The sequence below is a fragment of the Escherichia sp. MOD1-EC6098 genome (assembly GCF_002965865.1).
GTDB classification, from domain to species: domain Bacteria; phylum Pseudomonadota; class Gammaproteobacteria; order Enterobacterales; family Enterobacteriaceae; genus Escherichia; species Escherichia marmotae.
Map to the genome: position 1 here is coordinate 229667 of NZ_PTSN01000003.1, position 53891 is coordinate 283557.

Sequence of the window (53891 nt, forward strand, 5' to 3'; positions counted from 1 at the left end):
ACATCCAGCGAATGCAGGCTGGCAGGGGCGTTTTCCATTGCTTCCGGCGGAACCACTTTTGCGCGAATAGCGGAGTGTGGGCAGGCGGCGACACAGTGGTTACATTGGGTACAGAGTTCCTCTTTCCAGATGGGGATCTCTTCGGCAATATTGCGTTTTTCCCAACGCGTTGTGCCCATTGGCCATGTGCCGTCTGGTGGTAGCGCCGAAACGGGGAGGGCATCGCCAAGTCCGGCGAGCATTGCAGCGGTGACGGTTTTAACGAAATCAGGCGCTGCATCGGAAACCACCGGTGGCCGATTCGCACTGTGCGGATTTACCGGTTGCAACGGGACTTCTTCCACGGATTCACGCGCCAGCGCCAGTGCCTGCCAGTTGCGTTCCACCAGATCCTGACCTTTGCTGCTGTAGCTTTTGGCAATTGCGCCCTGCAATTCAGCCAGGGCACTGTCGCCAGGCAGAATTTGCGTCAGGTGGAAAAAGGCCATCTGCATTACGGTGTTAATGCGCGCTGCCAGTCCACATTCACGGGCAATTTTCGCTGCATTAATCACATAAAAGCGAGCTTTCTTCTGATTCAACACCGCCTGAACTTCTTGCGGCAGCCGCGACCAGACTTCTTCTGCACTGTACGGAGTATTAAGCAGGAAAATACCGCCAGGTTTCAGGCGTTCTGCCATCTGATATTTGTCGATAAACTGCAACTGGTGGCAGCCAACAAAGTCAGCTTGTGAAATCAGATACGCGGATCGAATTGGATGCTCGCTCACACGCAGGTGAGAAACTGTCAGACCACCGGCCTTTTTGGAATCGTATACAAAATACCCCTGTGCATACCACGGGGTGGAATTACCGATAATCTTGATATTGTTTTTGGTCGCGGAAACGCTGCCGTCACTGCCCAGACCGTAAAACAGGGCTTCCAGCTTCGCGGAGTTTGGCAGGGTATTTTCTGGCAATGGCAGTGACAGATTGGTCACATCATCATAAATACCCACGGTAAATCGTGGTTTTGGTTTGGCTGTGTTAAGTTCGGCAAATACTGCCAGCACACAGTCCGGGCCAAACTCTTTGGAAGACAGACCATAGCGCCCACCAATGACGCGAGGCAATGCCTCACGCTCGCCATTATTAAAGGCTTCTGCCAGCGCGGTCATCACATCCAAATAGAGTGGTTCTGCCTGGGCACCCGGCTCTTTGGTGCGATCCAACACCGCTACGCTGCGTACGGACTCCGGTAGTGCTTGTAGTAAGTGTTTGGCGGAAAACGGACGATATAGTCGAACTTTCAGCACCCCAACTTTTTCGCCACGGGTCAGCAATTCGTCTACCACTTCTTCACAGGTGCCAATAGCAGAACCCATCAGGATTATCACCCGTTCTGCCTGTGGATGACCGTAATACTCAAAAGGCTGATACTGACGACCCGTAGCGGCGGCGAAATCATTCATTGCCTGTTCAACATGGTCGTAAACTGCGTTGTACCATGGGTTAGTTGCTTCACGAGACTGGAAGTAAGTGTCAGGATTGGCGGATGTACCGCGGATCACCGGATGTTCCGGATTCAGCGCACGGGCGCGATGAGCATCAATTTCTGCCTGCGGTATCAGTTCAAGAATAGTGTCGTCGGCCAGTGGAACGATTTTGTTGATCTCGTGGGAAGTACGGAAACCATCAAAGAAATGAATAAATGGCACACGGCTTTTTAGTGTCGCGATTTGCGAAATGAGGGCGAAATCTTGCGCTTCCTGAACGTTTGCCGCACACAACATGGCGCAACCGGTCTGGCGCACCGCCATCACATCTGAATGATCACCAAAAATAGAGAGCGCATGAGTAGCGACGGTTCGCGCCGCCACATGCAGTACAAACGGTGTCAGTTCGCCCGCCAGTTTGTACAATGTCGGAATCATCAGCAACAAACCCTGCGATGATGTAAACGATGTAGAGAGTGCGCCCGTTTGCAAAGCGCCATGCACAGTCGCGATAGCGCCAGCTTCGGACTGCATTTCAACTACGCGAGGTGTATCTCCCCACACGTTTTTCAAGCCGTTTCCGGCCCAGGCATCAGCCTGTTCTGCCATCGTGGAACTCGGGGTAATAGGGTAGATGGCGATAACTTCACTGGTGCGAAATGCCACCGAAGCTACCGCGCCATTACCGTCAATTGTGATCATACGACACCCTTACATTGCGCAAATGAGGGGCACACGAAAAAGCTGCGTGCCCAGTAGTTATCTCTCAATTTTAGCAAATGGCTTTCTGTTGCATTTTCGCTTTTGTGTCCCCCATATCCGCATAATGAATGTTTCGATCAAGCACCGGGCAAAAAATAGCGATAAAAAAGTAACAATGCGTTGCAACACACATAGTAGTTCTCGACGTAACCGCCTGGGCTGCCTATTATTTAGGGCGGTGTCGTTTGGCTTAAAGATTAGAGGAAGTAAAGATGCGAGCAGCGTTGTGGGTAGGGTGTGCCGCTTTATTGTTGTCTGCGTGTAGTAGTGAACCTGTTCAGCAGGCAACCGCGGCGCATGTGGCGCCTGGTTTAAAAGCGTCCATGTCCAGTAGCGGTGAAGCAAATTGCGCAATGATTGGTGGTTCGCTATCCGTTGCCCGTCAACTTGACGGAACGGCTATTGGGATGTGTGCATTACCTAACGGCAAACGCTGCAGCGAACAGTCGCTTGCCGCCGGAAGCTGTGGCAGCTACTAATTGACCAAATCTGCCAGTTTATAAGTTAATGTCTGTTTCGCGGTTGCCAGCGTCAACTGGTTGGCGGTCAGATCTACCTGCGCACCTTCTTTCAGCATTTCGCTGATGGTGTGATCGAGTTCGTTAAGCTGTGGGTTGGCACACATCATGCGTGTCATTGCCAGTCCTTTAACTTTCAGTTCTCCGCCCGAAAGTTTACCCTCTCCGCTAAAGCGGTTACACATGTTGCCGGAAATCATCATCTTTTCCCCAAAGCTGATTTCTGGCGGGTTTTTATCGCTGGCAACAGGTTGACCGTTAACACTTTCCAGTACAAACCGGTGATGCTGTAACTGTTCTGGCGTTACAGCAATTTTGTCATTACTTACACATCCCGCCATCAGCAGGCTTAGTGCGACTAGCGCGGCAACTTTCTTCATTTTAGTTCTCAATTTAAGGTATAAATCAGGTGCTGATTGCCGGATGCAACGCTGGGGCATCTTATCCGTTCAACAAAACTTATTGTAAGAATAGTGGATGAAAGATCTTTGGGGATTATCTGAATAAGCTCCCCTGATTTGCAGGGGAGCTGCATGTTTAAACCAGTTCGTTCGGGCAGGATTCGCCTTTTTCCAGATTGCTCAAGTTTTGCAGCGTAGTCTGGGAAATACTGGTCAGAGCTTCTGCCGTCAGGAAAGCCTGGTGCCCGGTAAACAGTACGTTATGGCAGGCAGACAGACGACGGAACACGTCATCCTGAATCACATCGTTGGATTTATCTTCAAAGAACAGATCGCGTTCGTTCTCATACACGTCCATCCCCAGCGAGCCAATTTTCTGGTTTTTCAGCGCTTCAATTGCCGCCTGGGAATCAATCAATGCGCCACGACTGGTGTTGACGATCATTACGCCGTTTTTCATCTGATCAAACGCCGCCTCATTCAGCAGGTGGTAGTTCTCCGGCGTCAGCGGGCAGTGCAGGGAGATAACGTCTGATTCAGAGAACAGGGTCGGCAGATCGACATATTCCACGCCGAGCTCCAGCGCCGCCGCACTTGGGTATGGATCGAACGCCAGCAGACGCATACCGAAACCTTTCAGAATACGCAGCATCGCTACGCCGATTTTACCGGTGCCGATAACACCTGCCGTTTTGCCATACATGGTAAAGCCAGTCAGGCCTTCCAGAGAGAAGTTGGCGTCACGGGTACGCTGATACGCGCGGTGAATACGGCGGTTCAACGTCATCATCATACCGATAGCGTGTTCAGCGACGGCTTCCGGATCGTAGGCTGGAACACGGACTACTTTCAGCCCCAGCTCTTTTGCCGCGTCGAGGTCAACGTTGTTGAAACCGGCACAGCGCAGGGCGATATATTTAACGCCGTGCTTTTTCAGTTCTTCCAGCACCGGGCGGCTGCCGTCATCATTTACGAAAATACATACCGCTTCGCAGCCATTGGCGGTTTTGGCGGTTTTTTCTGTCAGCAGAAAGTCAAAAAATTCCAGCTCAAAGCCAAAGGACTCGTTCACCTGTTGCAGGTACTTCTTGTCGTACTGTTTTGTGCTATATACGGCGAGTTTCATAAGACTTTCTCCAGTGATGTTGAATCACGTTTAAGCTACTAAAAATATTTTACAAAAATTAAAATATAATTGAAAGCTGTGGTGATATTGAAAAATCCATCAACAACTATGCTTAGTGTAGGCGCAACCTTCAACTGAACGGTTAAACATGCCACAATACCGGTATTGAATGCTTAATTTTTCGCTAAATCAGGATATTAACTACCCATGTTGGGTAAATATAAAGCCGTTCTCGCGCTGTTATTACTGATTATTCTTGTGCCCTTAACGCTGCTGATGACGCTCGGGCTGTGGGTTCCTACGCTGGCGGGTATCTGGCTGCCGCTCGGTACACGCATTGCATTAGATGAAAGCCCGCGCATCACGCGTAAAGGTTTAATTATTCCCGATCTCCGTTATCTGGTGGCGGATTGCCAGTTGGCGCATATCACCAATGCCAGCCTTTCACATCCCAGCCGCTGGTTATTGAACGTTGGCACAGTGGAGCTTGACTCTGCTTGCCTGGCAAAATTGCCACAGGAAGAGCCCTCTCCGGCAGCGCCGAAAACCCTTGCGCAGTGGCAATCCATGCTGCCTAACACCTGGATCAATATTGATAAACTGATCCTTTCGCCCTGGCAGGAATGGCAGGGAAAACTCTCTCTCTCGTTGACCTCTGATATCCAGCAACTGCGTTATCAGGGCGAAAAAGTTAAATTTCAAGGCCAGCTTAAAGGGCAACAACTTACAGTCAGCGAACTGGATGTCGCCGCGTTTGAAAATCAGCCGCCGGTAAAACTGGTAGGGGAATTTACCATGCCGCTGGTGCCGGATGGGCTTCCTGTCAGTGGCCATGCTACCGCGACCTTGAACTTGCCACAGGAACCGTCACTGGTGGATGCTGAACTGGAGTGGCAGGAAAATAGCGGGCAATTGCTTGTGATGACACGGGATAACGGCGATCCATTGCTCGATTTGCCGTGGCAAATTACCCGTCAGCAATTGACGGTCAGCGATGGTCGCTGGAGCTGGCCGTATGAAGGTTTTCCCCTGAGTGGGCGATTGGGTGTTAAAGTCGAGAACTGGCAGGCCGGGCTTGAGAACGCGTTGGTCAGTGGACGCCTGAGTGTGCTGACCCAGGGGCAAGCAGGGAAAGGCAATGCGGTGCTTAATTTTGGCCCAGGAAAATTGAGCATGGATAACAGTCAGATGCCACTGCAACTGACCGGTGAAGCAAAACAGGCTGATCTCATTCTGTATGCCCGCTTACCGGCACAGCTAAGCGGAAGTCTGACTGACCCAACGCTGGCCTTTGAACCAGGCGCGTTATTACGTTCAAAGGGAAGAATCATCGATTCACTGGACATCGATGAAATTCGCTGGCCTTTAGCGGGGGTAAAAGTCACTCAGCGTGGTGTTGACGGTCGCTTGCAGGCCATTTTGCAGGCCCATGAAAATGAACTGGGCGACTTTGTGCTGCATATGGATGGTCAGGCGAATGATTTTCTCCCGGATGCAGGGCGTTGGCAGTGGCGTTACTGGGGCAAAGGCAGTTTTACCCCGATGAATGCCACCTGGGATGTCGCAGGAAAAGGTGAGTGGCATGACAGCACGATTACGCTTACCGACCTCTCGACCGGGTTCGATCAGTTGCAATATGGCACGATGACAGTAGAAACGCCGCGCTTAATTCTTGATAAACCCGTTATCTGGGTGCGCGACGCCCAGAATCCGTCTTTTAGTGGTGCGCTTTCGCTGGATGCAGGACAAACGCTTTTCACAGGCGGTAGTGTGTTACCGCCATCAACCTTAAAATTTAGTGTCGATGGACGCGATCCGACGTATTTCCTCTTCAAAGGGGATTTACATGCTGGTGAGATTGGCCCGGTACGGGTGAATGGCCGCTGGGACGGTATTCGCCTGCGCGGCAATGCCTGGTGGCCTAAACAATCGCTGACCGTATTCCAGCCGCTGATCCCGCCAGACTGGAAGATGAATCTACGCGATGGTGAACTGTATGCCCAGGTGGCGTTTTCTGCCGCGCCTGAGCAGGGCTTTCGTGCAGGGGGGCATGGCGTGTTGAAAGGTGGCAGCGCGTGGATGCCAGATAACCAGGTCAACGGTGTCGACTTTGTACTACCGTTCCGTTTTGCCGACGGTGCGTGGCACCTGGGAACGCGGCGACCTGTGTCATTACGTATTGCTGAAGTGGTTAACCTGGTGACGGCAAAAAATATTACTGCCGATCTTCAGGGGCGTTATCCGTGGACCGAAGACGAACCCTTGCTACTGACTGATGTGAGTGTTGATGTTTTAGGTGGTAACGTGCTGATGAAACAATTACGTATGCCGCAGCACGATCCGGCGCTGTTACGGCTGAATAATCTCTCTTCCAGTGAACTGGTTAGCGCCATCAATCCAAAGCAATTCGCTATGTCAGGGGCATTCAGTGGGGCATTGCCGCTATGGCTTAATAATGAAAAATGGATTGTGAAAGATGGCTGGCTGGCAAACGCAGGCCCCATGACCTTGCGCCTGGATAAAGACACGGCGGATGCAGTAGCAAAAGACAATATGACCGCAGGGACTGCAATCAACTGGTTGCGCTATATGGAAATTAGCCGTTCATCGACAAAAATTAATCTGGATAATCTCGGTGTGTTAACCATGCAGGCAACGATCAGCGGTAATAGCCGGGTTGATGGTAAAACGGGCACGGTGAATCTTAATTACAGCCACGAAGAGAATATTTTTACGTTATGGCGCAGCTTACGCTTTGGCGATAATCTCCAGGCGTGGCTGGAACAGAATGCCCGACTCCCGAAAACGGGTTGCCCATCAGGAAATGAGTGTGAGGAAAAATAATGAAAATAATGATAACCGCGTTCGCGTCCTCTTTTATGTTGCTTGGTTGCACGCCGCGCATTGAAGTGGCTGCGCCGAAAGAGCCAATCACCATTAATATGAACGTTAAAATTGAGCATGAGATCATCATAAAAGCAGATAAGGACGTTGAAGACTTGCTCAAAACCCGTAGCGATCTTTTTTGAGGTAATGATGAAAAGAACATTACTGATAATGGTGTGGACTGTTTGCCTGATGAGCAGCAGTGCGATGGCGTTAACCCTGAATGAAGCCAGAAGTCAGGGGCGGGTAGGCGAAACATTTAATGGTTATCTGATGGCACTGAAAACGGATGACGAAACGCAGGCATTGGTAAACGATATTAATAAAGCTCGTGCGCTGAGTTATCAGCAACTGGCCAGACAAAATAATGTCTCAACTGAGGAGATTGCAAAACTGGCAGGGCAGAAACTGGTCGTTCGCGCTAAACCGGGAGAATATGTGCAGGGGATTAATGGGAAATGGCTGCAAAAATAAAAAACGTAAAGCAGCGGTAATTAATTTCGTATTCAGAAAGATCAGTTACCGTTCAAAACGGTACAAATTATACCTACAGACCTCCGCCAGACTGATTGCGGCGCTGTTTTTGCTTGTTGGCGCTCGTTTTTACGCATCCGCATTCAATAGTCATTTATTCACTTTCCGTTCATTTCTATACTGATTTTTCTTAATCCGCTTTATTACAGGGCAGGGTGTTATGAGCAGCAACACATTTACTCTCGGTACAAAATCCGTTAACCGTCTCGGTTACGGCGCGATGCAACTGGCAGGACCTGGTGTATTCGGCCCACCGAAAGATCGCCATGTCGCGATTACCGTGCTGCGTGAGGCACTGGCATTGGGCGTCAATCACATTGATACCAGCGACTTTTATGGTCCACACGTTACCAATCAGATTATCCGCGAAGCGTTACATCCTTATTCCGATGACCTGACTATCGTCACCAAAATTGGCGCTCGCCGCGGTGAGGACGCCTCCTGGTTGCCGGCATTCTCTCCAGCAGAACTGAAAAAAGCGGTGCACGATAACCTGCGAAATCTGGGGGTGGACGTGCTGGATGTGGTGAACCTGCGGGTGATGCCTGACGATGGACATGGCCCGGCGGAAGGGTCGATTGAAGCCAGCCTGATTGTGCTGGCTGAGATGCAACAACAAGGGCTGGTAAAACATATTGGCCTGAGCAACGTAACACCAACGCAGGTTGCAGAGGCGCGCAAGATTACAGAAATTGTTTGCGTGCAAAACGAATACAACATTGCCCATCGTGCGGATGACGAATTAATTGATTCTTTGGCTCGCGATGGCATTGCATATGTGCCGTTCTTCCCGCTCGGGGGCTTTACGCCACTGCAATCCTCCACGCTCTCTGATGTCGCAGCAAGTCTTAATGCGACACCGATGCAGGTGGCGCTGGCGTGGCTGTTGCAACGTTCACCGAATATTTTGCTGATCCCGGGGACGTCTTCCGTTGCGCATTTACGGGAGAATATGGCAGTAGGGGAATTAGCGCTACCTGATGATGTGTTGGCAACGCTGGACAGTATTGCGAAAAAGGCGAGTTAAGTAAAAAAGCCTCCCGCACTCGCGGTAGGCTTCTTAAAACTTATGCTGCAACAATTGCGTCAATTGCCGCTTTAGCGTCTGCCTGCGCTTTTGCTGCCATTTCCGGCCCGTAAGCGATACCTTCAGCAAAGACAAAGTTCACGTCAGTAATGCCGATAAAGCCAAGGAACGTAGAAAGATACGGGGTCACCAGGTCTGTAGGCCCATCCTTATGGATACCGCCACGGCTGGTAATAACAATGGCTTTTTTACCGGTTACCAGACCTTCAGGACCGTTCTCGGTGTAGCGGAAAGTAACGCCTGCACGCGCAACCAGGTCAAAATAGTTTTTCAACTGAGTAGAGATGTTGAAGTTGTACATCGGTGCGGCAATCACGATAACGTCATGCGCTTTCAACTCGGCAATCAGTTCATCAGACAGTGCCAGGGCTTCCTGCTGGCGCGGAGTCAGCGGCGCGTCACTCGGACGCAGAGCACCAACCAGTTCGCCATCCAGCACCGGAACCGGATTTGCAGCCAGGTCGCGGACGGTGATTTCATCAGCAGTGTGCTTTTCACGCCACTGTTCAACAAAATAATCAGACAACTGACCAGACTGAGAGTACCCTGCCAGGATGCTGGATTTAAGAACTAATACCTTGCTCATGGTGTTTCCTTATAGATGTTTGAATGGGCGATGCCCTGTTGCTTGTTGACACTTTATTCACAATCCTGCCACAGAGATAGCGCAATATATCGAAGTCTATGTTCGAATTTATTGAACAACACATAAAAAGCCGCGATGTGGTACTCTATATCTATCATTTAAAAGAAAATTAATCAGGCACAACGCTGCCCTTTAACGTTATGACAGAACAACAAAAATTGACCTTTAACGCCTTACAGCAGCGGTTGGATTCGTTAATGCTGCGTGACAGACTGCGTTTTTCCCGCCGTCTGCATGGGGTGAAGAAGGTTAAAAATCCTGATGCACAACAGGCCATTTTCCAGGAGATGGCAAAAGAAATTGACCAGGCGGCAGGGAAAGTCCTGCTACGTGAAGCGGCGCGTCCCGAGATTACTTATCCGGACAATTTGCCGGTTAGCCAGAAAAAACAGGACATTCTCGAAGCGATCCGTGACCACCAGGTGGTGATTGTCGCCGGAGAAACAGGTTCCGGTAAAACGACGCAGTTGCCGAAAATCTGTATGGAACTGGGGCGCGGGATTAAAGGGCTGATTGGCCATACCCAGCCTCGTCGACTGGCAGCCCGTACCGTGGCGAACCGTATTGCGGAAGAGTTGCAGACCGAACCGGGTGGCTGCATCGGTTATAAAGTCCGTTTCAGCGATCACGTCAGTGATAACACGATGGTCAAGCTGATGACCGACGGTATTCTGCTGGCGGAAATCCAGCAGGATCGCCTGCTGATGCAGTACGACACCATCATCATTGACGAAGCGCACGAACGCAGCCTGAACATTGATTTCCTGCTCGGTTATTTGAAAGAGCTGTTGCCACGTCGCCCGGATCTGAAAGTCATCATCACCTCCGCGACCATCGATCCGGAACGCTTCTCTCGCCACTTTAACAATGCGCCGATTATCGAAGTCTCGGGTCGAACTTATCCGGTAGAAGTGCGTTATCGACCAATAGTTGAAGAAGCGGATGATACCGAGCGCGACCAGTTACAGGCGATTTTCGATGCCGTAGACGAATTGAGCCAGGAAAGCCCCGGCGACATTTTGATCTTTATGAGCGGCGAGCGGGAAATTCGCGATACCGCCGATGCGCTGAACAAGCTGAACTTACGCCATACGGAAATATTGCCGCTTTATGCGCGGCTTTCAAACAGCGAACAAAATCGCGTCTTCCAGTCACACAGCGGGCGGCGCATTGTGCTGGCGACTAACGTCGCGGAAACCTCGCTGACTGTGCCGGGTATTAAATACGTGATCGACCCAGGTACGGCGCGTATCAGCCGCTACAGCTATCGCACCAAAGTGCAGCGTCTACCGATTGAGCCAATTTCGCAGGCTTCAGCCAATCAGCGTAAAGGCCGTTGCGGACGCGTATCAGAAGGGATCTGTATTCGTCTTTATTCGGAAGACGATTTCCTTTCTCGTCCGGAGTTTACCGATCCGGAAATTCTGCGTACCAACCTGGCGTCGGTTATCTTACAGATGACCGCACTGGGGCTGGGCGATATCGCTGCGTTTCCGTTTGTTGAAGCGCCGGATAAACGCAATATTCAGGATGGTGTGCGCCTGCTGGAGGAGTTAGGTGCAATCACCACCGACGAACAGCGAACCGCATATAAACTGACACCACTTGGTCGTCAGTTATCACAGTTACCGGTTGACCCGCGTCTGGCACGCATGGTGCTGGAAGCGCAGAAACATGGCTGTGTAAGGGAAGCGATGATTATCACTTCCGCGCTCTCCATTCAGGACCCTCGTGAACGCCCGATGGACAAACAACAGGCATCGGATGAAAAACATCGTCGTTTCCACGATAAAGAGTCCGACTTCCTGGCGTTTGTGAATTTGTGGAATTATCTCGGTGAGCAGCAAAAGGCGCTCTCTTCAAACGCCTTCCGTCGCTTGTGCCGCACTGAATATCTCAACTATCTGCGCGTGCGCGAATGGCAGGACATCTACACTCAGTTGCGCCAGGTGGTGAAAGAACTCGGCATTCCGGTAAACAGTGAACCGGCGGAGCATCGCGAAATTCATATCGCATTACTGACCGGTTTGCTTTCACATATCGGCATGAAAGATGCGGATAAACAGGAATATACCGGCGCACGTAACGCGCGTTTCTCTATCTTCCCTGGTTCTGGTTTATTCAAAAAGCCGCCAAAGTGGGTGATGGTGGCGGAACTGGTAGAAACCAGCCGCCTGTGGGGGCGCATTGCGGCACGCATCGATCCGGAATGGGTAGAGCCGGTTGCCCAACATTTGATCAAACGCACCTACAGTGAACCGCACTGGGAACGGGCGCAGGGCGCAGTGATGGCGACGGAAAAAGTCACCGTTTATGGGTTGCCGATTGTCGCCGCGCGTAAGGTTAACTACAGCCAGATTGATCCTGCGTTGTGCCGTGAACTCTTTATCCGCCATGCACTTGTAGAAGGTGACTGGCAGACACGTCACGCTTTCTTCCGTGAAAACCTGAAACTGCGGGCAGAAGTGGAAGAGCTGGAACACAAATCACGTCGTCGCGATATTCTGGTAGATGACGAGACGCTGTTTGAATTTTACGACCAGCGCATTAGCCATGATGTGATCTCTTCGCGCCACTTCGACAACTGGTGGAAAAAGGTTAGCCGCGAAACGCCTGATTTGCTCAACTTTGAAAAGAGCATGTTGATCAAAGAAGGTGCGGAAAAAATCAGCAAGCTGGATTACCCGAACTTCTGGCATCAGGGCAATCTCAAGCTGCGTTTAAGTTATCAGTTTGAGCCAGGTGCGGACGCTGATGGCGTGACCGTGCATATTCCGCTGCCGTTGCTCAACCAGGTGGAAGAGCGCGGCTTTGAATGGCAAATTCCTGGATTACGTCGTGAACTGGTGATTGCGCTGATTAAATCGCTGCCAAAACCGGTACGTCGTAATTTTGTGCCTGCGCCAAACTACGCCGAAGCGTTTTTAGGCCGCGTGACGCCACTGGAACTACCGTTGCTCGACAGTCTTGAACGTGAATTGCGCCGCATGACCGGCGTTACCGTTGACCGCGAAGACTGGCACTGGGATCAGGTGCCCGATCACCTGAAAATTACTTTCCGCGTGGTGGACGACAAAAACAAGAAGTTGAAAGAAGGGCGCTCATTACAGGAACTGAAAGAGGCGCTGAAAGGCAAAGTGCAGGAAACACTGTCTGCGGTCGCTGATGACGGTATCGAGCAGAGCGGCCTGCATATCTGGAGCTTTGGTCAATTGCCGGAAAGCTACGAGCAGAAGCGCGGCAATTACAAAGTGAAAGCGTGGCCTGCGCTGGTGGATGAACGTGACAGCGTGGCGATCAAATTGTTTGATAATCCACTGGAGCAGAAGCAAGCAATGTGGAACGGTCTGCGCCGTCTACTGTTGCTGAATATTCCTTCACCGATCAAATATCTGCATGAGAAGTTGCCGAATAAAGCCAAGCTGGGGCTGTACTTTAACCCGTATGGCAAAGTGCTGGAGCTGATCGATGACTGTATCTCCTGCGGTGTGGATAAATTAATCGACGCCAACGGTGGCCCGGTCTGGACGGAAGAGGGTTTTACTGCGCTACATGAAAAAGTGCGTGCCGAACTGAACGATACCGTGGTGGATATTGCGAAGCAGGTCGAGCAAATCCTCACGGCAGTGTTCAACATCAACAAACGTCTGAAAGGGCGTGTTGATATGACGATGGCGCTGGGGCTTTCTGACATCAAAGCACAAATGGGCGGTCTGGTGTATCGCGGTTTTGTCACCGGTAACGGCTTCAAACGGCTGGGCGATACGCTGCGCTATTTGCAGGCGATTGAAAAACGCCTGGAAAAACTGGCGGTTGATCCGCATCGTGACCGTGCCCAAATGCTGAAAGTCGAAAACGTCCAGCAGGCATGGCAACAATGGTTCAACAAACTGCCGCCAGCGCGTCGTGAGGATGAAGACGTGAAAGAGATCCGTTGGATGATTGAAGAACTGCGCGTCAGTTACTTCGCCCAACAACTTGGTACGCCGTATCCGATATCGGATAAGCGTATTTTGCAGGCGATGGAGCAGATTAGCGGTTAACGGCTGTTATTTGGCTGATGAATCTAAAACCCGGTAAGCGTGTGCTGCCGGGTTTTTTCTTTATAAGATCTGAAGGATTCACTCTATCGCAACATTGAACGATTTTGCTGAATTTTTATCAACAGTCTTTCCTCAAATACAGTATGAGTAAAACAAATATCAGGCTTACGAAGGAGGATAGAGAAAATACAACGTCTTCCTTTCAGAGTGCTCCGCTTCTCATTATTATCTCACGCAGTATTCTTAAGGGAACGAGAAGGAGGGACCATGAACATTAACCCGTTTCCGACGCTTTCAGCGACAACTATAGATGCCATAAACGTTATTGGTCGATGGCTGGCGCAGGATGATTTCTCTGGTGAGATGCCGTATCAGGCTGATTGCGTGATCCTCGCAGGTAACGCTGTTATTCCCACTATCGACGCTGCATGCAAGATTGCCCGCGATCAGCAAATTCCATTACTGATCAGCGGTGGTATCGGTCACTCGACAACCTTTTTATATAGTGCTGTCGCACAGCATCCACATTACAACATCATTCGTACCACGGGCAGGGCAGAAGCCACCATCCTTGCAGATATTGCCCATCAGTTCTGGCATATTCCCCATGAAAAAATCTGGATTGAAGACCAGTCAACGAACTGCGGTGAAAACGCCCGCTTCAGCGTCGCGTTATTGAATCAGGCCACAGAGCGCATTCACACGACTATCGTTGTGCAGGATCCCACCATGCAGCGGCGCACGATGGCGACGTTCCGCCGTATTACTGCTGATAATCCCGATGCACCTCGCTGGTTAAGTTATCCAGGATTCGTACCACAAGTGGGGAATAACGCAGACAGTGTCGCATTTGTTAATCAACTGGAAGGATTATGGCCAGTTGAACGTTATTTATCGCTACTTACTGGTGAGCTACCACGTTTGCGTGATGATAGCGACGGTTATGGCCCCCGCGGACGTGATTTTATCGTTCACGTTGATTTTCCTGTAGAAGTCGCCCAGGCATGGCAGACGCTGAAACACGACGCTGTACTTATTGAAGCGATGGAAAGTCGTTCGCTACGTTAAAAATTGCCCGTTTGTGAAAAACCGTTGGCAAACGGGCATGATTCTTTACTTTTACTTCTGCCTTTTATTCCTTTCACACCTGTTTTTATGAAGCCCTTCACAGATTCGTCCTTCCACGATGCCGTTTCCGCAATGATTGATGTTTATTAACAATATGTTTACTAAATAAAAACACAATAATCACAGGAGTCGCCCATGTCAGTACCCGTTCAACATCCTATGTATATCGATGGACAGTTTGTTACCTGGCATGGAGATGCATGGATTGATGTTGTAAACCCTGCAACAGAGACGGTTATTTCCCGTATTCCTGATGGTCAGGCTGAGGATGCCCGTAAGGCAATCGATGCTGCAGAACGCGCCCAACCAGAATGGGAAGCATTGCCTGCCATTGAGCGCGCCAGTTGGTTACGCAAAATCGCTGCCGGGATCCGCGAACGCGCCAGTGAAATTAGTGCACTGATTGTCGAGGAAGGGGGCAAAGTCCAGCAACTGGCTGAAGTCGAAGTGGCTTTCACGGCGGACTATATTGATTATATGGCGGAGTGGGCGCGGCGCTACGAGGGTGAGATTATTCAAAGCGATCGCCCGGGAGAGAATATTCTTCTTTTTAAACGTGCGCTTGGCGTGACCACCGGTATTCTGCCGTGGAATTTCCCGTTCTTCCTGATTGCCCGCAAAATGGCACCCGCTCTGCTCACCGGCAATACCATCGTCATTAAACCGAGCGAATTTACACCAAATAACGCAATTGCTTTCGCCAAAATCGTCGATGAAATTGGCCTTCCACGCGGCGTGTTTAACCTTGTGCTGGGGCGCGGTGAAACAGTGGGTCAGGAACTGGCGGGTAACCCGAAGGTCGCAATGGTCAGTATGACGGGCAGCGTCGCCGCCGGGGAGAAAATCATGGCAACTGCGGCGAAAAATATCACCAAAGTGTGTCTGGAACTGGGCGGCAAAGCGCCCGCTATTGTGATGGATGACGCTGATATTGAACTGGCAGTCAAAGCCATCGTTGATTCACGAGTCATTAATAGTGGGCAAGTGTGCAACTGTGCTGAACGTGTTTATGTACAGAAAGGCATTTATGATCAGTTTGTTAACCGACTTGGTGAAGCGATGCAGGCGGTGCGGTTTGGCAATCCTTCTGAACGCAACGACATTGCAATGGGGCCATTGATTAACGCCGCGGCGTTGGAAAAGGTTGAGCAGAAAGTGGCTCGTGCTGTAGAAGAGGGCGCGAGAGTGGCGCTTGGTGGCAAAGCGGTAGCGGGGAAAGGGTACTATTATCCGCCGACAATATTGCTGGATGTTCGCCAGGAAATGTCAATTATGCACGAAGAAACCTTTGGCCCGGTGCTGCCTGTTGTCGCTTTCGATACGCTGGAACACGCTATCGCCATGGCTAACGACAGCGATTACGGCCTGACCTCGTCGATTTATACTCAAAATCTGAACGTCGCGATGAAAGCCATCAAAGGGTTGAAGTTCGGTGAAACCTACATCAATCGTGAAAACTTTGAAGCGATGCAAGGTTTCCACGCCGGATGGCGTAAGTCGGGTATTGGCGGTGCGGATGGTAAACATGGTTTGCATGAATACCTGCAAACCCAGGTCGTTTATTTACAGTCGTAATGTGTAAAACAGGCGGAGGCATTTCCCTCCGCCTGTATCTGTCAGAGTTTGGCGAATTTTTCCAGGGTGCGAATAAGCTGGGTGACAAAGCCATATTCGTTGTCGTACCAGGCGACTGTTTTTACCAGTTGCAAATCGCCCACGGCGGTAATTTCCGTTTGGGTGGCATCAAACACCGAACCAAAATGGCTACCAATGATATCGGAAGAGACTATTTCTTCATCGGTATAACCAAATGATTCGTTATTGTTTGTCGCCTTTTTAAGTGCATTGTTCACTTCTTCGGCAGTCACTTTTTTACCGAGAATAGACACCAACTCGGTGACAGAACCCGTTTTTACCGGTACACGCTGTGCATGGCCTTTCAGTTTACCGCTCAGTTCCGGGATCACCAGACCAATAGCTTTTGCTGCGCCCGTTGTATGGGGAATAATATTTTCTGCCGCCGCACGTGAAGCGCGTAGATCTTTACCACGCGGACCATCCACCAGTGACTGGGTGCCGGTATAGGCATGAATCGTCGTCATCGTGCCGACTTCTATTCCAAAATTGTCATGGAGTGCTTTGGCCATCGGCGCAAGACAGTTGGTGGTGCAGGACGCCACGGAAACAATGGTGTCGTTGCCATCCAGCGTGTTGTCATTGACGTTATAAACGATGGTTTTCATTTCACCGGCAGGGGCGGAAATTAACACCTTCTTCGCGCCAGCATCCAGATGTGCCTGCGATTTCTCTGCGGATGTATAAAAGCCGGTACATTCAACAATGATTTCTGCACCTTTCGCTTTCCACGGAATATTTTTCGCCTCTTTTTCGGCGTAAACCGCAATACTTTTGCCATCGACAATAAGTGAATCTTCAGTGAAATCAACGCTCCAGGGGAACGGGCCGTAGTTTGAATCGTGTTTTAGCAAGTAGGCGAGAATTTTCGGGGATGTGAGATCATTAATGGCGACAACATCTATATTGCTTTTGACCTCCAGTAATCGACGCAATACCAGTCGACCGATACGACCAAAACCGTTAATACCAACTTTACTCATGGTTTTCTCCTGTCAGGAACTCGTGGGTGAAAATTAATCCTTTCCAGGCTTAGACCAGGATGGTGGGATGAGCAATCTACATTCTCGCAGTGAAACGTAACCTACTGAAAATGGGTGAACAATATTTAATGAAATTTTGAGAAAAGCTGGTTATGTTAACAATAAATTGTTTTAAATCAGGAAATGTTATGGAAAATAAATACTCAAAGTTACAAATCGGTATTCACTGGCTGGTCTTTTTACTGGTTATCGCAGCTTACTGTGCGATGGAGTTTCGTGGATTTTTCCCGCGAGCCGATCGACCGGTTATCAACATGATCCATGTTTCCTGTGGCATTTCGATTTTCGTACTGATGGTGCTTCGTCTCGTGCTAAGACTGAAATATCCAACGCCACCAATTGTGCCTAAACCAAAGCCAATGATGACGGGGCTTGCGCATCTCGGGCATCTGGTCATTTACTTGCTGTTTATCGCACTGCCGATAATTGGCATGGTGATGATGTATAACCGTGGCAATCCGTGGTTTGCGTTTGGTGTGATGATGCCTCATGCATCAGAGGCCAATTTCGATCTGGTAGATACCTTAAAATCGTGGCATGAAACGCTGGCAAATCTGGGGTATTTCGTTATTGGGTTGCATGCCGCTGCTGCATTGGCGCACCACTATTTCTGGAAGGACAATACGCTTCTGCGCATGATGCCGCGTAAGCGTTCCTGACAACAGTAAAAGAAAACGCCTGTACTAAACCAGACCCGTGGTACAGGCGAAGAATACGGGTCTACATCGGAAGCACCTATTATATTTATTTGTATGACAAATAAAACCAGAATTCGTGTTTATATGTTTGCCTGGCCAATATTTAATCAAATTATCTTTCTATTAAGAGCGTTACTCAATTTCCCCCAATCCAATCTTTGATCTCCCTAAGTGAAATAAAAACTGTCCGGCGTATAACTTTTGTACCGAACATAAGATTCGGCAAACCATGGAGGTTATATGAAGAAGTTGTCATTTATTTTACTGATAGGATTACTGATGTCTTTTTATGCTGATGCAGGGCGAAAACCTTGTTCCGGTTCGAAAGGGGGGATCTCTCACTGCACTGCTGGCGGCAAATTTGTCTGTAACGATGGTTCTATCAGCGCATCGAAAAAAACGTGCACTAACTGAAAAGTAAAAAGGGGTGCCATGAGAAAATGAACCTGCCAGCCAGATACGCGGGGAAAACTCCCTGCGCTGCCCTTACCTGGACGTGCAGGCCATGAGGGCTGCCACCTCCTTTTCACCGTCCCGGAACCGCAGTTCATAGAGCGTTTGTCGGGTCAGGAGTGTGAATGCCAGTATTGTGAAACAAATAATGAGCAGACACGCCACCAGGGGGCGCTTCATAGCCTTTCTCTTTGCCGGATGGCGGGTAAGAGGCTAACATCCGAATTGTGTGGTTCATTCGTTGGCCTCGGTTGATAGCATTATCGATCGGGGCCTTCGTCCTTCTGATTCCCGGTTTCTTCATTCCGGCGGTAATAATCTCTCATCGCAATAATTGTTGTAAAAATGTGATATGAACAGGTTTTTGGCAGTAAGCAATTACCGTCAATTGCCGATGACCCTCTATCGGGAGTAAACCTGGAAGAGAGACCACGGTCATGAATACAACATCCTCACACCGCTCAGGCTTTTTACATCACATCAGATTGGTTCCGTTATTTGCCTGCATTCTTGGCGGCATATTATTTCTTTTTGCTTTGAGTTCAGCCCTGGCTGGATATTTTCTCTGGCAGGCTGACCGCGATCAGCGAGATGTCACCGCCGAGATCCAGATTCGTACGGGGTTAGCAAATAGCTCTGATTTTTTGCGTTCAGCCCGAATCAATATGATTCAGGCCGGGGCGGCGAGTCGGATCGCAGAAATGGAAGAGATGAAAAAAAATATTGCACAAGCAGAATTGCAGATTAAACAGTCGCAGCAAGGTTATCGCGCTTACCAGAATCGCCGTGTGAAAACACGTGATGATGAAGCTCTGGATGCTGAATTAAATCAACGTTTTCAGGCTTATATAACAGGTCTGCAACCCATGTTGAAATATGCCAAAAATGGCATGTTCGAAGCGATTATTAATCATGAAAGTGAGCAGATCCGATCGCTGGATAATGTTTATAGCCAGATTTTAAACAACGCTGTTGAAATACGTAGTGCCAGAGCAAATCACCTGACGGAGCAGGCGCATCAGCGCACTCGACTGGGGGTGATGTTTATGATTGGTGCGTTTGTGCTTGCCCTGGTCATGACGCTGATGACCTTTATGGTTTTGCGTCGGATAGTGATTCGACCTCTGCAGCATGCTGCGCAACGCATTGAACAAATTGCCAGCGGCAATCTGACAATGGCTGACGAACCTTCTGGGCGCAGTGAAATTGGCCGTTTAAGCCGTCATTTGCAGCAAATGCAGCATTCGCTGGTGATGACTGTCGGGACGGTACGTCAGGGGGCGGAGGAGATTTATCGCGGCACCAGCGAAATTTCCGCTGGCAATGCCGACCTTTCTTCGCGCACTGAAGAACAGGCCGCGGCGATTGAACAAACCGCTGCCAGCATGGAGCAACTCACTGTGACAGTGAAACAGAATGCGGATAATGCCCACTACGCAAGCCGTCTGGCGCAAGAGGCTTCCATTAAAGCCAGCGATGGTGGGCAGACGGTCTCCGGCGTGGTGAAAACGATGGGGGATATCTCCAGCAGTTCAAAGAAAATTTCCGAAATTACCGCCGTGATCAACAGTATTGCCTTCCAGACAAATATTCTGGCGCTCAATGCAGCCGTTGAAGCCGCGCGGGCCGGTGAGCAAGGGCGCGGATTTGCTGTCGTTGCCAGTGAAGTGCGTACACTCGCCAGCCGTAGCGCTCAGGCAGCGAAAGAAATTGAAGGCCTGATCAGTGAATCAGTCAGATTAATTGGGCAAGGAGCTAATGAGGTGACGACAGCAGGGAAAACCATGAGTGCCATAATGGACGCTGTGGCGAGCGTCACGCATATCATGCAGGAAATAGCTGCTGCGTCGGATGAGCAAAGCAGGGGCATAACGCAAGTCAGTCAGGCGATTTCTGAAATGGATAAAGTGACGCAACAGAATGCCTCACTGGTGGAAGAGGCTTCTGCGGCGGCGGTATCCCTTGAAGAGCAGGCGGCGCGATTAACTGAAGCGGTAGATGTATTCCGTCTGACGAAACAATCTGCGCCGGCAGCTCAACGAGTGGCGGGGGATTCAGTTAGTCTGGTAACGGCGTGAAAAGATTAAAGAAGGGATCTCAAGATCCCTTTACCTTTCAGAACGGCATTGATTTCCGAATGGCGTTAATCATTAGCTGACAGCCGGAAGAGAGCGTCGCATCTACGCGTGTTAGTATTCCAATAGGTTCGCCAGCACCCTGTCCCGAAACAGGCAGCGCCACCAGCGTGGCATGACGCAGATCGTCTTTTACTGCGCCAGAAGGGACAAACCATACATAGTCATATTCAACCGTAAGCTGACGTGAAAGAGAGGCTGAAAGCGTTTCGATACAACCCGAAGGAATTTTACAACCCTGGCTCTGTACTAGCGCATCTGAATGTTGGCGTGGTGCAGTGCCTTCCGGTGATACGACAACAGGCCATTCAAGTACCCGACTTAGCGTCACGTTTTCCTGCAGGAGTGGGTGATTAGGCCGGACAACCAGTTTCAGTGATTCGAGAAACAGCAATTCATAATTAAGCCCGGTCATCAGTTCAGGATCTGACATCCGGCCAACACCGATATCGATTTCTCCTGTTTTTAATCCGGCCAGAATCATGGTGTTACTCATGGTAGCGACTTGCAGAGTGGTCTCTTTTTGTTGTTGATGAAACTGACCGATAACGGAAGGCAAGATCCCCAGCGCAGCAGTAGGTAATGCACCAACTCTTACAACATCATTGTTAGGTCCTTCTTTACGATTAAGCGCCTGACCAGCGGTGTTGATGGCGTCAAGCACTCTGACTGCATGGGTTAAAAATTGCTCGCCGGGTAAGGTAAGTTGTGCGCCCTGACGTCCACGGTCAAATAAGCGAGCGCCCGTCAATTGCTCCAGTTCATTCAGTGTCTTAGAGAGCGCAGGTTGGCTCAGATTAAGGGTTTCAGCCGCGCGCCCCAAAGTTCCTTGTTGTGCGACAGCTACGAATGTATGAAGGTGGCGCAAACGGATGCGCTGACTAAACAGACTATTTTTTTCCATAAGCGATGTTAAAAACGAAGCGGTGCCGCTGATAAGTGAAGTTGTTTAATTATGATAACCTGATTGCAAAATATTATTAACATTTAAAGCAATTTTGTTACCTTGGAATGTCCAGCTTTGCTGATTTCGCGGGGAGATCACAGTTTGTAAATTCTTCACACCAGAGTGAATGCAGTTACCTACACTCCAGATTATCGACCACTGGAGGCAGATATTATGGCGAACAGCATCACGGCGGATGAGATTCGGGAACAGTTTTCGCAGGCAATGTCTGCCATGTATCAGCAAGAAGTTCCACAGTACGGTACGTTGCTGGAACTGGTAGCTGATGTAAATCTGGCTGTGCTGGAAAACAATCCCCAATTGCATGAAAAAATGGTTAATGCGGATGAGCTGGCGCGACTTAACGTTGAACGTCATGGCGCGATACGTGTGGGAACTGCGCAGGAGCTTGCTACATTACGGCGGATATTCGCCATTATGGGGATGTATCCGGTGAGCTATTACGATCTCTCGCAGGCGGGCGTGCCGGTACATTCCACGGCATTTCGTCCTATCGATGATGCCTCGCTGGCGCGTAATCCTTTCCGGGTTTTTACCTCATTACTTCGCCTTGAGCTTATCGAAAACGAAACCTTACGCCAGAAGGCGGCGGAGATTTTGCATCAGCGCGATATCTTTACCCCGCGTTGTCGACAACTGTTAGATGAATATGATCAGGAAGGTGGCTTTAGCGAAGCACAGGCGCGGGAGTTTGTGCAGGAAGCTCTGGAGACGTTTCGCTGGCATCAGTCGGCAACGGTGGATGAAGAAACATATCGCGCATTGCATAACGAACATCGACTAATTGCTGATGTGGTCTGTTTTCACGGCTGCCATATTAACCACCTGACGCCACGTACCCTGGATATCGACAGAGTTCAGTCGATGATGCCCGAATGCGGTATCGAACCCAAAATTCTGATCGAAGGACCGCCGCGCCGCGAGGTGCCGATTTTACTGCGCCAGACCAGCTTTAAGGCGCTGGAAGAGTCGGTCATGTTTGCAGGGCAAAAGCAGGGGACGCATACCGCGCGCTTTGGCGAGATAGAGCAACGCGGTGTGGCGTTAACGCCGAAAGGACGGCAACTGTATGATGTACTTCTGCGTAATGCCGGAACAGGACAGGATAATCTCACTCACCAACTTCATCTGCAGGAAACCTTTAGTGCCTTTCCGGACAGTGAATTTCTGATGCGACAGCATGGATTGGCATGGTTTCGTTATCGCCTGACGCCGTCGGGTGAGGCACATCGTCGGGCGATTCATCCCGGTGATGATCCTCAACCTTTGATCGAACGTGGTTGGGTCGTAGCGCAACCTATTACTTATGAGGATTTTCTGCCGGTTAGTGCTGCGGGGATCTTCCAGTCGAATCTGGGCAATGAAACGCAAATGCGCAGTCGCGGCAATGCCAGCCGGGAAGCTTTTGAACAGGCGCTGGGGTGTCCGGTGTTTGATGAGTTTCAGCTCTATCAGGAAGCGGAAGAACGCAGTAAACGCCGCTGTGGTTTGCTTTAAAATTCGGTGCATCCGACTTTGCAAAAATTTGCCTGATTTTACAAACGAATCAGGCTCTTCCCATCGACAGAAAAAAAATGCCAATTTGTGCAGATTCTCTGTGTCTAACAATTGGATTATTAATAAATATTGTCTAGAGTGAGCGGTTATAAACAAGCATTTTCTTGCCGCTGAATACGACCAGCGCGGGACCATTCACTACACCAGAAGGACTCACTTTCAGGTATGGATCGTAGACGATTTATTAAAGGTTCAATGGCTATGGCCGCCGTGTGCGGGACTAGCGGCATTGCTTCTCTTTTTTCTCAGGCTGCGTTCGCAGCAGAATCGGACATTGCCGACGGGCAAACCCAGCGTTTTGACTTCTCTATTTTACAGTCAATGGCGCATGATTTAGCGCAAAAAACGTGGCGAGGCGCGCCGCGTCCGTTACCCGATACGCTGGCGACAATGACGCCTCAGGCCTATAACAGCATTCAATACGACGCCGAAAAATCGTTATGGCATAACGTTGAAAATCGCCAGCTTGACGCTCAGTTCTTCCATATGGGAATGGGATTCCGTCGCCGCGTGCGCATGTTCTCTGTCGATCCGGCAACTCATCTGGCGCGCGAAATTCACTTCCGCCCGGAGTTATTCAAATACAACGATGCGGGTGTCGATACCAAACAACTGGAAGGGCAAAGCGATCTCGGCTTTGCGGGGTTCCGAGTGTTTAAAGCGCCAGAACTGGCGCGCCGCGACGTAGTTTCTTTCCTCGGTGCCAGTTATTTCCGTGCTGTTGATGACACTTATCAATATGGTTTGTCGGCGCGTGGTCTTGCGATCGACACTTATACCGACAGCAAAGAAGAGTTCCCCGACTTTACCGCTTTCTGGTTCGATACGGTAAAACCGGGTGCAACCACCTTTACCGTTTATGCGTTGCTCGATAGTGCCAGCATTACCGGTGCCTATAAGTTCACCATCCATTGTGAGAAGAGCCAGGTGATTATGGATGTTGAGAATCACCTGTATGCGCGCAAAGACATTAAACAACTGGGCATTGCGCCGATGACCAGCATGTTCAGTTGTGGTACTAACGAACGTCGGATGTGTGACACCATCCATCCGCAAATCCATGACTCCGACCGTCTTTCCATGTGGCGGGGTAATGGTGAGTGGATCTGCCGTCCGCTGAATAACCCGCAAAAATTGCAGTTCAATGCCTATACCGACAACAACCCCAAAGGGTTTGGTTTATTGCAACTGGATCGCGACTTCTCCCATTATCAGGACATCATGGGCTGGTACAACAAACGCCCAAGTCTGTGGGTGGAGCCACGTAACCAGTGGGGGAAAGGCACTATCGGTTTGATGGAGATCCCGACAACTGGGGAAACGCTGGATAACATTGTCTGTTTCTGGCAACCGGAGAAAGCAATTAAAGCGGGCGACGAACTGGCGTTCCAGTATCGTCTGTACTGGAGTGCGCAACCTCCTGTTCATTGTCCATTAGCGCGAGTTATGGCGACGCGTACCGGCATGGGTGGTTTTCCGGAAGGCTGGGCACCAGGTGAACACTATCCGGAAAAATGGGCGCGTCGTTTCGCCGTCGATTTTGTCGGTGGTGATCTGAAAGCAGCAGCGCCGAAAGGGATTGAACCGGTCATCACGCTTTCCAGTGGTGAAGCGAAGCAAATCGAAATTCTCTACATTGAACCAATAGATGGTTACCGTATTCAGTTTGACTGGTATCCGACCTCGGACTCTACCGAACCGGTTGATATGCGGATGTATCTACGTTGTCAGGGCGATGCCATCAGTGAAACATGGCTGTATCAATATTTCCCACCAGCACCGGATAAACGTCAGTATGTTGACGATCGCGTGATGAATTAATCGTCTTTTCTTCGGCACCTTCTTCCGGAGGGTGCCGTCTGGTTAAACACGATCCTGCTCGCATTTTTCCTTACGTTAAATGAGTAATCTGATGGTGTGTATTTCAGATACACCTTGTCAGCCACTAACAGGGAGTGCGTATGTTTCCAGAATACCGAGATTTGATATCCCGTCTGAAAAACGAAAATCCTCGCTTTATGTCCTTGTTCGATAAACACAATAAACTTGATCATGAAATTGCCAGAAAGGAAGGTTCTGACGGTCGAGGGTACAATGCGGAAGTGGTTCGCATGAAAAAACAAAAGTTACAGTTAAAGGATGAGATGCTTAAAATCCTGCAGCAGGAAAGCGTCAAAGAGATGTAAACTTTCTAAGCCGCCAGCAGGGCGGCTTTTTAAACTGATGTAAGGATTATGACCGAGACGATTAAAGTGAGTGAATCACTTGAATTACGTGCCGTTGAAGAAAGACACGTCACACCGCTGTATCAATTAACCTGTAAAAACAAAACCTGGTTACAACAATCGTTAAACTGGCCGCAGTTTGTGCACAGCGAAGAGGACACGCGAAAAACGGTGCAGGGCAATATGATGTTGCATCAACGCGGCTATGCCAAAATGTTCATGATTTTCAAAGAAGATGAACTCGTCGGCGTTATCTCATTTAATCGTATAGAACCGCTGAATAAAACGGCGGAAATCGGCTACTGGCTGGACGAGTCCCATCAGGGACAGGGGATTATTTCTCAGGCGCTGCAGGCGTTTATTCATCATTATGCCCGGATCGGTGAGCTACGACGCTTCGTGATCAAATGTCGGGTGGACAATCCGCAAAGCAACAAGGTAGCCGTGCGTAATGGTTTTACACTGGAAGGTTGTCTGAAACAGGCTGAATTCCTTAACGATGCTTACGATGATGTGAATATATATGCGCGCATTATCGATTCACAATAATCCCGCCAAAGGCGTTCGTGTAATACGTTCCTCGCCGTTAATAACTTTTGGACCACGTACATGAATAGTGTCGCCATCAAAGGCTTCGACGACGGCGTGGTCGGTTATCTCCACATAGTTTTCAATCATTACCGCGCCTGTAATGCAACTGTCACCTTGTATGATAACGTGCTCGTCGAGCAGAATCGGACCACCACGCACAATGGCGTTACCACCAACCAGAACATGATGCTTTAACACACAATTACCTTCTACCGTGGCATGTTCCGCTACCTGGGAACTGTAGTGAAGGGTGGGAATGGCATCTTCTCCTGTCCCGGCAATCACACGTGCATGACCGTAGACTTTCGCACAGTCGCACAGCCAGACGTTGTTTTCTTCATTGCCTTCAATACGGGCAAAATCAAAAACTTCGGCGCGATGCTCAATAAATGCATACCGGACGACGGCATCGCCATAAATTTGCGCCTGATGGACAACTCGCGAGGTGCTAACCCTAGCGCGATCATAAATTTGCAGCAGAAGATGGTGGTCGGGCGTTAGCCCTTGCGTGGCGACGATCATTGAATGTTGATCGATACAGGCATGACCAAAAATTCTACACTGACCACATATTAATGAGTCTTTAATCGTGACGTTGTCACTTATATGTGCTCCCTGGCTGATTTCACTATTATCGATCCAGGTGTTATCCGTTGCGTAGACCTCCCCCCGCAGCACGCAACTACCGGTGATACGCGTATTACCGGAAACAACCGTTCCGCCGAAAGCAATGGTATTCTGGTCGTAAATCCAGCAATTTCCCTCCTGTGCCAGCGCCGTTTCGCTATCGATCCAGCCGCCAGCGGTTCCCGTTATCACATCGTTAAAATCGGCTACGGCAATAATCTGCCGTAATAACACACTCTTTTTATCGCCATCTTCCTGATAACTAAAGGCTCGCTGTTCTTCACTGAGACGATATTTGCGCATAGCGTTTTCCCGCAGGTGACTTACTATAACCGTAGCAAATTCTGCGACTCTGGCTATGTTTGAGAAATTTCCATAAAATGCATTTCAAATATACTTTATAAATTAAACAAAATGAGTAAGAAGATACAGAGCGATAAAGTGCTCAATTTACCGGCTGGCTACTTTGGCATTGTGTTGGGAACGATAGGGATGGGGTTTGCCTGGCGCTATGCCAGCCAGGTTTGGCAGGTCAGTCACTGGTTAGGTGATGGTCTGGTGATCCTGGCGATGATCATTTGGGGATTACTGACCACGGCATTTATCACCCGGCTGGTGCGCTTTCCGCACAGTGTGCTGGCAGAAGTGCGCCATCCGGTGATGAGCAGTTTTGTTAGTTTGTTTCCGGCAACGACGATGCTGGTAGCAATTGGTTTCGTGCCGTGGTATCGCCCGTTGGCAGTGTGTCTGTTCAGCGTTGGCGTAGTGATTCAACTGGTTTACGCCGCCTGGCAAACTGCCGGATTATGGCGCGGTTCTCACCCTGAAGAAGCGACGACACCGGGGCTTTATTTGCCGACTGTTGCCAATAACTTTATCAGCGCAATGGCCTGTGGTGCGTTAGGTTACACTGATGCCGGTCTGGTTTTTTTAGGCGCTGGCGTCTTCTCCTGGTTGAGTCTTGAACCGGTGATCCTTCAACGGCTGCGTAGTTCGGGTGAGTTACCCACGGCGCTGCGGACATCGCTCGGTATTCAGCTTGCCCCTGCGCTGGTCGCTTGTAGCGCCTGGTTAAGCGTTAACGGTGGCGAGGGTGACACACTGGCGAAAATGCTTTTCGGTTATGGGCTGCTGCAACTACTGTTCATGTTGCGCCTGATGCCGTGGTATCTCTCGCAACCGTTTAATGCCTCATTCTGGAGTTTCTCGTTCGGCGTATCCGCGCTGGCAACTACCGGTTTGCATCTGGGTAGCGGCAGCGATAATGGTTTTTTCCATACGCTGGCGGTGCCGCTATTTATCTTTACCAATTTTATTATCGCATTACTGCTCATCCGTACTTTCGCGCTTCTGATGCAGGGGAAATTATTAATCAGAACTGAGCGCGCCGTTTTAATGAAATCCGAGGACAAAGAATGATCATTCGTGATGAAAACTACTTTACTGATAAATATGAATTAACCCGCACACATTCCGAAGTTCTGGAAGCCGTGAAAGTGGTTAAACCGGGTAAAACGCTGGATCTGGGCTGTGGCAATGGTCGTAATAGCCTTTACCTTGCAGCTAATGGTTTTGATGTTGACGCATGGGATAAAAATGCTATGAGCATTGCCAACGTTGAGCGCATTAAAACCATTGAAAATCTGGAAAATTTACGTACTCAGGTTGTCGATCTGAATAGCCTCACGTTTGATGGACAATACGATTTTATTCTTTCTACTGTGGTGCTGATGTTCCTGGAGGCGAAAACCATCCCAGGGCTGATTGCGAATATGCAGCGCTGCACAAAACCCGGCGGTTACAACCTGATTGTGGCGGCAATGGATACCGCTGATTTCCCATGTACTGTCGGCTTCCCATTTGCCTTCAAAGAGGGGGAGTTGCGTCGATATTACGAAGGCTGGGAGATGCTGAAATACAATGAAGACGTTGGTGAACTACACCGAACCGACGCCAACGGTAATCGTATTAAACTACGTTTTGCTACTATGTTGGCGCGCAAAAAATAATCAGAAAAGGACAATGCGTATGGAAATGCTTCGCGTAGAGATGATTAACGGCTGTTCTTTTCGGTAGGCATGTTTTTTATCAATATGGTGTGAAATAAATCACAAGAAGCGAAGTTTTTTATTAGCTTAACATCCTGAAGATTAACAACTGATGATTGACTCAGCCCCTTTTTCGTCATTGACTATATTGTCAGAAAAGGGGCTGGAAAATTTATTTTCAACAACACTTTTTTTGCCACAACACGAAGCGGCGCTTTTTGCTATAACTTAAAAAGTAATATAATTATCTCAGGAAATTATTCATGCGTACCACATCGATTGCGAAAGTTGCGGCTTTATGCGGTTTGTTGGCTCTGTCTGGTTGTGCCTCTAAAATCACCCAGCCGGATAAATATTCTGGTTTTTTAAACAATTACTCCAACCTTCAAGAAACAACGTCAGCAACGGGCAAACCGGTATTGCGCTGGGTTGATCCAAATTTTGATCAAAGCAAATATGACAGCATTGTCTGGAATCCGATCACCTATTACCCAGTGCCAAAAGCCTCTACCCAGGTAGGGCAGAAAGTTCTGGATAAAATTTTGAGCTATACCAACACCGAAATGAAAGAAGCGATTGCGCAGCGTAAACCACTGGTGACTACCGCTGGCCCACGTAGTCTGATTTTCCGTGGTGCTATTACCGGTGTTGATACCAGCAAAGAAGGGTTACAGTTCTATGAAGTTGTTCCTGTCGCATTAGTTGTTGCGGGGACGCAAATGGCGACGGGTCACCGTACCATGGATACCCGTTTGTACTTTGAAGGTGAGCTGATTGACGCGGCTACCAACAAACCGGTGATTAAAGTGGTTCGCCAGGGCGAAGGTAAAGACCTGAATAACGAAAGTACACCAATGGCTTTCGAAAACATTAAGCAAGTTATTGATGACATGGCGACTGATGCCACCATGTTTGACGTTAACAAAAAGTAATACCAGTCGCGCCATCGTAAGATGGCGCTTCTTATTATCGGTTTCTACCAGCCATTAAATTCAACATCACGTAACAGACGCCACCGGCAATTAATCCCCAAAACGCTGAACCAATCCCAACCAATGTCAGTCCGCTCGCTGTTACCAGAAATGCTACCACAGCAGCGTCGCGCTCACGTTCATTATGCAACGCCTGATACAAACTGCCGCCAATGGTACTTAACAGCGCCAGACCCGCCAGCATCTGGATCCAACTTACGGGCAGGGTAGCCATCATGCCCGTAATGGCACTGCCAAATAAACCCGCCAGTAAATAAAAGACGCCAGCCGCGGCGGCGGCCAGCCAACGGTGATCTTTGTCCGGGTGCGCTTCCGGGCTTTGGCAAATAGCAGCAGTAATTGCCGCAATCCCTACGGAATAAACGCCAAACGGAGAAAATAGAAGTGCCAGTAGTCCAGTAAAGACAATCAGCGGCGAAACGGGAACCGAATATCCAGCCGCTTTCATCGCTGCAATCCCCGGCGCGTTTTGCGACGCCATCGTCACCAGAAAAAGTGGTAGCGCAACACTTAAACTGTGAGAAAACGAAAATTCTGGATCGATATAAGCAGGAAGAACGGGTTTAAAAACAACATTTTTTGTGACAACGTCACCTTGCAGTATTACCACAAAAATTCCGACAACCATAGCCGCGATTACGGCATAACGTGGCGCAAAAGCCTTCGTCGCCAGCCAGACCAGCAACATACTTCCGCACAACGTAAACTGACCATCCAGGCTGGCAAACGCCTGTAAACCAAAGCGTAATAAAATCCCGGCCAGCATCGCTGCTGCAAGAGAATGCGGAATAATGCGCATCAGGCGGGCAAATAATCCCGTCACACCACAGAGGACAATCAACGCGTTCGTGACCATAAAAACGCCGATGGCTTCGTTAAGCGTGAGTCCCTGCAACCCTGTTACTAACAAAGCCGCGCCAGGCGTTGACCATGCGGTCAGAACCGGCACGCGATACCACAATGTCAGGGCAAGAGTACTGAACCCCATTGCCAGTCCCAGTGCCGTCATCCAACCGGAGATTTGCGCAGTGGTGGCACCCGCGACAATCGCTGCCTGCCATATTATTGCCGCCGAACTGGCGTAGCCGATCAATACCGCCAGAAATCCCGCCAGTAATGTAGGGGGAGGAACAGAAAACAGACGCATAATCACCTCGTGCGTTATAGCGGACAGGCACCGTAGCATTTGTCCGTTATAACGCACAAGTGATAAACTCCTGTTTTGCAGGAGGAGTCGCATGGAAAATCTCGCTCACTATTTATCCGCCACGCTTAAATATCTTCGTCAGCAACGAGGCTGGAGTCTTTCTCGACTGGCAGAAGTTACGGGCGTTTCTAAAGCGATGTTAGGGCAGATTGAACGTAATGAATCCAGCCCGACGGTCGCGACATTATGGAAAATCGCCACCGGAATGAACGTGCCGTTTTCGACGTTTATTTCGCCGCCGCAGAACGCTATACCATCAGTTTATGATCCACAACAGCAGGCGATGGTGATCACCTCGTTGTTTCCTTATGATCCACAACTCTGCTTTGAACACTTTTCGATCCTGATGGCTCCTGGCGCAATAAGTGAATCGACGCCACACGAAAAGGGGGTGATTGAACATGTCGTCGTCATCGAAGGGCAGCTTGAACTGTGCGTTGATGGCGCGTGGCATAGTCTTAATCGTGGAGAAGGCATCCGTTTTGCCGCCGATGTCGCTCATGCCTATTGCAACCGTGACGAGCAAAGCGTGCATTTTCATTCCCTCATTCATTACCCTCGTAGTTAAACAGGAAAACTATTTCGCAACGTCACGCTTGTGGCTAAAATAGCCGCCATTTTTCAGCTACTGGATAAGAAAGTGACCGTATCTTCTCATCGCCTTGAACTGTTAAGCCCGGCACGCGATGCCGCCATTGCCCGCGAAGCTATTTTGCACGGTGCCGATGCTGTTTACATCGGTGGCCCTGGTTTTGGTGCCCGTCATAACGCCAGTAATAGCCTGAAAGATATTGCCGAACTGGTGCCATTTGCTCATCGTTATGGCGCAAAAATTTTCGTCACCCTTAATACCATTTTGCATGACGAAGAACTGGAACCGGCGCAGCGGTTGATTACCGATCTTTATCAGACCGGCGTTGATGCACTGATTGTGCAGGATATGGGGATTCTGGAACTTGATATCCCACCGATTGAACTGCACGCCAGCACGCAGTGTGATATTCGCACGGTGGAAAAAGCGAAGTTCCTCTCTGACGTTGGCTTTACGCAGATCGTATTGGCGCGTGAGCTTAACCTGGAACAGATCCGCGCGATTCATCAGGCCACAGACGCGACCATTGAGTTCTTTATTCATGGTGCACTGTGCGTGGCATATTCCGGTCAGTGCTACATTTCTCATGCACAAACGGGGCGTAGCGCCAACCGTGGCGATTGCTCACAGGCGTGCCGTTTACCATACACGTTGAAAGACGATCAGGGGCGGGTGGTTTCCTATGAAAAACATCTGCTGTCGATGAAAGATAATGATCAGACTGCCAATCTTGGCGCTCTGATTGATGCTGGTGTGCGCTCCTTCAAGATTGAAGGGCGTTACAAAGATATGAGCTACGTGAAGAATATCACCGCGCATTATCGCCAGAAGCTGGATGCCATTATTGAAGAACGTGGCGATCTGGCACGTGCTTCATCTGGTCGTACCGAGCACTTTTTTGTACCTTCGACGGAAAAAACCTTCCATCGTGGCAGTACAGACTACTTTGTTAACGCGCGTAAAGGCGACATTGGCGCGTTCGATTCCCCGAAATTTATTGGCCTGCCAGTGGGTGAAGTATTGAACGTTGCTAAAGATCATCTCGATGTTGAGGTCACCGAACCGCTGGCTAACGGCGATGGTCTGAACGTAATGATTAAACGTGAAGTCGTCGGCTTTCGTGCCAACACGGTAGAGAAAACGGGGAAAAACCAGTACCGCGTCTGGCCAAATGAGATGCCAGCAGAGCTGCATAAAATTCGTCCACATCATCCGCTTAACCGTAACCTTGACCATAACTGGCAACAGGCGCTGACCAAAACCTCCAGTGAGCGCCGGGTCGCTGTAGATATTGAACTTGGCGGCTGGCAGGAACAACTCATTCTGACGTTAACCAGCGAAGAGGGCGTCAGCATCACTCATACCCTGGATGGGCAATTCGACGAAGCGAATAACGCCGAAAAAGCACTCACCAATCTGAAAGAGGGATTGTCGAAGCTGGGGCAGACTATCTATTACGCTCGTGATGTACAAATTAACTTGCCGGGGGCGCTGTTTGTGCCAAACAGCCTGTTAAATCAGTTCCGTCGTGAAGCCGCCGAAATGCTGGATGCCGCGCGTCTTGCCAGTTACCAGCGCGGCAGCCGTAAACCGGTTGCTGATCCTGCGCCGGTTTATCCGCAAACGCATCTGAGTTTCCTCGCGAATGTTTACAACCAGAAAGCGCGTGAATTTTATCATCGCTATGGTGTGCAACTGATTGATGCGGCGTATGAGGCACATGAAGAGAAGGGCGAGGTTCCGGTGATGATCACCAAGCATTGTCTGCGCTTTGCTTTCAATCTGTGTCCGAAGCAGGCGAAAGGCAATATCAAAAGCTGGAAGGCAACACCAATGCAACTGGTTAACGGCGATGAAGTGTTAACGCTGAAGTTTGATTGCCGTCCATGTGAGATGCACGTCATCGGCAAAATCAAAAATCACATTCTGAAAATGCCGTTACCGGGAAGCGTTGTTGCATCCGTAAGCCCGGATGATCTGCTGAAAACATTGCCGAAGCGGAAAGGATAAACCGCAAGTTTTCAGGGTTATTCACAGCTCATTGAATCTGCATGATATTGTTGGCCGGATAAGGCGTTCACGCCGCATCCGGCAACAAACGACTCAACTCTGACCCGCTTCTGGTTTACGTGATTTTTGCCAGTAAAAATGCTCGCGTAAGCCTTCTGCCGATTCTTCCGCAACGGCGCGCAATTCATCGCTGTCCGCTTCATGGCGCAGTTGATGATCCACATTTTTCACCCATAAAAACTCATGTCCTTTGTGTCCTGCCATTAGTTGCCCGGAGAACAGCGCGCAGGTTAATAAGACTACCGATAACGCCTTCGTAAACATCCCGCCACCTTTTTCTTACCTTTTGCCGCTATGATGCCGACAGTTTCTTGAGGTTATTATTCTGTTTTGCAAATTAGCGCAAAGAAATTCTGGAATCTGCCTTCCTGATTTTGCATTGCATTCTGCCGTTGCGGCGATTAAGTGCTATTTTCGAGCAAATTACACACGGAGGTAAACACTAATGTTTACTTTGTTGATATACTCAGCGGCAGGGAGGCGATGTGAAACAAAGCGAGTTCAGACGTTGGCTCGAATCTCAGGGCGTCGATGTAGCGAATGGCAGCAACCATTTAAAACTCAGGTTTCACGGGAGGCGCAGTGTCATGCCGCGTCACCCCAGCGAAGAGATTAAAGAACCATTGCGTAAAGCAATTCTGAAACAACTCGGTTTGAGTTAATCGCCAATTAAAAAGGTTAATGACATGCGAGAGACAGTCGAAATTATGCGTTATCCCGTCACTCTTACACCCGCGCCGGAAGGCGGTTATATGGTTTCTTTTGTGGATATCCCCGAAGCGTTGACGCAGGGAGAAACGGTCGCTGAAGCGATGGAAGCAGCAAAAGATGCCTTACTGACCGCATTTGATTTTTATTTTGAAGATAACGAACTCATCCCGTTACCTTCGCCATTGAATAACAACGATCACTTTATTGAAGTACCTTTAAGTGTTGCTTCTAAGGTATTGCTGCTAAATGCTTTTTTACAGTCAGAAATCACTCAGCAAGAGTTAGCCAGACGAATTGGCAAACCTAAACAGGAGATTACTCGCCTATTTAATTTGCACCATGCGACAAAAATCGACGCCGTCCAGCTCGCGGCTAAGGCGCTTGGCAAAGAGTTATCGCTGGTGATGGTTTAATTACAGTTAACACAAAGTTGTCATTTTTAACAACTGATATAGACTGCCGGATCACCTGCACACTATAACGATTCAAAAATGAAAAAATACCAGCAACTGGCGGAACAATTACGCGAGCAAATTGCGTCAGGCATCTGGCAGCCCGGCGATCGTCTGCCTTCGTTACGTGAACAGGTGGCGCTTTCTGGCGTGAGCTTTATGACCGTCAGCCATGCCTACCAGTTGCTCGAAAGTCAGGGACATATTATTGCGCGGCCGCAGTCGGGTTATTACGTTGCGCCACAGACAATAAAAATGCAGAAAGCGCCAGTCATTCCGGTCACACGTGATGAAGCTGTCGATATTAATACCTATATTTTTGACATGTTGCAGGCCAGTCGCGATCCGTCGGTAGTGCCGTTTGCCTCAGCCTTTCCCGATCCGCGGCTTTTCCCACTGCAACAATTGAACCGCTCGCTGGCGCAAGTAAGCAAAACCGCCACGGCAATGAGCGTGATCGAAAACCTACCGCCAGGGAATGCCGAGCTTCGCCAGGCTATTGCTCGCCGCTATGCCTTACAGGGTATCACCATTTCGCCTGATGAAATCGTCATTACCGCCGGTGCATTAGAGGCATTAAATCTCGGTTTGCAAGCAGTCACAGAACCGGGCGATTGGGTGATAGTAGAGAATCCTTGTTTCTACGGCGCGTTGCAGGCGCTGGAACGATTACGGCTGAAAGCGTTATCGGTGGCGACGGATGTTAACGAAGGGATTGACCTTCAGGCGCTGGAACTGGCGTTACAGGAGTATCCGGTGAAAGCGTGTTGGTTAATGACTAACAGCCAGAATCCGCTCGGTTTTACCTTAACGCCGCAGAAAAAAGCGCGGTTGGTAGAGTTGCTCAACCAGTACAACGTGATGCTGATTGAAGATGATGTCTACAGCGAGTTGTACTTTGGGCGGGAAAAACCGCTGCCTGCAAAAGCCTGGGATCAATATGATCGTGTGCTGCATTGCTCATCATTCTCTAAATGCCTGGTGCCAGGTTTTCGTATCGGCTGGGTCGCCGCAGGAAAACATGCGCGTAAAATCCAACGATTGCAATTGATGAGTACGCTTTCCACAAGCTCACCGATGCAACTTGCGCTGGTGGATTACCTTTCGACACGCCGCTACGATGCCCATCTGCGTCGTCTACGTCGACAGCTTGCGGAACGCAAACAACGCGCCTGGCAGGCGCTGCTGCGTTATCTGCCTGTGGAAGTCAAAATACACCATAACGACAGTGGTTATTTTCTCTGGCTGGAACTTCCCGAACCGTTAGATGCGGGAGAATTAAGTGTTCAGGCACTGGCACATCACATCAGTATTGCGCCTGGTAAAATGTTTTCTACTGGCGAAAACTGGTCACGTTTTTTTCGTTTTAATACTGCATGGCAGTGGGGAGAACGCGAAGAACAAGCGGTAAAACAATTAGGCAAACTTATTCAAGAGCAGTTGAAATAGATTCCAATTTAATTTCCCTCCGGTTGAGCAATAGGAAATTCGAATAGCTCCAGTATTCCTTAACCCCTTGTCTATACTCCAGAAGATAGCCTCTAAAATTGCGTAATGCGCGTTAGCTCACAACCTGACTAAATATTTTCAGGGGCGAAGGTACGCCTGCAATGCGCCGTCTATGGTTAAACAGGGAGATATTTTTACGGCACGGCTGCTGACAATAATGACAACAGGAGTAAGACCTATGAGCAAGACATTTGCCCGCAGCAGCCTGTGTGCGCTAACCATGACTTTAATGACCGCCCACGCCGCCGAACCCCTCACTAATTTAGATAAACCGGAAGGACGACTGGATATTATCGCCTGGCCGGGATACATCGAACGTGGACAAACCGATAAACAATACGACTGGGTTACGCAATTCGAAAAAGAAACAGGTTGCGCGGTAAATGTGAAAACCGCCGCCACTTCCGATGAAATGGTCAGCCTGATGACCAAAGGCGGTTACGATCTGGTCACGGCGTCCGGTGATGCTTCACTGCGTTTGATTATGGGTAAACGTGTGCAGCCGATTAATACCGCACTGATCCCCAACTGGAAAACACTCGACCCACGCGTAGTAAAGGGCGACTGGTTTAACGTTGGCGGCAAAGTTTATGGCACGCCGTATCAGTGGGGGCCGAACCTGCTGATGTACAACACCAAAACCTTTCCGACGCCACCGGATAGCTGGCAGGTTGTCTTTGTGGAACAGGAACTGCCGGACGGTAAGAGCAATAAAGGCCGCGTACAGGCTTATGACGGCCCTATCTATATTGCCGATGCCGCGCTGTTCGTCAAAGCGACTCAGCCGCAGTTGGGCATCAGCGATCCGTACCAACTGACCGAAGATCAATATCAGGCGGTGCTGAAAGTACTTCGCGATCAACATGGTTTGATCCATCGCTACTGGCATGACACCTCTGTACAAATGAGCGATTTCAAAAATGAAGGCGTGGTAGCTTCCAGCGCATGGCCATATCAGGCCAACGCATTGAAAGGCGAAGGACAACCGATCGCCACCGTCTTCCCTAAAGAGGGCGTCACCGGCTGGGCTGATACCACTATGCTGCATAGCGAAGCAAAACATCCGGTTTGTGCCTACAAATGGATGAACTGGTCATTAACACCAAAAGTGCAGGGTGATGTGGCAGCCTGGTTTGGCTCACTGCCTGTGGTGCCGGAAGGCTGTAAAGCCAGTCCGTTGCTGGGCGATAAAGGCTGTGAAACTAATGGATTTAACTATTTCGACAAAATCGCCTTCTGGAAAACGCCCATCGCAGAAGGGGGAAAATTTGTCCCATATAGCCGCTGGACGCAGGATTACATTGCCATTATGGGCGGCCGCTAACTTCGCTGGGGTGTTTTATGACGTACGCAGTGGAGTTTGACAACGTTTCTCGGTTGTACGGTGACGTGCGCGCGGTAGATGGCGTCAGTATTGCGATAAAAGATGGTGAGTTCTTTTCAATGCTGGGGCCGTCCGGCTCCGGCAAAACCACCTGTCTGCGGCTAATCGCTGGATTCGAACAGCTTTCTGGCGGGGCAATTACTATTTTTGGTAAACCCGCCAGCAATCTGCCACCGTGGGAGCGGGATGTTAATACCGTTTTCCAGGACTACGCGCTGTTTCCCCATATGTCGATTCTCGATAACGTGGCCTACGGGCTGATGGTCAAAGGCGTTGATAAAAAACAGCGTTACATCATGGCGCAAGAGGCGCTGGAAAAAGTGGCGCTTGGTTTCGTGCTGCAACGTAAGCCGTCACAGCTTTCCGGTGGTCAACGCCAGAGGGTCGCCATCGCCAGAGCGTTAGTGAACGAACCGCGCGTGTTGCTACTGGATGAGCCGCTCGGCGCACTGGATCTTAAGCTGCGCGAGCAGATGCAACTGGAGCTGAAAAAGCTGCAACAATCCCTCGGAATCACTTTTATCTTTGTCACCCACGATCAGGGCGAAGCATTATCGATGTCCGATCGCGTGGCGGTTTTCAATAATGGACGTATTGAGCAGGTTGATTCACCGCGCGATCTCTATATGCGTCCGCGTACGCCATTTGTCGCGGGATTTGTCGGGACATCCAACGTTTTTGCGCCGCTGATTGCGGAGAAACTTTGCGGCATGATGGGGAGCTTCGCATTGCGCCCGGAACATATCCGCCTCAATACACCTGGCGAAGTGCAGGCCAATGGCACGATCCAGGCGGTGCAATATCAGGGGGCGACGACTCGTTTTGAACTGAAACTTAGCGGCGGTGAAAAACTGCTGGTCAGTCTGGGCAACATGACGGGCGAAGAACTACCCGCCACGCTCACGCCTGGTCAACAGGTGATGGTTTCCTGGTCCCGCGATGTGATGGTGCCTCTGGTTGAGGAGAGGTGAATGGCGATGAACGTATTGCAGTCACCTGCGCGCCCCGGCATGGGGAAGATGTCGGGTTTTTTCTGGCGTAAACCGGGGCTTGGATTGTTTTTACTGCTGCTTGGCCCGTTGATGTGGTTTGGCATCGTCTATTTCGGCTCGCTGCTGACACTGTTATGGCAGGGGTTTTATACCTTTGATGATTTCACTATGTCGGTAACGCCGGAACTGACGCTGGCGAATATACGCGCACTGTTTAACCCGGCTAATTACGACATCATCATCCGCACACTGACGATGGCAGTGGCGGTGACCATCGCCAGCGCTATTCTGGCCTTTCCGATGGCGTGGTACATGGCGCGCTACACCAGCGGCAAAATGAAAGCGTTTTTTTATATTGCGGTGATGTTACCGATGTGGGCGAGCTACATTGTTAAAGCCTATGCCTGGACGTTATTGCTGGCGAAAGATGGCGTAGCGCAGTGGTTTTTGCAACATCTGGGGCTGGAGCCACTGCTGACGGCGTTCCTGACACTTCCGGCTGTGGGCGGCAATACACTGTCTACTTCCGGGCTGGGGCGTTTTCTGGTGTTTCTTTATATCTGGCTGCCGTTCATGATCCTGCCTGTGCAGGCAGCGCTGGAGCGTTTACCCCCGTCACTGCTGCAGGCATCGGCAGATCTCGGCGCGCGCCCACGGCAAACTTTCCGCTATGTGGTGTTACCGCTGACGATCCCGGGTATTGCCGCAGGTTCTATCTTTACCTTCTCGCTAACGCTGGGCGACTTTATCGTTCCGCAATTGGTGGGGCCGCCGGGGTATTTTATCGGCAACATGGTCTACTCCCAGCAAGGGGCGATTGGCAATATGCCGATGGCTGCAGCTTTCACTCTGGTGCCGATTGTTCTTATCGCACTGTATCTGGCGTTCGTGAAACGCATGGGGGCGTTCGATGCACTCTGAACGCGCACCGTTGTTCCTCAAACTGGCGGCCTGGGGCGGCGTGCTTTTTCTCCATTTTCCCATCTTGATTATCGCCGCCTATGCGTTTAACACCGAGGAAGCCGCATTTAGTTTTCCACCACAAGGCTTGACGCTGCGCTGGTTCAGCATAGCAGCACAGCGTAGCGATATTCTTGATGCCGTGACACTGTCACTTAAAGTGGCGACGCTGGCGACATTCATCGCGCTGGTGTTAGGAACACTGGCGGCCGCGGCGCTCTGGCGGCGTGACTTTTTCGGCAAAAGCGCCATTTCACTGTTACTGCTGTTACCCATTGCATTGCCTGGCATTGTCACTGGTCTCGCACTATTAACGGCCTTTAAAACGATCAATCTGGAGCCAGGCTTTTTCACTATCGTGGTTGGTCATGCGACTTTTTGCGTGGTGGTCGTCTTCAACAATGTCATCGCCCGTTTTCGCCGTACCTCGTGGAGTCTGGTGGAAGCGTCAATGGATCTTGGAGCCAATGGCTGGCAAACCTTCCGCTACGTGGTGTTGCCGAATCTCAGTTCGGCGTTACTGGCGGGGGGAATGCTGGCGTTTGCCTTGTCGTTCGATGAAATCATCGTGACGACTTTTACCGCGGGTCACGAACGGACGTTACCACTGTGGTTGCTCAATCAGCTTGGGCGACCGCGTGATGTACCGGTAACCAACGTTGTGGCACTGCTGGTTATGTTGGTAACAACCTTGCCGATCCTGGGGGCCTGGTGGCTAACCCGTGAAGGCGACAAGGGTCAATAACCACTGAAATGGGAATATGCTATGCAACATAAGTTACTGATTAACGGAGAACTGGTCAGCGGCGAAGGGGAAAAACAGCCTGTCTATAATCCGGCAACGGGAGAAGTATTACTGGAGATTGCCGAGGCAACCGCAGAGCAGGTTGATGCCGCTGTTCGCGCGGCAGATGCCGCATTTGTCGGGTGGGGGCAAACCACGCCGAAAATGCGTGCGGAATGCCTGCTGAAACTGGCGGATGTTATCGAAGAGAACGGTCAGGTTTTTGCCGAACTGGAGTCCCGTAACTGTGGCAAACCGCTGCATAGTGCTTTTAATGATGAGATTCCGGCGATTGTCGATGTCTTTCGCTTTTTCGCCGGCGCTGCGCGCTGCCTGAATGGTCTGGCGGCGGGTGAATATCTTGAAGGTCATACATCAATGATTCGCCGCGATCCATTAGGTGTTGTGGCCTCTATCGCCCCCTGGAACTACCCGTTGATGATGGCAGCGTGGAAACTGGCTCCGGCGCTGGCGGCGGGGAACTGCGTAGTGCTTAAACCATCAGAAATTACACCGCTGACTGCGTTGAAACTGGCAGAACTGGCGAAAGATATCTTCCCGCCAGGCGTGATCAACGTACTGTTTGGCAGAGGTAAAACGGTGGGTGATCCGCTGACCGGACATCCAAAAGTGCGCATGGTGTCGCTGACGGGGTCTATCGCTACCGGTGAGCACATCATCAGCCATACAGCACCATCCATAAAGCGCACCCACATGGAACTGGGCGGTAAAGCGCCAGTGATTGTCTTTGATGATGCAGATATTGAAGCAGTGGTCGAAGGTGTGCGCACCTTTGGCTATTACAATGCCGGACAAGATTGCACTGCTGCCTGTCGTATCTACGCGCAAAAAGGTATTTACGACGCGCTGGTGGAAAAACTCGGTGCCGCAGTGGCAACGTTAAAATCTGGCGCACCGGATGATGGGGCCACAGAGCTGGGGCCGTTAAGCTCACTGGCACATCTCGAACGCGTCAGCAGGGCGGTGGAAGAGGCGAAGGCGACGGGACACATTAAGGTGATCACCGGCGGTGAAAAACGGCAGGGTAACGGTTATTATTATGCGCCTACACTGCTGGCCGGTGCGTTACAAGAAGATGCCATCGTTCAAAGAGAGGTATTTGGCCCGGTAGTGAGCGTGACGGCCTTCGACAACGAAGAGCAAGTGGTTAACTGGGCGAATGACAGTCAGTACGGGTTGGCCTCTTCGGTGTGGACGAAAGATGTCGGTCGGGCGCATCGTGTGAGCGCTCGTCTGCAATATGGCTGCACCTGGGTCAATACCCACTTCATGCTGGTCAGTGAAATGCCGCACGGCGGGCAGAAACTTTCAGGTTATGGCAAAGATATGTCACTTTATGGGCTGGAAGATTACACCGTAGTACGCCACGTAATGGTTAAGCATTAAGGATAGTGTTGTAAATCTGGAGAGTGTGAGAGGATCTAACCTACTGTCAGAGAGTTGATTTCTCTCTGACAGTACGTGCTGCGTGCAATATCGCTACATCAAATAAACCAACCAAATCTCATAGAGATAAGAGTAAACAACCCAACAGCAGCAAAGAGATTTATCAACACTACAGTTTTACTGGAAACGTTCATTTTTGCCACCTTTTGTCATAGCCCCTATGTGTATAGTACGGGTTGGGAAAATCCGCAATCATACTCATTCTGAAGATGGACAAGAGCATGCCGTAGGTTATTGAATTTATCTTAAATGGATTGAAAACTTGATGCGCATCAAGAAATGACGCATATTTGCGCGCGTTTTATTCACCTGGCTGGATGCCTGTACATGTCTCTTTTTCAATGTTTGCTTGTTTTTTATGCTGTTATGGCAGTAATCGCCTTTCTTATTACCTGGTTTCTTTCCCACGATAAGAAGAGCATTCGCTTTCTGAGCGCCTTTCTGGTGGGGATCACATGGCCGATGAGTTTTCCAGTGGCGCTACTGTTTTCACTGTTTTAAATCTTACTCGCTGGCTTGACGGCACAACGCAGACTTATATCATTTGAGTGAATCGATAAATTTCACAAGTGGCTAAGGAGAAAGTATGTCGCATCTGGATGAGGTCATCGCGCGCGTGGATGCCGCGATTGAGGAGAGCGTCATTGCCCATATGAACGAATTGTTAATCGCCCTGAGCGATGACGCAGAGTTAAGTCGGGAAGATCGCTACACCCAGCAACAGCGTTTGCGCACAGCAATCGCCCATCACGGACGCAAGCATAAAGAAGATATGGAAGCGCGCCACGAACAGTTAACGAAAGGTGGCACCATCCTCTGATTAAAACGTGCGTCTGGCCACCAACCAGGCGCCAACTACCAATAAAACCGCTCCGCAAATTGGGCCAATCAACGCCCGAAGTGGCACGCCATGACTGCGGAAAATATCCAGTACCAGACCTCCAATAAGTTGGCTGGCGACCAGTACCGCAATGGTCGTTGCCGCCCCCACATTTTGATACCCGCTGATACTGGCGAAGACAAAAAATGATCCCAGCAAACCAGGGATTAGAGTCCACCAACGCACGCTGGACACCAGTTCGCCAAACCCTGCCATCCCTTGTTTAAACCACAAAATAGACACGAACAGCACAATTCCCACCAGTGAGTTCAGTAGCATGGCGATGAGAATGGTGGAGGAGGTCTGAGTGATGCGCACCATCAATGTGTTTTGCACCACCAGGCCAATCCCGGCGGCGATCAAAAAGGCAAGGGTAAGCGACTGATTCATCCGATAGCGTCCGGTTCACTGCGTTCGTCGAGTTGCAACTGCATAAAGGTGAGATCCAGCCAGCGACCAAATTTAGTGCCTACCTGCGGCATTTGTGCGGTGACGACAAATCCCAGCGACTGGTGTAGATGCAGCGAGGCCTGATTTTGCGACTCGATCCCGGCAACCATGACATGCTTCCCGCAATCCCGCGCTTCATCAATCAACCGGCTTAACAATTTGCGCCCAAGACCTTTGCCCTGATGATCCGGATGAACATATACCGAATGTTCCACTGTATGGCGAAAACCGTCGAAACTACGCCAGTCACCAAATGAGGCATACCCCGTGACAACGCCATTTTCTTCGCTCACCAGCACCGGATAACCGGATAATGTTCGCGCTTCAAACCAGGCGATTCGGTTATCTGCATCCACCGTTTGGTCGTTCCAGATAGCCGCCGTATACAACACGGCGTGGTTATAAATTTCTGCAATTGCAGCACAATCGGCTTTGCGGGCAAAACGGATGGACATGTCGAGCCTCTATAAAACATCGAATAGTAATGATGCTATCAATACTATCGAAAACAGCCGGAAGCAACGCAATCTACAATGAAATTATTGTGTATTGCTGGACGAATGTGATGCATACAAACACATCTAACCACGTGAGCCTGCTACCATTGATGGATTCATGCCAAAAGCACAGGAGATCATTATGGGGCAACAAAAGCAGCGTAACCGCCGTTGGGTTCTGGCCTCGCGTCCGCATGGAGCGCCGGTTCCGGAGAATTTCCGTCTGGAAGAAGATGACGTTGCCACGCCAGGTGAAGGTCAGGTGTTACTGCGCACAGTTTATCTGTCGCTGGACCCGTATATGCGCGGGCGCATGAGCGATGAGCCATCCTATTCACCACCGGTTGATATTGGTGGCGTGATGGTTGGCGGCACGGTGAGCCGGGTGGTGGAATCAAATCATCCGGACTACCAGCCTGGCGACTGGGTGCTGGGCTACAGCGGCTGGCAGGACTACGACATATCCAGCGGTGATGAACTGGTGAAACTTGGCGATCAGCCACAAAACCCTTCGTGGTCGCTGGGTGTGCTGGGGATGCCTGGTTTTACCGCTTATATGGGCTTGCTGGATATCGGTCAACCTAAAAAGGGGGAAACGCTGGTGGTTGCTGCTGCAACCGGCCCTGTTGGCGCAACGGTGGGGCAAATCGGCAAACTGAAAGGCTGTCGGGTGGTGGGTGTTGCCGGTGGCGCTGAAAAATGCCGCCATGCTACTGATGTACTGGGTTTCGATGTTTGCCTTGATCACCATGCGGATGATTTTGCTGAGCAACTGACGAAGGCGTGTCCGAAAGGTGTTGATATCTATTATGAAAATGTGGGCGGTAAAGTGTTTGATGCCGTGTTGCCGTTGCTCAATACATCCGCGCGCATTCCTGTCTGCGGCTTAGTGAGCGGCTATAATGCGACGGAATTGCCATCTGGTCCGGATCGTTTACCGTTGCTGATGGCCACGGTGCTGAAAAAACGTATTCGTCTGCAAGGCTTTATTATCAGCCAGGATTATGGGCACCGGATCCATGAGTTCCAGCAGGAGATGGGGCAATGGGTGAAAGAGGGGAAAATCCATTATCGCGAGCAAATGACCGACGGTTTAGAAAATGCCCCACAGACTTTTATTGGCCTGTTAGAAGGTAAAAACTTCGGCAAAGTCGTTATTCGTGTGGCGGATGACAATTAACAAAACAGGTGGCGGTGTTATACCGCCACCACGTAATATTATTCAAACCGCCATGCGAGATTTACGCCAATACCATAATTCCGTCCAGGTGCTGGCTCGTAATATCGGCCATTGGATTCATTAACAATCACCGATCCGACATATTCTTTGTCGAATAAATTATCGACCCGACCAAATAAATCCACCGTCATATTGCGGTAATTATATTTATAGCCGGTAAACAAACCAACGAGAGTATAAGAGGGCGCTTTTGCCGTGTTTTCGTCATCAGCCATAATATCGCCCATATATCGCGCTTCTGTACCGGCATACCAGCCTTCTTCTGGTACGTAACCTAAAGACGCAAAGCCCATATTGCGGGCGATCCCTGGCATCCGGTTACCATTACAGTTCTGATCGTTACAAACGTCGCTGCGATATGTTGCATCAAGCCAGGTCCACGACGCTTTTACGCGGAAATCTCCGGCGAAACGTTGATCCCACGCCAGCTCGGCTCCCTGACGACGCGTCTTCCCGGCATTTTTATAAGTGGTACGCCCACCGCTACTGCTATCGACAACGATTTCATCATGAGTATCGGTCTGGAACACTGCGAGGCTAAACAGACCATCGCCAATACGCGTTTTACTGCCGATTTCGATTGTATCGTTGGTGGACGGTTTTAAACCAAAGTTCATCCCGCTTTGCCCATCGGCACGGTATGAAAGTTCATTAATGGTCGGCGTTTCAAAGCCGCGTCCCGCTGCCAGATAGATATTCCAGGCATCGGTGATGGCGTATTTTAACGATCCGGCTGGCAGCCATTTGTGATAACTGGCATCTCCGCTGTCATCGCCGTTACCGGGAGTAATGTAATAATCGTTGGAATCAAACCATACTGAGCTATAGCGCACGCCAGCATCCAGTGACAGTTTGTCAGTCAGTTGCCACTGGGTCTGTAAATAGGGATCGACGTTCCACATCAGATTACGCTCGTCGCGGCGCAAATCACCTTTTTGCCCGTATTCTGGTATGCCGTAATTCAAGCGGAAGTTATTGTAGCCCTTGCGGTTTTCACTCATGTTTTCATAGTTTAAACCGGTGGTTAAAGTGAACGGAACACCCAGTTCGCCGCGGTGTGTCCAGCGACTGTCTATTCCCTGATAATGGCGTTGCAGCGTAATCACGCCGCCTGCGTGTGACGGGGGAAGTTGTGGTGCCATCGGGATTGACTGGTACTGGGTCGTTTCACGCTCACCCGCGTACATCATCACGCTCATCTCATCGCTGGCGCTAAGACTACGCTCATAACGCACTCCAGCCTGAGTTTGCTTGATGGTTTTCCGTGTATCGTACTGTTCAGCGCGAGGAGCTTGTTGCGGATCCGCTTTCCATTCTGCTTCGGTCAACCCACCAGGGTCGTTTGCTTTGATATCCACACTATTAAAAATCAGGCTTAATTTGCTGGCATCATCAATACGTACGCCCAATTTGGCATTGGCTAAATTTTTCTGTGCACCACTATGGTCACGGTAGCCGTGGGTCGTAAAACGTGTGGTCGAAACGGTGTAATCGACATCGCCAGCCTGTGTGCCGTCACCCATTGCTCCCGTTGCCTTCAACCCGTAACGCCAGCTACCAAAACTGCCATAGTAACTGCTGGCTTCAATGCCTGACGGTTGTTGCCCCGTTTGTGTGGTGACATTCATCACCCCACCGGAAGCGTTGCCATAGAGGGCGGAAAAGGGGCCACGCAGTACTTCCACGTTTTGCACGCTACTTAAATCGATATTAGACGTTTGTCCTTGCCCGTCGGGCATGGTGGCGGGAATGCCGTCCACATACAGGCGAATCCCGCGGATCCCGTAAGTAGAGCGGGAACCAAATCCACGAATCGACAACTGTAAATCCTGCGCATAGTTCTGCCGGTTTTGTACCTGTAAACCAGGCACGCTGGTCAGTGATTCAGACAAGTTAATGCGCGGTGTTGCCAGGCGCATCTCTTCGCCATCAACCACACTGACCGCCGCTGGGGTATCCAGCTCTGAAACCACCTGTGGTGTGGCACTCACAATCATGGTTTGTTCATTAGCGGCAAAAACGGATGGGGAAAGGACAATCAGCGCAGATAAAACAGTCTGTCGGACGGAAAAAATCTTCATGAAAAAAGCCAGGTTCAGAATGGAAAAACATCGCTATGGTAATGAATTTGTAAATTTATAGAAAACAAAACGGCACGATACGTTAACCAATTGAGAAAATTGTAGTCGTAACAGCAAGAAATACTCCACATTTGAGAAAATAATGATTACCATTCCCATTTATAACAAGGGTGTAACGAAGATTACGCTCAGCGAAGCATTGTGAAGCAGCAAAAATATCGGTTCATCAAAGGGAGTCGTCATGCATTTACGTCATCTGTTCTCATCGCGTCTGCGTGGTTCATTACTGTTAGGTTCATTGCTCGTTGCTTCATCGTTCAGCACGCAGGCAGCGGAAGAAATGCTGCGTAAAGCGGTAGGTAAAGGCGCTTACGAAATGGCTTATAGCCAGCAGGAAAATGCGCTGTGGCTCGCTACATCGCAAAGCCGCAAACTGGATAAAGGCGGGGTGGTTTATCGTCTCGATCCGGTCACTCTGGAAGTGACTCAGGTGATTCATAATGATCTCAAACCGTTTGGCGCCACCATTAACAATGCCACCCAGACGTTGTGGTTTGGTAACACCGTAAACAGCGCGGTCACGGCGATCGATGCCAAAACGGGCGAAGTGAAAGGGCGTCTGGTGCTGGATGATCGTAAGCGCACGGAAGAGGTGCGCCCGCTGCAGCCGCGTGAACTGGTAGCAGATGATGCCACGAATACCGTTTACATCAGCGGTATTGGGAAGGAGAGCGTGATCTGGGTGATTGACGGTGAGAATATCAAACTGAAAACTGCCATCCAGAACACCGGTAAAATGAGCACTGGCCTGGCGTTGGATAGCAAAGGCAAACGTCTCTATACCACCAACGCTGACGGTGAATTGATTACTATCGACACCACCGACAACAAAATTTTGAGCCGTAAAAAGTTGCTGGATGATGGCAAAGAGCACTTCTTTATCAACATTAGTCTCGATACCGCCAACCAGCGTGCGTTTATCACCGACTCCAAAGCTGCGGAAGTGCTGGTGGTTGATACTCGTGAAGGCAATATTCTGGCGAAGGTAGCGGCACCGGAATCACTGGCTGTGCTGTTTAACCCGGCGCGTAATGAAGCCTATGTGACACATCGTCAGGCAGGTAAAGTCAGTGTGATTGACGCGAAAACCTACAAGGTAGTGAAAACGTTCGATACGCCGACCCATCCGAACAGCCTGGCGCTGTCTGCCGATGGCAAAACGCTGTATGTCAGTGTTAAACAAAAATCCACTAAACAGCAGGAAGCTACCCAGCCGGACGATGTGATTCGTATTGCGCTGTAATCGACACAGGGGAGTTTGTCTTTCGTAGGCCTGATAAGGCGCTAGCGCCGCATCCGGCAAGCGGAGCACAATGCCTGATGCAACGCTGTCGCGTCTTATCAGGCCTACAACACGCATAATTATTTGATTTATTTAGAGTTTGTTAGCCGGATAAGGCATTTACGCCACATCCGGCTTTAAACCGGGCAATTTTGCAATTAACTCGCCGTTTCAGGCTTAAACACAATTTCCTGTTTTTCTTCATCTTCCTCGATGACTGGCGCAGTGCTGTGAACTTCGGCAACGCGTTTACGCACACCAAACCAACCCACAACCAGCAGAATACCGATAACCGGCAGTGCCGCGATGGTATAAGTCCCGTTCGGATAATCGAACGCCATCAGCACCAGGACGCACAGCAAAAACAGTAAAGTCAGCCAGGAAGTGAAGGGCGCGCCGGGGAGTTTAAAACTGACTTCCTGCGCTTTACCTTCTTTAATCGCTTTACGCAGGCGCATCTGGCAAACAATGATAAACGCCCACGAAGCGATAATTCCCAGCGACGCAAAGTTCAACACAATCTCAAAAACGCGCGACGGCACCAGATAATTGAGGAATACGCCGACAACATACACGACCAGCGTCGCCAGAATCCCGGCATACGGAACATGCTGGCGACTCATTTTCGCCATAAAACTTGGTGCAGAACCGCCCATTGCCATTGAGCGTAAAATACGTCCGGTGCAGTACAGGCCAGAGTTCAGGCTGGAGAGTGCGGCGGTCAGCACCACGATATTCATAATGCTGCCGATGTACGGCACGCCAAGTTTAGAGAAGAACGTCACAAACGGACTTTGCCCCGCCTGATACGCGCTCCACGGCAATAACATCACCAGCAACAACACGGAACCGACATAAAACAGACCAATACGCCAAATCACGCTGTTAATGGCTTTAGGCACCATGGTCTGCGGATCTTTACATTCTCCGGCGGCAGTTCCCACCATCTCAATGGAAGCGAAAGCAAATACTACGCCCTGAATCAACACCAGTGCAGGCAATAAACCGTGGGGGAAGATACCGCCATTATCGGTAATTAAATGAAATCCTGTGGTGTTGCCATCCAGTGGCTGACCGCTACCGAGGAACACTGTACCCACGACCAGAAAGGTAACAATGGCGAGAACTTTAATCAGCGCAAACCAGAACTCCATCTCTGCAAACCATTTTACACCTATCATATTCATGGTGCCGACGATGGTTAATGCCCCGAGCGCAAATACCCATTGTGGAATATCGCCAAACGCGCCCCAGTAATGCATATACAGTGCAACTGCAGTAATATCGACAATCCCGGTCATTGCCCAGTTGATGAAGTACATCCAGCCAGCAACATAAGCGGCTTTCTCACCCAAAAACTCACGGGCATATGAGACAAAACTGCCACTGGAAGGGCGATGTAATACCAACTCACCCAACGCACGCAAAATAAAAAACGAAAACAAGCCGCAGATTAAATAAACCAGTGCCAGTGCTGGTCCCGCCATTTGCAGTCGGGCACCTGCGCCTAAAAACAAACCAGTACCAATCGCGCCACCAATGGCGATCATCTGCACCTGGCGATTACCCATCGCTTTGTGATAGCCCTCTTCGTGGGCATTAAGCCAGCGGCGTTTCGCGGCGTGTTGATCTGAAGTATCTGTGTCGTGTTTACTCATTGCGCTCCCTGAGTTTCTCGCTAAAAGGTTATATATGACACCACATGGTTTGTTTATTCACCGTGGCAATGACAGCCTTCACCATTATTCTTTATGGGTATAACTGTCGGCGCAGAATCCTACCTGTTATCGTGTAACGATGCAAAATGATCCCGCTCTAAATGTATGGGTATAAAAGCGACTGACGACAAAATAGCAATCTGGTGAAATTATGACTGATACAACTATTGTTGCGTTGAGGGTACTCGATTGCAGACCAGATCTTTTGTTCCTCGTTCGTCGCTCTGAACGCCCGTGGTTTCAGTGGTCACTAGTGTGGTTGGTCGCCAACATATCCCTTCGCTGATTATCACTGAACAGTGGGGGACTGGCGTATGACTGGTTTCAGGGGAATACAACTCTTAAAACATTACTTCAATATAATTTTAATATGTATATCATTCTCGATATTAATTTATGAAGTGAATTTGATATATTCCGAATTCATGATTTACATTACTAATGTATGGAGCATCACGTTAAGATAGCCACGTGCAGATCATGATATCAGGGTGGGGCGGTAGCGTTTACAGATATTAATTAATTGATGAGGATTATGTTATCCGTGCAATCATTTGCATCAACTATTGATATTGAAGATAGATAAACAAAGATACTGAGAGTTAATGTTAAGTAATCGTAATGGGAAACTTTGATAACTTGCTTTGATTTCATTGTCTATGAAGATGATGTCATCAACACTGCATAAAGTTGAAATGTTGAACATCAAAGAGAACCCTATTTAATAAATAATAAAAGAGCGTTTGTTTTTTATCTGAAAAATATTATTTCCAGGAGGAATGAGATGTCATTAAGGAGAATGACATCTGGTGAATTAACATTAGCCAGATCGATTTTTGAGAATACAATTGATTATAACAAGGTATGGATCCACAATGAAAAACACTTGCCAGGTCAAGGGGAAAGAACAGCGATGACCCCAAACGGGGAAATGTATTATCCTGATGCTGTTTATAGTTCAGATTTTTCATCGCAAGCAATGCCTGGCGATCGTGAAACAGTAGCTGGTGCTTCTCACTTGTTTATTCATGAAATGATGCATGTTTGGCAATATCAGAAAGGGTATTCAGTTAAGTTGCGTGGTTTGTTTTCCTGGGCGGCAAATTATCATTACGATCTTAATTTACAGTCAATTGCTTCTTATTCAATGGAACAACAAGCATCTATAGTTGCTGATTATTGGCTATTGATTAACTATGGATTGGTAGCTGATTTGGCAAATGTTAACTATGTAGGAGATACAACTGAATCAGTGAATACTCTATCGGAAAAATACAAAAAGGTGCTTAATTTATTTCCTGCGGGCGTCATATGAAGAGATTCTTTTTGTTGCTCTTTTTATCGGGATGCACTGTTGGTGATTATGTTCGTCCATTGTTGCCCGGTAATATATATTTACAAGACGCACGGGTTTGTTCAAAACCAGACGATGGGAATATGATTTTAAATTATATTTTATATGAAGGTAAATATGGTAATGCAATAAAACTGAAAAGAGTGACTGGTCAGTTCGATCCCGTATGTATTGACATAAGTGAGCTATCTTCAGATGTTATTTATATCGGAAAATATATGCTCTCTTCCGGAAGTAAAAAAGAATACTATGGTTTTAGCATGATTAGAACAGGGGGACGTATTTTAAGACTTGATGATAATCATATCAAATGACAAGTTAAATAATTTCATTGGTTTTATTAATGTGCTTCAGGTGAATATTTTCGCCAGGGTAACATGACTGTGCATTCTTCATGGTATATATGGTTGATAGTACCTTCAGTAGCACTCATAAGTATTGAGGTGTTTTATGCCAACGACGAATATTTTATATATTTTCTTCTCTGTAAGATTTCTTATTAGCACTTAGCCATTCCTAGTTAAAAGGATTAATTATGAGTTTTACAGCTACAGATTACCCATCCGGCACACTAATTGGATCGGGTAAGCATAACGTGACTTTGAGCGGCAGCGCTGTTCCTGATGGAATGTTACTGTTCGCAAGCTTAGGTGGTACAGAAACAGTAGGGGAACTATTTACTTATTCTATTAAATTAAAAACTCCTGACACCCTGAACATAGGCTATGTTTCCCCCGCAGCCAACCTGCAGCTCAAATCGATGGTAGGCAAAGATCTGTGCGTCCATATCGAATTGGATGGCGGCGGAAAACGGTATATCAGCGGGCTGGTGACGGCGGCGCGCGTGGCTGGTCATCAAGGACGTTCGGTGGTGTATGAACTGCGGATCGAACCGTGGTTAAAAATACTGACCCACACGAGTGACTACAAAGCGTTTCAGAATAAAAACGTGGTGGACATCCTGGATGAGGTACTGGATGAGTACCCCTGGCCAGTGGAAAAACGACTGGTGGAAAATTATCCGATTCGCACCTGGCAGGTGCAGTACGGTGAAACAGATTTTGATTTTATTCAGCGCCTGATGCAGGAGTGGGGTATCTACTGGTGGTTTGAGCACAGCGAGAACAGTCACACGTTAGTGGTGGCTGATGCCATTAATGTCCACAAGACATGCGCAGATTCGCCGCTGGTGTGTTATTACCAGAAAGGGCTGAAACTGGACAAGGAGTTTATCCATACCATCACAGCAAATGAAAGCCTGCGCAGCGGACAGTGGGTGCTGAATGATTTCGACTTTATGAAGCCGCGTTCACTGCTGAAGAGCACCGTGGCTAATCCACGTGAAACCGGCCTTGCTGAATATGAGCACTACGAATGGCCGGGAGACTACTTCACAAAGAGTGAAGGTGAAATGCTGACACGCATCCGCATGGAAGAACAGCGTAGCCCCGGTAGTCGGGTACAGGGCAGTGGCAATATTCGTACCCTGATGACAGGTTTTACCTTCATCCTGGAAAACTATCCAACAGCCGAAGTGAACCGGGAATATCTGCTGGCACAGACCACACTATTTATACAGGACAATGCGCAACACAGCGGCCAGGAGCAGCACTTCTCTTACTCAACCAGCTTTGAGTTGCATCCCACCAATGAAGTTTACCGTCCGCAGCGAACTCTGAGCAAACCCCATACCAAAGGTCCGCAGAGCGCCATCGTGACTGGCCCGGCGGGGCAGGAAATCTGGACGGATAAATATGGCCGGGTGAAAGTTCAGTTTGGCTGGGATCGTTACGGTAAGAATGACGAAAACAGCTCCTGCTGGATCCGTGTCAGTTATCCGTGGGCGGGTAAAGGATTCGGTGGCATTCAGATCCCGCGCATTGGTCAGGAAGTTCTAGTGGATTTCAAAAACGGTGACCCGGATTTACCCATTATCGTGGGGCGGACATACAACCAGGACACCATGCCTCCGTGGGGACTACCGGGCGCAGCGACGCAAAGCGGGTTTTACAGCCACACCATCGGCGGCGGCCCAACCAATGCTAACGCCCTGCGTTTTGAGGATAAAACTGGCGGAGAAGAAGTCTGGTTGCATGCCGAGAAAGATCAACGCATTGAAGTAAATAATAATGAAAGCCATTGGGTGGGCAATAATCGCCTTAAAGTTATTGATAAAACAGAAACTGCGATTATTGGTGAGAAACGTTCTCTAACAGTTCAGACAGATGATATCTCTCTCGCCGGAGGGGATAAAACAATTCAGACAGTGCAGAATTTACGCCTTGCTGCGGGAGATTCCATTATTCTTAGCTGCGGAGAAACTATCCTGCAAATGACCAGTGACGGAATATTTAATATAACCTGTAAGAATTTTAATATTACAGCAACAGAGAACGGAAAAATAAATACACAATCAGGGCAGCTTGATTTAAACATGAATGACAGAGCGGCAAATATCCCTCCGCCTGGAGCATTAGAGAAAACAGCCCTTCAGACGGCAATAGACGTCACCTTCATGACTAAAAAATAAATAAAAACCCATCAAAAAATAATTCGTTTATTAAAAAGGACTCATGCCATTATGACGGAATATTACCTCAATGAGACAGTTATAACTTTCACCG

Annotated in this window: 51 protein-coding genes (1 of these 51 cut by a window edge); 35 read left to right on the forward strand and 16 right to left on the reverse strand. The window is 49.4% G+C overall.

The genetic code is table 11. The annotated features are described in order from the left end of the window. Positions 1-2177, reverse strand: the 5' portion of a protein-coding gene (gene nifJ / locus C0K55_RS05710) for a pyruvate:ferredoxin (flavodoxin) oxidoreductase (protein WP_000628247.1). 1348 nt of this gene lie to the left of the window's left edge; only the first 2177 of its 3525 coding nucleotides appear in the window; its start codon is at positions 2175-2177; its stop codon lies off the left edge, out of view. 272 nt (positions 2178-2449) lie between these two features. Here nifJ and C0K55_RS05715 point away from each other — a divergent pair, with 272 nt between their 5' ends. Beyond that, on the forward strand, positions 2450-2716 hold the full coding sequence (locus C0K55_RS05715; RefSeq protein WP_001200698.1) for a putative hemolysin: 267 nt from the start codon (positions 2450-2452) through the stop codon (positions 2714-2716). Here C0K55_RS05715 and hslJ read toward each other — a convergent pair. Then, positions 2713-3135: a heat shock protein HslJ gene (gene hslJ, locus C0K55_RS05720; RefSeq protein WP_001516437.1), complete on the reverse strand. Its 423-nt coding sequence runs from the start codon at positions 3133-3135 to the stop codon at positions 2713-2715. The genes C0K55_RS05715 and hslJ overlap by 4 nt on opposite strands. Before the next feature lie 157 nt (positions 3136-3292). After that, the gene (gene ldhA, locus C0K55_RS05725) at positions 3293-4282 is read right to left on the reverse strand and encodes a D-lactate dehydrogenase (protein WP_000762228.1); all 990 of its coding nucleotides are present in this window, start codon (positions 4280-4282) and stop codon (positions 3293-3295) included. 207 nt (positions 4283-4489) lie between these two features. Here ldhA and C0K55_RS05730 point away from each other — a divergent pair, with 207 nt between their 5' ends. The 4 genes from C0K55_RS05730 (at position 4490) to C0K55_RS05750 (ending at position 8729) form a co-directional block, all read left to right on the forward strand. Continuing rightward, positions 4490-7126 carry a YdbH family protein gene (locus C0K55_RS05730; RefSeq protein ID WP_105224575.1) on the forward strand — a complete coding sequence of 879 codons (2637 nt, stop codon included), beginning with the start codon at positions 4490-4492 and terminating at the stop codon, positions 7124-7126. Next, positions 7126-7311, forward strand: a complete 186-nt coding sequence (locus C0K55_RS05735; RefSeq protein WP_000699961.1) for a YnbE family lipoprotein — start codon at positions 7126-7128, stop codon at positions 7309-7311. The genes C0K55_RS05730 and C0K55_RS05735 overlap by 1 nt, the downstream gene beginning before the upstream one ends. 7 nt (positions 7312-7318) lie before the next feature. Beyond that, positions 7319-7642, forward strand: coding sequence for a YdbL family protein (locus tag C0K55_RS05740; RefSeq protein WP_123058135.1), 324 nt, complete (start codon positions 7319-7321; stop codon positions 7640-7642). Positions 7643-7862: 220 nt separating this feature from the next. Further along, positions 7863-8729 carry an aldo/keto reductase family oxidoreductase gene (locus tag C0K55_RS05750; RefSeq protein WP_085448971.1) on the forward strand — a complete coding sequence of 289 codons (867 nt, stop codon included), beginning with the start codon at positions 7863-7865 and terminating at the stop codon, positions 8727-8729. 40 nt (positions 8730-8769) lie between these two features. Here the strand turns inward: C0K55_RS05750 and azoR are convergent, their stop codons facing one another. Next, positions 8770-9375, reverse strand: coding sequence for an FMN-dependent NADH-azoreductase (gene azoR, locus C0K55_RS05755; RefSeq protein WP_000048921.1), 606 nt, complete (start codon positions 9373-9375; stop codon positions 8770-8772). Between the two features lie 200 nt (positions 9376-9575). On the opposite strand from azoR, the gene hrpA reads away from it, so the two are divergent. From hrpA to aldA, 3 genes are all read left to right on the forward strand, one after another. Further along, positions 9576-13478: an ATP-dependent RNA helicase HrpA gene (gene hrpA / locus C0K55_RS05760; RefSeq protein WP_105265998.1), complete on the forward strand. Its 3903-nt coding sequence runs from the start codon at positions 9576-9578 to the stop codon at positions 13476-13478. 267 nt (positions 13479-13745) lie between these two features. Further along, on the forward strand, positions 13746-14546 hold the full coding sequence (ydcF, locus tag C0K55_RS05765) for a DUF218 domain-containing protein YdcF (RefSeq protein ID WP_105265999.1): 801 nt from the start codon (positions 13746-13748) through the stop codon (positions 14544-14546). Positions 14547-14741: 195 nt separating this feature from the next. Next, entirely contained in the window at positions 14742-16181 is a 1440-nt protein-coding gene (gene aldA / locus C0K55_RS05770; protein ID WP_000115909.1) for an aldehyde dehydrogenase, read from the forward strand. A gap of 41 nt (positions 16182-16222) precedes the next feature. Here the strand turns inward: aldA and gap are convergent, their stop codons facing one another. Next, a complete protein-coding gene (gap, locus tag C0K55_RS05775; RefSeq protein ID WP_000048676.1) occupies positions 16223-17224 on the reverse strand; it encodes a type I glyceraldehyde-3-phosphate dehydrogenase in 1002 nt (333 codons plus the stop codon). 188 nt (positions 17225-17412) lie between these two features. Between gap and cybB the strand changes: the two genes are divergently transcribed. Beyond that, positions 17413-17943 carry a cytochrome b561 gene (cybB, locus tag C0K55_RS05780; protein WP_000428995.1) on the forward strand — a complete coding sequence of 177 codons (531 nt, stop codon included), beginning with the start codon at positions 17413-17415 and terminating at the stop codon, positions 17941-17943. A gap of 279 nt (positions 17944-18222) precedes the next feature. After that, positions 18223-18396: a hypothetical protein gene (locus C0K55_RS05785; protein ID WP_000736410.1), complete on the forward strand. Its 174-nt coding sequence runs from the start codon at positions 18223-18225 to the stop codon at positions 18394-18396. Positions 18397-18468: 72 nt separating this feature from the next. Here the strand turns inward: C0K55_RS05785 and C0K55_RS05790 are convergent, their stop codons facing one another. Both C0K55_RS05790 and C0K55_RS26500 read right to left on the reverse strand, forming a co-directional pair. Further along, positions 18469-18585, reverse strand: coding sequence for a Hok/Gef family protein (locus C0K55_RS05790; RefSeq protein ID WP_233476860.1), 117 nt, complete (start codon positions 18583-18585; stop codon positions 18469-18471). Then, positions 18530-18673, reverse strand: a complete 144-nt coding sequence (locus tag C0K55_RS26500; protein WP_228929205.1) for a hypothetical protein — start codon at positions 18671-18673, stop codon at positions 18530-18532. Before C0K55_RS26500 ends, C0K55_RS05790 begins: the two co-directional genes overlap by 56 nt. A gap of 199 nt (positions 18674-18872) precedes the next feature. Between C0K55_RS26500 and C0K55_RS05795 the strand changes: the two genes are divergently transcribed. Further along, positions 18873-20513, forward strand: coding sequence for a methyl-accepting chemotaxis protein (locus tag C0K55_RS05795; RefSeq protein ID WP_001098610.1), 1641 nt, complete (start codon positions 18873-18875; stop codon positions 20511-20513). 37 nt (positions 20514-20550) lie between these two features. On the opposite strand, the gene C0K55_RS05800 is transcribed toward C0K55_RS05795, so the two are convergent. After that, entirely contained in the window at positions 20551-21474 is a 924-nt protein-coding gene (locus C0K55_RS05800) for a LysR substrate-binding domain-containing protein (protein ID WP_105266000.1), read from the reverse strand. Positions 21475-21690: 216 nt separating this feature from the next. Between C0K55_RS05800 and hglS the strand changes: the two genes are divergently transcribed. The 4 genes from hglS to rimL all read left to right on the forward strand — a co-directional run bounded on the left by hglS (position 21691) and on the right by rimL (position 25868). Continuing rightward, on the forward strand, positions 21691-23034 hold the full coding sequence (hglS, locus tag C0K55_RS05805) for a 2-oxoadipate dioxygenase/decarboxylase HglS (RefSeq protein WP_000013743.1): 1344 nt from the start codon (positions 21691-21693) through the stop codon (positions 23032-23034). Positions 23035-23259: 225 nt separating this feature from the next. Continuing rightward, positions 23260-24915, forward strand: coding sequence for a glucan biosynthesis protein OpgD (gene opgD / locus C0K55_RS05815; RefSeq protein WP_061090526.1), 1656 nt, complete (start codon positions 23260-23262; stop codon positions 24913-24915). Between the two features lie 140 nt (positions 24916-25055). Beyond that, the gene (locus tag C0K55_RS05825; protein ID WP_001516426.1) at positions 25056-25280 is read left to right on the forward strand and encodes a YdcH family protein; all 225 of its coding nucleotides are present in this window, start codon (positions 25056-25058) and stop codon (positions 25278-25280) included. Between the two features lie 48 nt (positions 25281-25328). Then, on the forward strand, positions 25329-25868 hold the full coding sequence (gene rimL / locus C0K55_RS05830; protein WP_001516425.1) for a 50S ribosomal protein L7/L12-serine acetyltransferase: 540 nt from the start codon (positions 25329-25331) through the stop codon (positions 25866-25868). Here rimL and ydcK read toward each other — a convergent pair. Continuing rightward, positions 25860-26840 (reverse strand): YdcK family protein, encoded by a 981-nt coding sequence (ydcK, locus tag C0K55_RS05835; protein WP_105266001.1) that lies wholly within the window; start codon positions 26838-26840, stop codon positions 25860-25862. The two genes, rimL and ydcK, sit on opposite strands and share 9 nt — an antisense overlap. 123 nt (positions 26841-26963) lie before the next feature. Here ydcK and tehA point away from each other — a divergent pair, with 123 nt between their 5' ends. The 3 genes from tehA (at position 26964) to C0K55_RS05850 (ending at position 29517) form a co-directional block, all read left to right on the forward strand. Continuing rightward, on the forward strand, positions 26964-27956 hold the full coding sequence (tehA, locus tag C0K55_RS05840; RefSeq protein ID WP_024191883.1) for a dicarboxylate transporter/tellurite-resistance protein TehA: 993 nt from the start codon (positions 26964-26966) through the stop codon (positions 27954-27956). Beyond that, positions 27953-28546 carry a tellurite resistance methyltransferase TehB gene (gene tehB / locus C0K55_RS05845; RefSeq protein ID WP_000586710.1) on the forward strand — a complete coding sequence of 198 codons (594 nt, stop codon included), beginning with the start codon at positions 27953-27955 and terminating at the stop codon, positions 28544-28546. The genes tehA and tehB overlap by 4 nt, the downstream gene beginning before the upstream one ends. Before the next feature lie 302 nt (positions 28547-28848). Next, positions 28849-29517 carry a DUF3313 domain-containing protein gene (locus C0K55_RS05850; RefSeq protein WP_001261035.1) on the forward strand — a complete coding sequence of 223 codons (669 nt, stop codon included), beginning with the start codon at positions 28849-28851 and terminating at the stop codon, positions 29515-29517. Positions 29518-29551: 34 nt separating this feature from the next. Here the strand turns inward: C0K55_RS05850 and C0K55_RS05855 are convergent, their stop codons facing one another. Continuing rightward, the gene (locus C0K55_RS05855; RefSeq protein ID WP_105266767.1) at positions 29552-30763 is read right to left on the reverse strand and encodes a benzoate/H(+) symporter BenE family transporter; all 1212 of its coding nucleotides are present in this window, start codon (positions 30761-30763) and stop codon (positions 29552-29554) included. Between the two features lie 52 nt (positions 30764-30815). Between C0K55_RS05855 and C0K55_RS05860 the strand changes: the two genes are divergently transcribed. After that, entirely contained in the window at positions 30816-31352 is a 537-nt protein-coding gene (locus tag C0K55_RS05860; protein WP_000429073.1) for a helix-turn-helix domain-containing protein, read from the forward strand. A 72-nt stretch (positions 31353-31424) separates the two neighbouring features. Then, on the forward strand, positions 31425-33386 hold the full coding sequence (gene rlhA, locus C0K55_RS05865; RefSeq protein ID WP_105224594.1) for a 23S rRNA 5-hydroxycytidine C2501 synthase: 1962 nt from the start codon (positions 31425-31427) through the stop codon (positions 33384-33386). A 93-nt stretch (positions 33387-33479) separates the two neighbouring features. On the opposite strand, the gene C0K55_RS05870 is transcribed toward rlhA, so the two are convergent. After that, on the reverse strand, positions 33480-33710 hold the full coding sequence (locus tag C0K55_RS05870; protein WP_000494240.1) for a DUF2554 family protein: 231 nt from the start codon (positions 33708-33710) through the stop codon (positions 33480-33482). A gap of 221 nt (positions 33711-33931) precedes the next feature. Between C0K55_RS05870 and hicA the strand changes: the two genes are divergently transcribed. The 8 genes from hicA (at position 33932) to patD (ending at position 41645) form a co-directional block, all read left to right on the forward strand. Then, positions 33932-34108, forward strand: coding sequence for a type II toxin-antitoxin system mRNA interferase toxin HicA (hicA, locus tag C0K55_RS05875; RefSeq protein WP_000813795.1), 177 nt, complete (start codon positions 33932-33934; stop codon positions 34106-34108). 45 nt (positions 34109-34153) lie between these two features. Then, the gene (gene hicB, locus C0K55_RS05880; RefSeq protein ID WP_077627724.1) at positions 34154-34570 is read left to right on the forward strand and encodes a type II toxin-antitoxin system antitoxin HicB; all 417 of its coding nucleotides are present in this window, start codon (positions 34154-34156) and stop codon (positions 34568-34570) included. Positions 34571-34648: 78 nt separating this feature from the next. Continuing rightward, positions 34649-36058, forward strand: a complete 1410-nt coding sequence (locus C0K55_RS05885; protein WP_061091001.1) for an aminotransferase-like domain-containing protein — start codon at positions 34649-34651, stop codon at positions 36056-36058. A gap of 238 nt (positions 36059-36296) precedes the next feature. Beyond that, positions 36297-37442: a putative ABC transporter substrate-binding protein YdcS gene (gene ydcS / locus C0K55_RS05890; protein WP_000047463.1), complete on the forward strand. Its 1146-nt coding sequence runs from the start codon at positions 36297-36299 to the stop codon at positions 37440-37442. 17 nt (positions 37443-37459) lie between these two features. Then, on the forward strand, positions 37460-38473 hold the full coding sequence (locus C0K55_RS05895) for an ABC transporter ATP-binding protein (protein WP_001516418.1): 1014 nt from the start codon (positions 37460-37462) through the stop codon (positions 38471-38473). Next, positions 38474-39415 carry an ABC transporter permease gene (locus C0K55_RS05900; RefSeq protein WP_105266763.1) on the forward strand — a complete coding sequence of 314 codons (942 nt, stop codon included), beginning with the start codon at positions 38474-38476 and terminating at the stop codon, positions 39413-39415. Continuing rightward, positions 39405-40199, forward strand: a complete 795-nt coding sequence (locus C0K55_RS05905) for an ABC transporter permease (protein WP_000555487.1) — start codon at positions 39405-39407, stop codon at positions 40197-40199. Before C0K55_RS05900 ends, C0K55_RS05905 begins: the two co-directional genes overlap by 11 nt. Positions 40200-40220: 21 nt before the next feature. Beyond that, positions 40221-41645 (forward strand): aminobutyraldehyde dehydrogenase, encoded by a 1425-nt coding sequence (gene patD, locus C0K55_RS05910; protein WP_001163919.1) that lies wholly within the window; start codon positions 40221-40223, stop codon positions 41643-41645. Between the two features lie 98 nt (positions 41646-41743). Here the strand turns inward: patD and yncL are convergent, their stop codons facing one another. Beyond that, positions 41744-41839: a stress response membrane protein YncL gene (yncL, locus tag C0K55_RS05915; protein ID WP_071985532.1), complete on the reverse strand. Its 96-nt coding sequence runs from the start codon at positions 41837-41839 to the stop codon at positions 41744-41746. A gap of 193 nt (positions 41840-42032) precedes the next feature. Between yncL and C0K55_RS05920 the strand changes: the two genes are divergently transcribed. Both C0K55_RS05920 and ydcY read left to right on the forward strand, forming a co-directional pair. Then, positions 42033-42206 carry a GhoT/OrtT family toxin gene (locus tag C0K55_RS05920; protein WP_001516416.1) on the forward strand — a complete coding sequence of 58 codons (174 nt, stop codon included), beginning with the start codon at positions 42033-42035 and terminating at the stop codon, positions 42204-42206. Between the two features lie 85 nt (positions 42207-42291). Next, entirely contained in the window at positions 42292-42525 is a 234-nt protein-coding gene (gene ydcY / locus C0K55_RS05925) for a DUF2526 family protein YdcY (protein WP_000018633.1), read from the forward strand. Here the strand turns inward: ydcY and C0K55_RS05930 are convergent, their stop codons facing one another. Both C0K55_RS05930 and C0K55_RS05935 read right to left on the reverse strand, forming a co-directional pair. After that, positions 42526-42975 carry a DMT family transporter gene (locus tag C0K55_RS05930; protein ID WP_001076542.1) on the reverse strand — a complete coding sequence of 150 codons (450 nt, stop codon included), beginning with the start codon at positions 42973-42975 and terminating at the stop codon, positions 42526-42528. Next, entirely contained in the window at positions 42972-43490 is a 519-nt protein-coding gene (locus C0K55_RS05935) for a GNAT family N-acetyltransferase (protein ID WP_001516415.1), read from the reverse strand. Before C0K55_RS05935 ends, C0K55_RS05930 begins: the two co-directional genes overlap by 4 nt. A 184-nt stretch (positions 43491-43674) precedes the next feature. Between C0K55_RS05935 and curA the strand changes: the two genes are divergently transcribed. After that, complete coding sequence (gene curA, locus C0K55_RS05940; RefSeq protein ID WP_016248713.1) at positions 43675-44712, forward strand: NADPH-dependent curcumin/dihydrocurcumin reductase; 1038 nt, start codon at positions 43675-43677, stop codon at positions 44710-44712. A gap of 38 nt (positions 44713-44750) precedes the next feature. On the opposite strand, the gene pqqU is transcribed toward curA, so the two are convergent. Further along, positions 44751-46853, reverse strand: a complete 2103-nt coding sequence (pqqU, locus tag C0K55_RS05945; RefSeq protein ID WP_105266764.1) for a TonB-dependent receptor PqqU — start codon at positions 46851-46853, stop codon at positions 44751-44753. Between the two features lie 241 nt (positions 46854-47094). On the opposite strand from pqqU, the gene yncE reads away from it, so the two are divergent. Beyond that, complete coding sequence (gene yncE, locus C0K55_RS05955; protein ID WP_000550691.1) at positions 47095-48156, forward strand: 7-bladed beta-propeller protein YncE; 1062 nt, start codon at positions 47095-47097, stop codon at positions 48154-48156. A gap of 197 nt (positions 48157-48353) precedes the next feature. Here yncE and ansP read toward each other — a convergent pair whose 3' ends face one another. Then, the gene (ansP, locus tag C0K55_RS05960) at positions 48354-49853 is read right to left on the reverse strand and encodes an L-asparagine permease (protein WP_001516412.1); all 1500 of its coding nucleotides are present in this window, start codon (positions 49851-49853) and stop codon (positions 48354-48356) included. 844 nt (positions 49854-50697) lie between these two features. On the opposite strand from ansP, the gene C0K55_RS05970 reads away from it, so the two are divergent. The 3 genes from C0K55_RS05970 (at position 50698) to C0K55_RS05980 (ending at position 53797) form a co-directional block, all read left to right on the forward strand. Further along, positions 50698-51228, forward strand: a complete 531-nt coding sequence (locus C0K55_RS05970; protein WP_061091004.1) for a hypothetical protein — start codon at positions 50698-50700, stop codon at positions 51226-51228. Then, positions 51225-51581, forward strand: coding sequence for a hypothetical protein (locus C0K55_RS05975; protein ID WP_105266765.1), 357 nt, complete (start codon positions 51225-51227; stop codon positions 51579-51581). The genes C0K55_RS05970 and C0K55_RS05975 overlap by 4 nt, the downstream gene beginning before the upstream one ends. A gap of 221 nt (positions 51582-51802) precedes the next feature. Beyond that, a complete protein-coding gene (locus C0K55_RS05980; RefSeq protein WP_105283415.1) occupies positions 51803-53797 on the forward strand; it encodes a type VI secretion system Vgr family protein in 1995 nt (664 codons plus the stop codon). Positions 53798-53891 lie beyond the last annotated feature (94 nt).

Bases quoted from the DNA above. Each gene is read 5' to 3' on its own strand.
- ansP (WP_001516412.1), bottom strand. From the start codon at position 49,853: ATGAGTAAACACGACACAGATACTTCAGATCAACACGCCGCGAAACGC.
- hrpA (WP_105265998.1), top strand. From the start codon at position 9,576: ATGACAGAACAACAAAAATTGACCTTTAACGCCTTACAGCAGCGGTTG.
- cybB (WP_000428995.1), top strand. From the start codon at position 17,413: ATGGAAAATAAATACTCAAAGTTACAAATCGGTATTCACTGGCTGGTC.
- C0K55_RS05800 (WP_105266000.1), bottom strand. From the start codon at position 21,474: ATGGAAAAAAATAGTCTGTTTAGTCAGCGCATCCGTTTGCGCCACCTT.
- C0K55_RS05920 (WP_001516416.1), top strand. From the start codon at position 42,033: ATGTCTCTTTTTCAATGTTTGCTTGTTTTTTATGCTGTTATGGCAGTA.
- ldhA (WP_000762228.1), bottom strand. From the start codon at position 4,282: ATGAAACTCGCCGTATATAGCACAAAACAGTACGACAAGAAGTACCTG.
- hglS (WP_000013743.1), top strand. From the start codon at position 21,691: ATGGCGAACAGCATCACGGCGGATGAGATTCGGGAACAGTTTTCGCAG.
- ydcS (WP_000047463.1), top strand. From the start codon at position 36,297: ATGAGCAAGACATTTGCCCGCAGCAGCCTGTGTGCGCTAACCATGACT.
- C0K55_RS05795 (WP_001098610.1), top strand. From the start codon at position 18,873: ATGAATACAACATCCTCACACCGCTCAGGCTTTTTACATCACATCAGA.
- C0K55_RS05900 (WP_105266763.1), top strand. From the start codon at position 38,474: ATGGCGATGAACGTATTGCAGTCACCTGCGCGCCCCGGCATGGGGAAG.
- opgD (WP_061090526.1), top strand. From the start codon at position 23,260: ATGGATCGTAGACGATTTATTAAAGGTTCAATGGCTATGGCCGCCGTG.
- yncL (WP_071985532.1), bottom strand. From the start codon at position 41,839: ATGAACGTTTCCAGTAAAACTGTAGTGTTGATAAATCTCTTTGCTGCT.
- gap (WP_000048676.1), bottom strand. From the start codon at position 17,224: ATGAGTAAAGTTGGTATTAACGGTTTTGGTCGTATCGGTCGACTGGTA.
- patD (WP_001163919.1), top strand. From the start codon at position 40,221: ATGCAACATAAGTTACTGATTAACGGAGAACTGGTCAGCGGCGAAGGG.
- ydcK (WP_105266001.1), bottom strand. From the start codon at position 26,840: ATGCGCAAATATCGTCTCAGTGAAGAACAGCGAGCCTTTAGTTATCAG.
- ydcY (WP_000018633.1), top strand. From the start codon at position 42,292: ATGTCGCATCTGGATGAGGTCATCGCGCGCGTGGATGCCGCGATTGAG.
- C0K55_RS05980 (WP_105283415.1), top strand. From the start codon at position 51,803: ATGAGTTTTACAGCTACAGATTACCCATCCGGCACACTAATTGGATCG.
- rimL (WP_001516425.1), top strand. From the start codon at position 25,329: ATGACCGAGACGATTAAAGTGAGTGAATCACTTGAATTACGTGCCGTT.
- C0K55_RS05895 (WP_001516418.1), top strand. From the start codon at position 37,460: ATGACGTACGCAGTGGAGTTTGACAACGTTTCTCGGTTGTACGGTGAC.
- C0K55_RS05930 (WP_001076542.1), bottom strand. From the start codon at position 42,975: ATGAATCAGTCGCTTACCCTTGCCTTTTTGATCGCCGCCGGGATTGGC.
- hslJ (WP_001516437.1), bottom strand. From the start codon at position 3,135: ATGAAGAAAGTTGCCGCGCTAGTCGCACTAAGCCTGCTGATGGCGGGA.
- C0K55_RS05750 (WP_085448971.1), top strand. From the start codon at position 7,863: ATGAGCAGCAACACATTTACTCTCGGTACAAAATCCGTTAACCGTCTC.
- C0K55_RS05860 (WP_000429073.1), top strand. From the start codon at position 30,816: ATGGAAAATCTCGCTCACTATTTATCCGCCACGCTTAAATATCTTCGT.
- C0K55_RS05935 (WP_001516415.1), bottom strand. From the start codon at position 43,490: ATGTCCATCCGTTTTGCCCGCAAAGCCGATTGTGCTGCAATTGCAGAA.
- tehB (WP_000586710.1), top strand. From the start codon at position 27,953: ATGATCATTCGTGATGAAAACTACTTTACTGATAAATATGAATTAACC.
- C0K55_RS05730 (WP_105224575.1), top strand. From the start codon at position 4,490: ATGTTGGGTAAATATAAAGCCGTTCTCGCGCTGTTATTACTGATTATT.
- C0K55_RS26500 (WP_228929205.1), bottom strand. From the start codon at position 18,673: ATGAACCACACAATTCGGATGTTAGCCTCTTACCCGCCATCCGGCAAA.
- C0K55_RS05850 (WP_001261035.1), top strand. From the start codon at position 28,849: ATGCGTACCACATCGATTGCGAAAGTTGCGGCTTTATGCGGTTTGTTG.
- C0K55_RS05735 (WP_000699961.1), top strand. From the start codon at position 7,126: ATGAAAATAATGATAACCGCGTTCGCGTCCTCTTTTATGTTGCTTGGT.
- C0K55_RS05785 (WP_000736410.1), top strand. From the start codon at position 18,223: ATGAAGAAGTTGTCATTTATTTTACTGATAGGATTACTGATGTCTTTT.
- C0K55_RS05740 (WP_123058135.1), top strand. From the start codon at position 7,319: ATGAAAAGAACATTACTGATAATGGTGTGGACTGTTTGCCTGATGAGC.
- C0K55_RS05855 (WP_105266767.1), bottom strand. From the start codon at position 30,763: ATGCTACGGTGCCTGTCCGCTATAACGCACGAGGTGATTATGCGTCTG.
- C0K55_RS05905 (WP_000555487.1), top strand. From the start codon at position 39,405: ATGCACTCTGAACGCGCACCGTTGTTCCTCAAACTGGCGGCCTGGGGC.
- C0K55_RS05825 (WP_001516426.1), top strand. From the start codon at position 25,056: ATGTTTCCAGAATACCGAGATTTGATATCCCGTCTGAAAAACGAAAAT.
- C0K55_RS05715 (WP_001200698.1), top strand. From the start codon at position 2,450: ATGCGAGCAGCGTTGTGGGTAGGGTGTGCCGCTTTATTGTTGTCTGCG.
- C0K55_RS05870 (WP_000494240.1), bottom strand. From the start codon at position 33,710: ATGTTTACGAAGGCGTTATCGGTAGTCTTATTAACCTGCGCGCTGTTC.
- aldA (WP_000115909.1), top strand. From the start codon at position 14,742: ATGTCAGTACCCGTTCAACATCCTATGTATATCGATGGACAGTTTGTT.
- pqqU (WP_105266764.1), bottom strand. From the start codon at position 46,853: ATGAAGATTTTTTCCGTCCGACAGACTGTTTTATCTGCGCTGATTGTC.
- C0K55_RS05885 (WP_061091001.1), top strand. From the start codon at position 34,649: ATGAAAAAATACCAGCAACTGGCGGAACAATTACGCGAGCAAATTGCG.
- yncE (WP_000550691.1), top strand. From the start codon at position 47,095: ATGCATTTACGTCATCTGTTCTCATCGCGTCTGCGTGGTTCATTACTG.
- C0K55_RS05975 (WP_105266765.1), top strand. From the start codon at position 51,225: ATGAAGAGATTCTTTTTGTTGCTCTTTTTATCGGGATGCACTGTTGGT.
- curA (WP_016248713.1), top strand. From the start codon at position 43,675: ATGGGGCAACAAAAGCAGCGTAACCGCCGTTGGGTTCTGGCCTCGCGT.
- azoR (WP_000048921.1), bottom strand. From the start codon at position 9,375: ATGAGCAAGGTATTAGTTCTTAAATCCAGCATCCTGGCAGGGTACTCT.
- C0K55_RS05970 (WP_061091004.1), top strand. From the start codon at position 50,698: ATGTCATTAAGGAGAATGACATCTGGTGAATTAACATTAGCCAGATCG.
- ydcF (WP_105265999.1), top strand. From the start codon at position 13,746: ATGAACATTAACCCGTTTCCGACGCTTTCAGCGACAACTATAGATGCC.
- hicB (WP_077627724.1), top strand. From the start codon at position 34,154: ATGCGTTATCCCGTCACTCTTACACCCGCGCCGGAAGGCGGTTATATG.